This window comes from Nocardioides hankookensis (assembly GCF_042658885.1).
In the GTDB taxonomy this organism is placed as follows: Bacteria; Actinomycetota; Actinomycetes; order Propionibacteriales; family Nocardioidaceae; genus Nocardioides; species Nocardioides hankookensis.
In genome coordinates, this window is record NZ_JBHSRJ010000004.1 from 1 (window position 1) to 57,671 (window position 57,671).

Annotated in this window: 47 protein-coding genes (1 of these 47 running past the window's edge); 15 read left to right on the plus strand and 32 right to left on the minus strand. The window is 69.4% G+C overall.

Going from position 1 to position 57,671, the window contains the following annotated elements; all coding sequences use genetic code 11:
- The 3 genes from ACFPYL_RS06460 to ACFPYL_RS06470 form a co-directional block, all read left to right on the plus strand.
- Positions 1–956: hypothetical protein (locus tag ACFPYL_RS06460; RefSeq protein ID WP_379151912.1), on the plus strand; the 956-nt coding region annotated here is incomplete at its 5' end.
- Between the two features lie 71 nt (positions 957–1,027).
- Positions 1,028–1,369: a hypothetical protein gene (locus ACFPYL_RS06465; RefSeq protein WP_379151915.1), complete on the plus strand. Its 342-nt coding sequence runs from the start codon at positions 1,028–1,030 to the stop codon at positions 1,367–1,369.
- Between the two features lie 197 nt (positions 1,370–1,566).
- Complete coding sequence (locus tag ACFPYL_RS06470; protein ID WP_379151918.1) at positions 1,567–1,992, plus strand: hypothetical protein; 426 nt, start codon at positions 1,567–1,569, stop codon at positions 1,990–1,992.
- Between the two features lie 558 nt (positions 1,993–2,550).
- Here the strand turns inward: ACFPYL_RS06470 and ACFPYL_RS06475 are convergent.
- The 3 genes from ACFPYL_RS06475 to ACFPYL_RS06485 all read right to left on the minus strand — a co-directional run bounded on the left by ACFPYL_RS06475 (position 2,551) and on the right by ACFPYL_RS06485 (position 6,025).
- Positions 2,551–3,720, minus strand: coding sequence for a toprim domain-containing protein (locus ACFPYL_RS06475; RefSeq protein ID WP_379151920.1), 1,170 nt, complete (start codon positions 3,718–3,720; stop codon positions 2,551–2,553).
- Positions 3,721–3,989: 269 nt separating this feature from the next.
- Positions 3,990–4,580, minus strand: a complete 591-nt coding sequence (locus ACFPYL_RS06480) for a hypothetical protein (protein WP_379151923.1) — start codon at positions 4,578–4,580, stop codon at positions 3,990–3,992.
- 194 nt (positions 4,581–4,774) lie between these two features.
- Entirely contained in the window at positions 4,775–6,025 is a 1,251-nt protein-coding gene (locus ACFPYL_RS06485) for a hypothetical protein (RefSeq protein ID WP_379151926.1), read from the minus strand.
- 199 nt (positions 6,026–6,224) lie between these two features.
- Here ACFPYL_RS06485 and ACFPYL_RS06490 point away from each other — a divergent pair, with 199 nt between their 5' ends.
- The 3 genes from ACFPYL_RS06490 (at position 6,225) to ACFPYL_RS06500 (ending at position 9,566) form a co-directional block, all read left to right on the plus strand.
- Positions 6,225–6,731, plus strand: a complete 507-nt coding sequence (locus ACFPYL_RS06490) for a hypothetical protein (RefSeq protein WP_379151929.1) — start codon at positions 6,225–6,227, stop codon at positions 6,729–6,731.
- Between the two features lie 137 nt (positions 6,732–6,868).
- A complete protein-coding gene (locus ACFPYL_RS06495; protein ID WP_379151931.1) occupies positions 6,869–7,573 on the plus strand; it encodes a hypothetical protein in 705 nt (234 codons plus the stop codon).
- Positions 7,574–7,748: 175 nt separating this feature from the next.
- The gene (locus tag ACFPYL_RS06500) at positions 7,749–9,566 is read left to right on the plus strand and encodes a hypothetical protein (RefSeq protein ID WP_379151934.1); all 1,818 of its coding nucleotides are present in this window, start codon (positions 7,749–7,751) and stop codon (positions 9,564–9,566) included.
- A 321-nt stretch (positions 9,567–9,887) separates the two neighbouring features.
- Here ACFPYL_RS06500 and ACFPYL_RS06505 read toward each other — a convergent pair whose 3' ends face one another.
- On the minus strand, positions 9,888–12,404 hold the full coding sequence (locus ACFPYL_RS06505; RefSeq protein ID WP_379151937.1) for a BTAD domain-containing putative transcriptional regulator: 2,517 nt from the start codon (positions 12,402–12,404) through the stop codon (positions 9,888–9,890).
- A 275-nt stretch (positions 12,405–12,679) separates the two neighbouring features.
- Here ACFPYL_RS06505 and ACFPYL_RS06510 point away from each other — a divergent pair, with 275 nt between their 5' ends.
- A complete protein-coding gene (locus tag ACFPYL_RS06510; protein WP_379151940.1) occupies positions 12,680–13,402 on the plus strand; it encodes an SDR family NAD(P)-dependent oxidoreductase in 723 nt (240 codons plus the stop codon).
- A 24-nt stretch (positions 13,403–13,426) separates the two neighbouring features.
- On the opposite strand, the gene ACFPYL_RS06515 is transcribed toward ACFPYL_RS06510, so the two are convergent.
- The 5 genes from ACFPYL_RS06515 to ACFPYL_RS06535 form a co-directional block, all read right to left on the minus strand.
- Positions 13,427–14,182 (minus strand): CapA family protein, encoded by a 756-nt coding sequence (locus tag ACFPYL_RS06515; protein ID WP_379151941.1) that lies wholly within the window; start codon positions 14,180–14,182, stop codon positions 13,427–13,429.
- On the minus strand, positions 14,064–14,672 hold the full coding sequence (locus ACFPYL_RS06520; RefSeq protein ID WP_379151944.1) for a CapA family protein: 609 nt from the start codon (positions 14,670–14,672) through the stop codon (positions 14,064–14,066). Before ACFPYL_RS06520 ends, ACFPYL_RS06515 begins: the two co-directional genes overlap by 119 nt.
- A gap of 27 nt (positions 14,673–14,699) precedes the next feature.
- Complete coding sequence (locus tag ACFPYL_RS06525; protein ID WP_379151947.1) at positions 14,700–15,254, minus strand: hypothetical protein; 555 nt, start codon at positions 15,252–15,254, stop codon at positions 14,700–14,702.
- Positions 15,241–15,750: a SigE family RNA polymerase sigma factor gene (locus tag ACFPYL_RS06530; RefSeq protein WP_379151950.1), complete on the minus strand. Its 510-nt coding sequence runs from the start codon at positions 15,748–15,750 to the stop codon at positions 15,241–15,243. The genes ACFPYL_RS06525 and ACFPYL_RS06530 overlap by 14 nt, the downstream gene beginning before the upstream one ends.
- Before the next feature lie 197 nt (positions 15,751–15,947).
- Complete coding sequence (locus ACFPYL_RS06535; RefSeq protein ID WP_379151953.1) at positions 15,948–17,645, minus strand: ABC transporter substrate-binding protein; 1,698 nt, start codon at positions 17,643–17,645, stop codon at positions 15,948–15,950.
- A 423-nt stretch (positions 17,646–18,068) separates the two neighbouring features.
- Here ACFPYL_RS06535 and ACFPYL_RS06540 point away from each other — a divergent pair, with 423 nt between their 5' ends.
- A complete protein-coding gene (locus ACFPYL_RS06540; protein ID WP_379151956.1) occupies positions 18,069–19,043 on the plus strand; it encodes a CARDB domain-containing protein in 975 nt (324 codons plus the stop codon).
- 870 nt (positions 19,044–19,913) lie between these two features.
- On the opposite strand, the gene ACFPYL_RS06545 is transcribed toward ACFPYL_RS06540, so the two are convergent.
- Positions 19,914–21,830 carry a sensor histidine kinase gene (locus tag ACFPYL_RS06545; protein WP_379151959.1) on the minus strand — a complete coding sequence of 639 codons (1,917 nt, stop codon included), beginning with the start codon at positions 21,828–21,830 and terminating at the stop codon, positions 19,914–19,916.
- A 478-nt stretch (positions 21,831–22,308) separates the two neighbouring features.
- Here ACFPYL_RS06545 and ACFPYL_RS06550 point away from each other — a divergent pair, with 478 nt between their 5' ends.
- Positions 22,309–22,965, plus strand: a complete 657-nt coding sequence (locus tag ACFPYL_RS06550; RefSeq protein ID WP_379151961.1) for a hypothetical protein — start codon at positions 22,309–22,311, stop codon at positions 22,963–22,965.
- Positions 22,966–24,195: 1,230 nt separating this feature from the next.
- Here the strand turns inward: ACFPYL_RS06550 and ACFPYL_RS06555 are convergent.
- From ACFPYL_RS06555 to ACFPYL_RS06570, 4 genes are all read right to left on the minus strand, one after another.
- Complete coding sequence (locus ACFPYL_RS06555) at positions 24,196–25,023, minus strand: hypothetical protein (protein ID WP_379151964.1); 828 nt, start codon at positions 25,021–25,023, stop codon at positions 24,196–24,198.
- Positions 25,020–25,625: an RNA polymerase sigma factor gene (locus ACFPYL_RS06560; protein ID WP_379151966.1), complete on the minus strand. Its 606-nt coding sequence runs from the start codon at positions 25,623–25,625 to the stop codon at positions 25,020–25,022. The genes ACFPYL_RS06555 and ACFPYL_RS06560 overlap by 4 nt, the downstream gene beginning before the upstream one ends.
- A gap of 426 nt (positions 25,626–26,051) precedes the next feature.
- A complete protein-coding gene (locus ACFPYL_RS06565) occupies positions 26,052–26,870 on the minus strand; it encodes a hypothetical protein (protein WP_379151969.1) in 819 nt (272 codons plus the stop codon).
- Positions 26,858–27,376: a SigE family RNA polymerase sigma factor gene (locus tag ACFPYL_RS06570; RefSeq protein WP_379151972.1), complete on the minus strand. Its 519-nt coding sequence runs from the start codon at positions 27,374–27,376 to the stop codon at positions 26,858–26,860. Before ACFPYL_RS06570 ends, ACFPYL_RS06565 begins: the two co-directional genes overlap by 13 nt.
- 451 nt (positions 27,377–27,827) lie before the next feature.
- Between ACFPYL_RS06570 and ACFPYL_RS06575 the strand changes: the two genes are divergently transcribed.
- The 3 genes from ACFPYL_RS06575 to ACFPYL_RS06585 all read left to right on the plus strand — a co-directional run bounded on the left by ACFPYL_RS06575 (position 27,828) and on the right by ACFPYL_RS06585 (position 31,028).
- Positions 27,828–28,325, plus strand: a complete 498-nt coding sequence (locus ACFPYL_RS06575; RefSeq protein WP_379151975.1) for a SigE family RNA polymerase sigma factor — start codon at positions 27,828–27,830, stop codon at positions 28,323–28,325.
- Between the two features lie 49 nt (positions 28,326–28,374).
- A complete protein-coding gene (locus ACFPYL_RS06580; RefSeq protein ID WP_379151977.1) occupies positions 28,375–29,277 on the plus strand; it encodes a hypothetical protein in 903 nt (300 codons plus the stop codon).
- Positions 29,278–30,269: 992 nt separating this feature from the next.
- Positions 30,270–31,028, plus strand: a complete 759-nt coding sequence (locus ACFPYL_RS06585) for a hypothetical protein (RefSeq protein WP_379151980.1) — start codon at positions 30,270–30,272, stop codon at positions 31,026–31,028.
- Positions 31,029–32,892: 1,864 nt separating this feature from the next.
- Here ACFPYL_RS06585 and ACFPYL_RS06590 read toward each other — a convergent pair.
- The gene (locus ACFPYL_RS06590; RefSeq protein ID WP_379151983.1) at positions 32,893–34,299 is read right to left on the minus strand and encodes a hypothetical protein; all 1,407 of its coding nucleotides are present in this window, start codon (positions 34,297–34,299) and stop codon (positions 32,893–32,895) included.
- A 125-nt stretch (positions 34,300–34,424) separates the two neighbouring features.
- Between ACFPYL_RS06590 and ACFPYL_RS06595 the strand changes: the two genes are divergently transcribed.
- The gene (locus tag ACFPYL_RS06595; protein ID WP_379151986.1) at positions 34,425–36,410 is read left to right on the plus strand and encodes a thioredoxin domain-containing protein; all 1,986 of its coding nucleotides are present in this window, start codon (positions 34,425–34,427) and stop codon (positions 36,408–36,410) included.
- Between the two features lie 25 nt (positions 36,411–36,435).
- Positions 36,436–37,926, plus strand: a complete 1,491-nt coding sequence (locus ACFPYL_RS06600; protein ID WP_379151989.1) for an aldehyde dehydrogenase family protein — start codon at positions 36,436–36,438, stop codon at positions 37,924–37,926.
- 13 nt (positions 37,927–37,939) lie between these two features.
- Here ACFPYL_RS06600 and ACFPYL_RS06605 read toward each other — a convergent pair whose 3' ends face one another.
- A complete protein-coding gene (locus ACFPYL_RS06605) occupies positions 37,940–38,905 on the minus strand; it encodes an ArsR/SmtB family transcription factor (RefSeq protein WP_379151991.1) in 966 nt (321 codons plus the stop codon).
- Here ACFPYL_RS06605 and ACFPYL_RS06610 point away from each other — a divergent pair.
- A complete protein-coding gene (locus tag ACFPYL_RS06610) occupies positions 38,904–40,226 on the plus strand; it encodes an MFS transporter (RefSeq protein WP_379151994.1) in 1,323 nt (440 codons plus the stop codon). The genes ACFPYL_RS06605 and ACFPYL_RS06610 overlap by 2 nt on opposite strands.
- 3 nt (positions 40,227–40,229) lie before the next feature.
- Here ACFPYL_RS06610 and ACFPYL_RS06615 read toward each other — a convergent pair whose 3' ends face one another.
- The 16 genes from ACFPYL_RS06615 to ACFPYL_RS06690 all read right to left on the minus strand — a co-directional run.
- The gene (locus tag ACFPYL_RS06615; protein ID WP_379151997.1) at positions 40,230–41,798 is read right to left on the minus strand and encodes a methyl-accepting chemotaxis protein; all 1,569 of its coding nucleotides are present in this window, start codon (positions 41,796–41,798) and stop codon (positions 40,230–40,232) included.
- Between the two features lie 114 nt (positions 41,799–41,912).
- Entirely contained in the window at positions 41,913–43,772 is a 1,860-nt protein-coding gene (locus ACFPYL_RS06620; protein ID WP_379152000.1) for a glycoside hydrolase domain-containing protein, read from the minus strand.
- The gene (locus ACFPYL_RS06625) at positions 43,769–45,100 is read right to left on the minus strand and encodes a flavin-containing monooxygenase (RefSeq protein WP_379152003.1); all 1,332 of its coding nucleotides are present in this window, start codon (positions 45,098–45,100) and stop codon (positions 43,769–43,771) included. The genes ACFPYL_RS06620 and ACFPYL_RS06625 overlap by 4 nt, the downstream gene beginning before the upstream one ends.
- Positions 45,097–46,233 carry a serine hydrolase domain-containing protein gene (locus ACFPYL_RS06630; protein WP_379152006.1) on the minus strand — a complete coding sequence of 379 codons (1,137 nt, stop codon included), beginning with the start codon at positions 46,231–46,233 and terminating at the stop codon, positions 45,097–45,099. Before ACFPYL_RS06630 ends, ACFPYL_RS06625 begins: the two co-directional genes overlap by 4 nt.
- A 218-nt stretch (positions 46,234–46,451) precedes the next feature.
- The gene (locus ACFPYL_RS06635) at positions 46,452–47,045 is read right to left on the minus strand and encodes a hypothetical protein (protein ID WP_379152009.1); all 594 of its coding nucleotides are present in this window, start codon (positions 47,043–47,045) and stop codon (positions 46,452–46,454) included.
- On the minus strand, positions 47,042–47,629 hold the full coding sequence (locus ACFPYL_RS06640; protein ID WP_379152011.1) for a phage tail protein: 588 nt from the start codon (positions 47,627–47,629) through the stop codon (positions 47,042–47,044). The genes ACFPYL_RS06635 and ACFPYL_RS06640 overlap by 4 nt, the downstream gene beginning before the upstream one ends.
- A complete protein-coding gene (locus tag ACFPYL_RS06645; RefSeq protein ID WP_379152014.1) occupies positions 47,626–49,575 on the minus strand; it encodes a putative baseplate assembly protein in 1,950 nt (649 codons plus the stop codon). The genes ACFPYL_RS06640 and ACFPYL_RS06645 overlap by 4 nt, the downstream gene beginning before the upstream one ends.
- Positions 49,576–49,583: 8 nt before the next feature.
- Positions 49,584–50,027, minus strand: coding sequence for a GPW/gp25 family protein (locus tag ACFPYL_RS06650; RefSeq protein WP_056157433.1), 444 nt, complete (start codon positions 50,025–50,027; stop codon positions 49,584–49,586).
- A complete protein-coding gene (locus ACFPYL_RS06655) occupies positions 50,027–51,808 on the minus strand; it encodes a phage baseplate assembly protein V (protein ID WP_379152017.1) in 1,782 nt (593 codons plus the stop codon). Before ACFPYL_RS06655 ends, ACFPYL_RS06650 begins: the two co-directional genes overlap by 1 nt.
- 1 nt (position 51,809) lies before the next feature.
- Positions 51,810–52,472 carry a CIS tube protein gene (locus ACFPYL_RS06660; protein ID WP_379152020.1) on the minus strand — a complete coding sequence of 221 codons (663 nt, stop codon included), beginning with the start codon at positions 52,470–52,472 and terminating at the stop codon, positions 51,810–51,812.
- On the minus strand, positions 52,472–55,927 hold the full coding sequence (locus ACFPYL_RS06665; RefSeq protein WP_379152023.1) for a hypothetical protein: 3,456 nt from the start codon (positions 55,925–55,927) through the stop codon (positions 52,472–52,474). The genes ACFPYL_RS06660 and ACFPYL_RS06665 overlap by 1 nt, the downstream gene beginning before the upstream one ends.
- Positions 55,924–56,406 carry a phage tail protein gene (locus ACFPYL_RS06670; RefSeq protein ID WP_379152026.1) on the minus strand — a complete coding sequence of 161 codons (483 nt, stop codon included), beginning with the start codon at positions 56,404–56,406 and terminating at the stop codon, positions 55,924–55,926. The genes ACFPYL_RS06665 and ACFPYL_RS06670 overlap by 4 nt, the downstream gene beginning before the upstream one ends.
- Positions 56,393–56,572, minus strand: coding sequence for a DUF6760 family protein (locus ACFPYL_RS06675; protein WP_028644986.1), 180 nt, complete (start codon positions 56,570–56,572; stop codon positions 56,393–56,395). The genes ACFPYL_RS06670 and ACFPYL_RS06675 overlap by 14 nt, the downstream gene beginning before the upstream one ends.
- A gap of 17 nt (positions 56,573–56,589) precedes the next feature.
- Entirely contained in the window at positions 56,590–57,093 is a 504-nt protein-coding gene (locus ACFPYL_RS06680) for a hypothetical protein (protein WP_379152029.1), read from the minus strand.
- A gap of 14 nt (positions 57,094–57,107) precedes the next feature.
- Complete coding sequence (locus ACFPYL_RS06685; RefSeq protein ID WP_345522549.1) at positions 57,108–57,581, minus strand: phage tail protein; 474 nt, start codon at positions 57,579–57,581, stop codon at positions 57,108–57,110.
- Positions 57,582–57,634: 53 nt separating this feature from the next.
- Positions 57,635–57,671 carry the 3' end of a phage tail sheath family protein gene (locus ACFPYL_RS06690; protein WP_379152032.1) on the minus strand. The gene runs 1,538 nt beyond the window's last position, so 37 of the gene's 1,575 nt are visible here — the last part of the coding sequence; the start codon falls outside the window, past its right edge; the stop codon is at positions 57,635–57,637.

The window sequence follows — 57,671 nt, forward strand, 5'->3', positions numbered from 1 at the left end:
TCCAGGCGGTCTACCTGGGTAGCGGCACCCTGAACTCGTCGAGCAGCGCGCAGCTGTCCTACGCGGTGGTCAAGGCCGACACTGCGATCACAGCCACGCTCCCGAACGGCGAGGTTGACAACAGCGTCAGCGTCCCGGTCGCAGTGTCCACGGTGGGCTCCACGGTGGTCGCCAGCGGAGAAGTCACGGTCAGTGAGGCGGGCAAGGTGTTGACGACCCTCGGGTTGGTCCAGGGCAAGGCGACGTTCCCGCTCGCGGCGCTGGCGCCGGGGACGCACACGCTGGACTTCGGATACGTCGGCGACGTCAACACGGTTGCGTCGACGCTGCAGGTCAAGGTCGTGGTCAAGAAGTTCGTCACGACGACGAAGCTGGAGCTGGACCGGGTCAAGACCACGGCCGGCGGGCTCGCAGTGACGGCCACGGCCACGGTTGCGGTTACTGGCGGCTCTGCGGCAGACGGCGAAGTCTCGGTGGTCGTCGATGGCACGGTCTTCGTGACGAGGCCCGTCGGCACTGCACCGATCAAGGTCGCACTTCCGATCACGAAGGTCGGTACGCACAGCGTCGTGCTGCGGTACGCAGGAAGTGCGACAACTCTGCCATCGCAGAGCGAGTCCGTGACCTACGCCGTCGCGAAGGCAAGTTCCGCGGTGAAGGCCAAGTTCAAGAAGGCCAAGCGTCACCGGCTCAAGGTGACCGCCACCGTGACCTCGACGGCTGTTGTCGCGGGCAAGATCCAGGTCCTGCAGACCGTGAAGGTGAAGAAGGGCAAGAAGACGAAGACCAAGATCAAGGTCGTCGGCACCGCCACCGTCAAGAAGGTCGGCAAGACCGTCACGGTCACGATCAAGACCAAGAAGCTCAAGAAGGGGCGGCAGAAGTTCACCGTGCGCTATCTCGGGTCTGCGAGCGTCCTGGCCTCGACCAAGGCGTACAAGGTCAAGGTCAAGTAGCACTCATCCCAGAAGGCGAGGCGGCCTCTCACTCGGAGGCAGCCTCGCCTTCTGCGCCGTGGAGGACAATAGTGGAGATCGTCGAAGTGGACGCGTCCGTCGTCGTCCGGGGCATGGCCAAGCTGACCGTGCACCACCATGAGACCGGTTTGAACCGTGGTCTCGAACATCGCGAGCCTGTGGTCCTCCGAACGGCAACGGGTGAGATGTACGCCGCGCAGGTCTGGGCCATCGACTTCGAGGTCGAAGACACCCTGTACACGCTCGCGATAGGTGCGAGGCTGCCAGGTGACCTTGCACTGGAGCGCGTTGAGGGACTTGACTGGGCACGCCACGACCTGGCGATGCATGAGCTGGTCGACCTGCTCGGACGGCTGAGAAGCGAACGCGCGCGAGGCCCTCGTCGGCTGTAGTGTCTCTCGCTGGGGTGTGATGGGGGTCTGCGAAGACTGGTCCGTCGTTCTGCCGCAGCAATTCGCCGGCACCCCGAATCTGCGCGTGCCGCTCGCCAACAAGCGAGACGGAACCCGATCTCTGCTGACGACGTCCAACCTGCGTCAGGCCGATCGTGCCGACGACACTCTCCGGCGTAACCAGGTTAGGAGAAGCGATGGGCTCGGAACGATGCGCCGTCGGTACACTGCCTCTCACGGTATTCGCAAGTTGCGAATCAGAGGACTCCGATTCAGGCAAGCCATCAAATGACGCCGGTCCGGTCATCACCGCGGCTGGCGATTGGGAGTCGACACCGGCAGCGGACATGCGTGGACGTCTCGTCCTCAAAGATGGCTGTCTACAGATCGGAGACGACGCAATCTTCTGGCTCCACGGAACACGATGGGACCAGGACGCCCAGGGCGTCGTGCTCACAGATGGAAGCAAGGCAATCGCCGGACGACAGTTTCATGGCGGAGGCGGCGTCTACGACACCGGTACAGACTTCGCTGATCTTCTGGATTCCAACGACGCAGCCAACAAGCTCACCGAGTGCGTGGATCGCACGGGCGGGACCGGCGTGCGCCTGCTGACACCCTGAGTGGCGCGCCGAGCATGGTTCGGGGAGAGACCTGCCGATCGGTTGCGGCGCAGGAGCCGGGTCGACGGGGTGCCTGAGACTCGCCAGGCGGGCCAATCCTGTGCCGCGACCTCGCCGCGTTCCGCGACCGCACAAAGATGGGACGGAGGTTCGCAAGCGCCTCTCGAGACGCCCGCTCACCAAGTATCTCCCGACTGGCGACCTCGACGCAACCGCGGTCACGTCCGACATCGCCAAGATGGTCGACACGCCTCGGACCTCATCGAAGCCTTCAGCGCATTTGGTGACTGCGCCTGTGATGACGCAATACGCGACAGGGCGCCCCGCAACTTCATCGCCGAAGTGCGCGCGGACTTGGCACGCCGCAAAGAGGAGGTCCGCGCCGAGCCCAGCAACACCCGCGAGAACTCCGCGCGTCGGCGGAGCTGCAGAAGGCTGTCGCCAGCACGCGACTGCAGCAGACGGTCATCGTCCTGATAGTTTTCGCGATCGTCATCGCCATGCTCAGTCTCGTGTGTGGGGGCTCAGCAGGTCAGTACCTCACGGGTCAGCAGTCAGTCAGGCAAAAGGACAGGACCTGCCTAGTCGCTGCGGGACGACTCCGGCCTCGCCAGATGGCCTGATGCCTGAGATGCCCATAGAGGATGTGGTCGACGAGCCTGCGATCTGGTCGACGTACCATCCCAGCGGTCGGCCGGCGACGCGCTCGGCGAGGACGGCGGCGGCCGCATGAGCGAACCGACGTTGCGCCGCTTCCCCCGACACGTGCGCGGTGAGCTGTCTCAGACGTCCGACGACGGCGCAGGCGGCCTCATGCTCCACCGCACACCTGGTGGCTGGCTGAGCTGCGTCCAGGGCAGCGTCGAGCTCGCGTGTCGCTACCAGAGCGCCGGCAGAGCGCGGCCGCGGCGGGGCGGTGCGGCCGTCGTCGATTAGGCCGTAGCTGGAGAACGCCAACAGGCCGACAGGCCCCTCGCGGCGCAGCCAGTCCAAGGGGTCCATCCCGGCCGGGAGCGTGACGGCCAGGACCTCACGGTGCAGCCCGGTCATCGTCGAGGTCGCCCACCGGGCCGTAGCCGCCTGTCCGGAAGGGTCCGGGTCACCGCACACGATCGGTGGGCGCGCTGAGATCGCGGCCACCCGTTGCGCAACTGCCCGCGTGAGATTGAGCCCGGACTGGCTCACTGGCGCGAAGTGCTCGGACATTCCGGCGGCCGCCGCGGCGGCCGCGATCGCCAACGCATCCAGAGTTCCCTCGACCACGACAGCGGAGCCTCGTCGGTCCACTTGGTGCTCGGTCGGCCGATACAGGACCTCGGACCTGTCGAAGACGACCGTGCGGGGGTGGTTGAGGTACTTCGGGCGACGATCACCCTCCGCCCACGACACCGCACGGGCGGCCACACCGACGACCTCACCGGTCCCGGTCCGGAAGGGCACCATGACCCGGGCGCGGAAGCGATCGATGATCACGCCGGCGGCCGGGACGTCCCCGGTGCGGCGTGCCGCCCAGCCGGCGTCGACCATCTCGTCCTCGGTGAACCCGGCCCGGCGCAGCTGGTCGACCAGGCCCGTCGGAGACTTCGGAGTGTGCCCGACCAGCGGCCCGCCGACAGTGTCCTCCAGGATCTCCAGCCCCGAGACGTCGACACCGCGGTAGACCACGTACGCGCGCGCTCGCTCGGCGAGCTTCGAGAGCGTGAGGTAGCGCCAGGCCTCGGCGTTCACGGCCAGCACTCGCTCCGCCGAGGTTCGCTCAAGGTCAGGAGCCTCGTAAGAGCCACCCGGGGTCGCCCCCCGATCATCCGGCCCCACGTCAACGCTCGCGGCAGGGTTCACTGTGATAGGTCCGCTCTGCTCGGGAATCGTTGCGGCCTCGCGCGGGCGGTCCCGGTCGCCGCCCGGACCAGCTCCACGACGTCACCCACTCACGGCGCTCGGCCGGGCGAGCGCCACGGATCATCGGCAGCCGGGTGCTCCAGCTAACGTGCCAACCCTCAGTCCGCAGCACACACGACGGCGATGCTGGCTGTAACGGTCGTCCCTGCTGCATAGTTCGCCAGCGTCGTCCGCCAGCCGCTCCCCGCCGGAATCGGACCTGTCGAGGCTGTCGCGGCTTCGCCGTCTGGACGGATCGGGTAGCTGCTCGTGATCACTGGCTTCGCGCCATTGGTCGTAAGTGTCTGATGGGCAGAACTGACGGCGCGCTCGTCGGGTGCGCAATAGACGTCGACCGTCTGCTCGCCAGTCGTCAAGGTGATGTTCTGGGACCGCATCGTCACGTCTGTCATGCCGTTGGCTCCGACGGGGCCGCGCGCTCCGACCGGTCCGGTTTCGCCGGCCGGGCCCTGGGCGCCGGCAGCGCCGGGCTTCCCTGCGAGCGCCGTGATCGTCGCCGAGGCAAGATCCGTCGTTGTGATCGTCTTGTTCTTGATGTCGGCGGAGGCGACTGTGTTGTCCTTGATCTGCTTGCCGGTGATGAGTCGGCCAGCCGTGGCACCCCCAGCGCCGCCAAGAACCAGGGCGATGGTGACGACGGCGACACCGGTCAGGATGCGGACGGGAGACTTGGTGGCGGCGATCTTCATGGTGACACGATGCCGAGCGTTGATGGGAGCGCGACGGGAGTGACGTTGTAGATCATTCAGAGCATTTGGATGTTTCCGCCAGACACGAAGACCTCCGGTTGCGAGATGTGGGGCCGTGTAGCAACACATCTCGGCCGGAGGCCTTCGCGATCACGCAGCGAGTACGCCGCAGCTATGGCTGCCTCGACATCAAGCTAGCGGATCCGGATCGCCTTGCTGATCGCCGTCGACCGGGCGAAACCGGACCTGCTGACGGTGACCCGCACGCTGACATGGCGCCCACGGTCGGTCCGAACGGGCCGGTACGACGACTTGGTCGCCCGCTTGATCGCCTTTCCGTTGCGCAGCCACTGGTAGGCGACCTTGCCGGGTGCGGGACTCCATCGGCCGGAGGAAGCGTTCAGGCGCTTTCCGACCCGCGCCGTGCCCTTGATCGCTGGCTTCTGCTTCAGGTCGAGAGCAATCGGCTTCGGCTCGGGTGGCCGGGTGCGCTGCAGCGCCGCGGCGGTCCAGGCGGGCTGGGAAGCGCCGGGGATGACCAGCTCAGGCTGCACAGAGCAGTCCAGAGGCGCCTGCTTCGTCCAGACGCCGTCCGGCTCCTGCCAGGCGAGCGCGGCGCCGTCGGGTGCGAACGTCGGACCAGAGATGTCACCAGGCGAGCTGATGCCGCAACGAGGCGACGGAGAGTCAGGCAACGTCCCGCTTCGCACATCGCCGGACATGGCATAGGTGACGATCGCGCTCTTGTAGACCGCCGCGAACGACTCGCCGGTCCGTGCCAGCGCCGGTTCCGTGACCGGGCCCGTGTAGTAGCCGGTGCCATCACCGTCGTTGAACCACGAGCTGGTCCGGACTCCGAGGTCGAATGCCTGGATGCCGTCGGCATCTCGACCGTTGACCAGTAGTCGGGATCCCGAGACCCAGGTCGGATTGTCGAAGGGCGTAGGTCCGAACTCGCCTGGGTTCGTCAGGTGATCGGCAGCGCTGACCGCCGTGATCCACCGGGTCTTGCAAGACAGAAGTGGTGGGCAGGTGTAGTGCTGGTAGGTGTAGGCGACCCTGCGACCATCAGCGCTGATCGCGACGTGCGTAATGGCGCCGCCAATTGGGTCTCCGGCGGTGTCCGCCGAGTCGGGTGGGTCGAAGGAGTTGAGCACCTGGCCCCATTGGTTCATGCGGTAGACGACGGTGCCGCGGGCCGCAACAACGATGCCGTTGTCGTCGCCGTCCGGCGACACCCACGGCGCCGCAGCGCTGCCGTTCGTAGTCAGCCGTCGTTCTCCGGTTCCATCGGGGAGCGCGACATACACGTCGTGTCCCTTGACGTAGACGATCGTGCCCGGGCCCGAGGCAGCGGCAGTCGAAGGAGAGACGCCGCCGACAACGGTCAGCGACGCGATGATCAGGGAGGCAACGGGGAGCGCACGGCCCAAGAGACGCAACATGGACACACGATCGTCGAGTCGGCGTCCTGACGCCCAGGGTCGGCAGTCCTTGATGTCCAGGGCAGACCCGGGCCGTCGCACCCAGCCATGCATCGACCCGACCGGTCCAGGTCATCGGTCCCTCGTGGCCGGGCCGTCCGAACCGAAAACCTTGCGCCGACCACACATCGCTACACCTGTTCCTCGGAAGGACCCTGTCATGCGCAACTCCCGACCGCCACTTGCCCGCCGCGCTGCCCGTCTGGCAGCGGGCGGCCTACTTCTGGTCACGCTCGCCGCTTGCGGTGGCGGCAGCGACGACGAACCGAAGGCGGACACGACCAAGGCCGCTGACGGTGGCTCTGTGGATCTCTCGGACGATCTCGCCGAGATCCCGAAGGAGTGCAAGAAGGCATTTCCGATGGCGCTCGACACGCCGCACCTGGACGAAGTCGAGCTCATGCCTGCTGACTGGCCCGAGCCTCCACTCGACGCCACATTGTGCGTGACGGAGGGCAACGAGGACGGCAGCCAGCAGTGGGCTGAGTACGCCACCGACGCCACGCCTGAAGAGGTGATCGCGGCCTACCAGCCGGCTCTGGAGTCGTACGGCGCCCAGCGAGCGGACAACGACACCACGCTCGCACTCGGTGGCACGGTTGGCGAGACGGCGTTCGTCGTGTCCGCCTCCGAGGGCTTCTACCGGCTGATCTTCATGACGGAGTAGGTCGCACCAGCGACGCTCAGCGGCTCGGCCGGCAGCGTCGCCGAGAGATGAACCATCCGTCCCGATCAGATCACTCGCCCGCGCGGCAAGGTGCCGCGGTCGGAGCCCTCGCGGCCCGACGATCCAGAAAGCAGTCCATGACCACGACCAACAACGACAGCCTGCGGACTTCGCCGTCGACCCGCACCCGTGCCCTCTGGCCGTTGTGGGGCCTTCCCGCCGGCCTCCTCGGCTTCATCGCGACGGTGTTCCTGAACGCCCGGCCGCCAGCCGAGTCGAAGACCGACGGCTACACGGTCACTCCCGACGACATGCCGACGCTCGACGTGGGGTCCTATCACCTGGCTGTCGTCCTCGGCTACATCTCGGTGATGTGTCTGCTGGTCTTCGCCGCCGAGTGGCGACGTCGGGTGGAGCGGCGCTTCGAGCATTCCACCGGGGCCGCGGTCGTCACGCTCGGGCTCGTGGCCTCGGCCGGCGGGCTGACTCTCGCCTACGGGTGGATGGGTGCGCTGTCGCGGTATCTCCCTTCCGCACCGGAGGGCAGCACGTACGACAACCAGGGCACCTTCGTCTACTTCATGCTCACCGACTTCAGCCCGTACATCGCCTGGCTCGGGGTGCTGCTTGCCGGCGGCGCTCTCGCATGGATGGCGTTCCGGGAGCGACTGGTCTCGCGAGCGCTGGGCGCGTTCACCGGCGCAGTGTTCGTCGCGATCCTGGCCTTCGTCTTCATCACCGGCGTCCCTGGTGCGCCGGGGATTGCTGGCCTGGTATGGGCGATTGCTTCCGTCTGGCTCGCCCTCGGGCGCAGCGCCGTCACCCGGACCTCGGATGCGTAGAGCGCTCCTCGCCGTCACGGTCCTGGCGCTGTGCGCTACCGGTGCGCCCGCGTTCGCCGCGGGGGGCGACGACCTACCCGACGTGACACCGCCCGTGATCACGATGACTGTGTCTCCGGCGATCTGGACCGATGGTACGGGCGTGGGGTGGCGTGACGCTCCTGCGTCGGTGACCGTGTCTGCCACCGACAACTCAGGGTTCACCCCTGTGCTGAGCTGGTCAGTCACCGGAGCGCAGACCAGCTCGGGCAGTCGAGCCGGATCCTTCCAGGTCAGCTCCGAGGGTGTTTCGACCGTCCAAGTCAGTGCCGTCGACGTGGAGGGCAACACCGCCGAGCGAAGCGTCCGCGTGGGCATCGACCTCACCGCGCCGACCATCACGGTCGACAACCAGGAAGGTGCCACCGTTCCGCTCGGGTCCGCTGTGCCTTTCACCTACTCGTGCGCCGACGGTGGCAGCGGCATCAACTTCTGCGACGGGTTCGTGTCCGGTCAACCCCTCCCGGCCTCCGAACCCGGTGACCACTGGATCAACCTCTCGGCGGTCGACCGGGTCGGCCGTGAGCGCATTCGGAAGTACTTCTACGAGGTGACGGACGGGCCGCTCGACGTCACCACACCTCCATTGATCAGCGGTCGGACGAGAGTGGGGGAGAGGCTGCATGTCGATGTGGCATTCGCCCCCACGCCCGAGCACATCCGCTACGTGTGGCTCTACGGCGAGCACCAGAGCAGCCAGGTCTCCGACGGCCCCGACTGGACTGTCCCCGCCGAGGCCGCGGGATATCCAGTGCGGGTGTCGGTCGAGGCCTACCTGCGAAGTCGCGAGCTGACGACCGTCGATTCGCCGTCCGTGGGACCGGTCACGACGTTCACGTTCCCGGACTTCGACACGCCGCTGGTGCAGGGGACGCCCCAGGTTGGCCGGCGGCTGACTGCAGTCCCTGACACCACCGATCTCCCTGGCGGGACGCTGGTGCAGACTCTCTGGTACGACGACCAGGGCCGGTCGCTGAGCGATCAGTCCGAATTCTCCGTCGATGGTCAAACGGCCGGGCATCGAGTCCGGCTGCTGGTGCGCTACGTCAAGCCCAACTACGACGACGTCGAACTCTGGTCAGGGTGGACCGCTCCAGTTGCGATGGGTGTCGTAGACCCGAAGCCTGCGGTCAGGAACACTCCGCACTGGGACGAGTCCCAACGCTGGACCCTCTTCGCGGACCGCGGTGCCAATGCCTTGCAGGTTCCCGTGACGATCGAGTGGAGCTGGGCGGACCAGCCAGATGTCATTATTTCGACTAACCTGGAGTTCGAGCTGCGCCCCGAAGACGTGGGGCATGTGATCCGGACGCGCTTCAGTTATCGAGCCCCCGGCTACGTGGATGCAGTGGTCGTGATCGACTCGGGACCGGTGACTGGCCTTGACTTCGAGGCCAGGGGAACACCAGCAATCACCGGAATTGCCCGGGCCGGCGAAACCCTCCGTGCGACGCCCGGCAGCTTCACCCCTGCAGCTACGAGCACCGACTACCAGTGGCTGCGCGATGGAGCGACCATTGCCAGTGCGACGGGATCGTCGTACCGACTCGTCGGAGTGGACGCCGGCCACCGGATCTCGGTGCGCGTCACGAGCCGCCGCCTTGGCTTCAACACGGTTCAGATGGTCAGTGCCCAAACCGCGCCTGTGGCGCCGGCACCGGTCGCCGGGTCTGTCAAGCCTGCGCTGTCGACCAGGGCCAAAGTGCTCGGCAAGGGCAAGGTCCGTCTCACCGTGGCCGTGTCGCGCCAGGGTGCGTCGGGCAAGGTCGCGGTCGCGGGCAAGATCGTCGTGAAGGCAGGACGCAAGGTCGTCGGTCGCGGCGTGCTGAAGCGAGGCAAGGTGGTCGTGCAGCTGCGCAAGCAGAAGCGCGGCAAGCACGTGTACGTCGTCACATACTCCGGCGCCTCCGGAGTCAAGTCGACCTCCAAGAAGGTGAAGGTGCGCGTTCGCTGAGCGACGCGTCTGGCGGGTCACCGCTCCGCGCGTCGGCGTGAGCGGCCCAGCTCGTCCTTGTGCGTCAGGTTGATTCGGTCCCGGACGCACGAGGACGAGTTCAGCGGACTCGGCATGATCAATCGACCTCAGGCGAGACCGCGGGGGTGGTCCATGCCAGAGCAGCGCCAGGAGGAGGCGGTGCGCCTCGGCCCGCGCCGCTGTGGCAGTCGTTCTCTGACGGATCGCGTTCGCCCTGGTCACCGCTTCGCTTCCCATCCATGAGGCGACCGACCGATGGTCGGCAGCACTGCCAGCTGCTGTCTGTCCGAGACGAGGTCGCTACGTCGCGGTCCGCAGCGGCGGCGCAGTCCGGGTCATCTGCGCCATCGACATCCTCCGATGACCAGGGAGGACGCTGAGCGCCTGCTCCATGAGTTCGTCGATGTCGCCGTCCGAAGCGACCAGGAAGGTCTGGATCGCGGCCAGCAGCAAGAGCCGCCGGGCCGTAGGACCGTGGACCAGTTCGGGAACGTTCGTCGGGGGATGCCCGGCGAGCTGGTCAGCCATGAGCGTGGCCGCCTGCGCCGCAAGGTCGGGTCGTCCCAGGGCCTCTGCGGTCGCGATGGCCTCTTGTGCCATCGCCGACGCGCCATCCGGGTCGAAGGCGAGACGGCAGGCCGAGATGCGACGCAGCAGCATCCAGTACCGTTCGGCTGCGGTCCCGTCCGGATCCAGTCGGTGGAAGTCGAGTGCATCGCCGAGGAGCTCGGCCTCATCGGCATATCGAAGAAGTACCCGTGCCCGTGCTGCGGCTGTCGTCAGCGAACGCCAAGCGCGGCCGGTGTACTGCTCGCCGGCGTTCCGCCAGTGCAGCAGAACGGCCGCTCGGCTCTCCAATCCGACCTGGGTCGCATGCATTGCCTCGGCAACCCGCGCATGCAGGCCGGACAGATCGAACGGCGGGATGGACCCTAGGAGGGCGTCGTGGACGACGTCACTGGAGAACTCCCAGGATCCGTCTGACCGGTGATGGACGACTCCCGCAGCCCGCGCCGACTCGAGGCCCTCCGCGACGTCAGTGCCCTCCGCGCTGCCATAGGCGAGTACGACGTCCGCCGAGAACTGGCGGCCCATCACGGCAGCAACTTGTAGGGCCACAGAAGTGAGGGGAGGCAACACCTCGACGCGTCTGCGGATCATGGCGGCTAGGGATGGTGGCAGGCGGTTGTCTACCGGGCGGCCGTCACGGAGTATCTCGACGACGTACTGCGGGTTGCCGCCGGTGCGCTGGTGCAGCGCGTCGATCTCGGCCTCCGAGAGAATGCAGTCGGAGACGGTGGTCGCAAGCAGCTCCACCTCCGCTCGGAGCAACTCGCGCAGCTGCAGCACGACGCCTCCTGAGCGCATCATGCTCACGGTCAGGGCGTCGCCTGCTGAGCTGCCGCCGCCGAGGCGTCGACTGACGACAAGCATCAAGGGCACGTCGATGAGACGCTCGGCGACGTAGCCGAGGATCTCGAGCGTGGCCGTGTCAGCCCACTGGGCATCCTCGACCACCAGCAGCACGGGAGCGATCGCGCACGCCTTGCGCAAGAAGTCCGAGATGGCCTCGGCTCCGGGGCAGAGGTCTGTGGCTGCGAGCGAAGGACTGAGTAGCGACTGGGGCGGCAGCGGCACGCCGGACCGGTCGGCCAGCGAAGTCAGCGCGCGGACCAGCTCCGCCAGCGGTACGGCCTGACCAGCGGAGGGATTCCGCACCGACGTGACGATCGCGAGATGGTGCTCGCGGACCCATCCGACAACGTCGGCGATGAGGCGGGACTTGCCCATGCCGGCATCTCCGACGACCTCGCAGTGGCCGACGCCGCCGTCCACGGTCGCCCGGACGGCATTCTTGAGCGCCAGCAGCTCGCGCTCGCGGCCGATCAGGGGGAGGCGGTTCGGGGCGAATCGTGTCGCATGCTTCGACACGGGCCCGGGCGCGGCCATGGGTTGGTCGCGGTCCTTCAGTGTGCGACCAACCATCATCGGTTGGGTTCCCAAGATGCTCGGATCCTGGCGCAGGATGTCGAGCTGCAGTCGACGCGCCGCGGGTGATGGATCGATGCCGAGCTCGACTGCCAGCGTCGTACGCAGCCGCGTCAGGACGTCGAGTGCGTGGGCCTGCCGGTCGCAGCGCACCAGTGCGACGGCCCACAGCCGCCACAGCTGTTCGCGCAGCGGACATGCGGCCACGAGCTCCTCGAGAGCCACCGCTGCGCTCCGAGCGCGGCCCATGGTCAGGTCCAGCACAGCAACGGCTGTCTGGGCGTCGAGCCGCGCTTCCTCCAGTCGCCGGCGTTCACCAGCGGCCAGCGGGTGATCGCCGAGATCGTGGAACGGATCACCGCGCCACAGGGTCAGCGCGTCCAGGACCGCTGCTTGGGCACGGTCATGAGACTCCATGTCGGCCGAGAGCGCGGGTCGGGTGAGGTCAGGCAGCGTGGACAACTGTTCCTGGACCACCGTCACAACGTTGTCGAACCGGCTCACGTCGATCTGGTCAGCCGGGAGGGTGAGCTGGTAGCCCGCCGGCCCGAGTTGGAGGTACTTCCAATCGGCGTGCGGTTGACGCTGCGGATCGAGCAGTCGGCGCATCCGGGCGACGTAGCCCTGGAGAGTGTTGCGAGCCGACGGTGAAGGTCGACCGCTCCAGACAGCGTCGATGATGTTCTCGACCGGGATCGGCCTTCCGTGTCCGAGCACGAGCACGGCCAGGAGGCTCCGCATGCGATGAGCGCTGAGCGGCGTGCACCGGTCGCCGACCGTCAGCGTGCTGGTGCCCAACACCCCGATGTCGACCCGCGGGTGAGTCACGGCGGCCACCTCCCTTGCGCGCATCGCGAACGACCCTCCCGGTCACCACATCAGGCTGTTGTGTGAAGTTGCAGGGAGAGGGATCCCTGCGCGCTCCCATCCGAGTGGAAGGGTGTCGTACGTTTCAGGCTTCGTCGGAGGCCCGTCACCCGTCGAATCGCAGCGGCATCCCGTCGCCAGGGGGCAGGCTCCAGCCATGCCGAGGATCTCAACAGTCCGTGCGGGCTGTTCCCGCTCTAGCCTCACCCGCTCTCAAGCTCGCCGCATGTCTCCTCATGGCTGAACGTCACGTCGCGCTGGTCACCGGAAGCACCTCCGGCATCGGCGAAAGCATCGCCCGTCGACTCGCTGCCGACGGCATGCACGTGGTCGTGCACTCGGGGCGCAGTCGATCTGAGGGCGAGAGGATCGCTGCGGAGCTCGGAGGTAGCTACCTACAGGCGGACTTGAGTGATGCCGGCACAGCGGGGGCCGCTGTCGCTGAGCTGCTCCATGGTCTAGGGCGGCTCGACGTGCTGATTAACAACGCAGCCATCGGCTGGCCCATTGCGCACACCGATCTCGACGCCGCCACACCGGAAGTCTGGCGACGCATCTTGGAGGTCAACCTCATCTCACCGTGGTCGGTCGCCGCCGCGTCCGCGCCCTACCTTGCGCGGGCCGGAGGGAGCATTGTCAACATCTCGAGCCATGCCGGCGTACGCCCGAAGGGATCGTCGGTGCCGTACGCCGCCAGCAAGGCGGCCCTCAACCACATCACGAAGCTGCTGGCTGTGGCACTTGGCCCGGACGTCCGGGTGAATGCGGTCGCCCCTGGTCTCGTCGAGACCCCGATGACCGCAGCCTGGACCGACGTCCGCGACCTGTGGCTGGCGCGAGCGCCCATGCGTCGCCCGGCCACCCCTGCGGACGTCGCGGACCTGGTGGCCGCCCTCATCGCGAATCCGTACGTCACGGGCGAGGTCGTCCTGCTCGACGGAGGCCTCAACCTCACCTGATGGCGCAAACGCCCGCAGCACCCTTCATCGCCCCGACCGGTCAGAAGGGCTGAGCCGGTCCTCGACGAGCCCTCGGTTGTCGCCGAACCCGTCAACGGCTCGACGGACCGATTCGAGGTGGGCGCCCGCGGCCCCGACGATGCGGATCGGGTGGCCTGGCGTGTAGTGATTCCACTGGGCCGGAACGTACGCCGCGCGGGAAACGGCCCACCTGCCCTCCGGCTGTTCGGTGAGGTCGACCTTGACCGTGATGCCTTCGTAGGCGGCGGGTCGCTCGACCTCGCTCTGCGCCACCATGTTGCCGAAGCCGAAGACGACCCACTTTCCGTTGATCTTGGTGATCGGCTGGACGACGTGGGCGTGCTCGCCGAGGACCAGGTCGACGTACGGCGAGGCCGTGAGCACGTCAGCCAGAGCGACCTGATCCGCGTCGGGGAGGTGCTCGTACTCGGTGCCCCAGTGCACGTGCGCGATCACGAAGTCCGCCCCGGCGGCTCGGCCGCGGGCGGCTTGGTCGAGCAGGCCGTGCCGGATCTCGGTGGTCTGCGAGACCGCCCACCACTGCTCCTCCGGCACGACGAACCCGTTGAGGCCGTACGTTGCGGCGACGACGCCGATCCGAACGCCTTCGGCTGTCGTCAGAATGACGGGCCGTTCGCGCTCAACGCTGCGGAAGGTCCCGGCGTGGGCGATCCCGCTCGCCTCGAGCAGGTCGTCGGTGGTCGTCACGCCATCGAATCCCTGGTGCCCAGCTGTGGTTGGAGGCGGCGGTACAGGCATCCCAGCCCATGCTCGCGATCCAGGGCGCGATGGACCGTGGTGCCGCGAAGACCGGGTAGCTCTCGTGCTCCTCGCCGGGTGCGGCGAACGGCACCTCGGTGTGACAGATCGCGAGGTCCGCTGACTGCATCGTCGGTCTGAGGGCAGCGAACATCGGGTCCCAGTCGTAGCGCATGCCGTGTCCGGTGCGCACGTGGTCCTCTGCGGCGGACTGCCACACGGTGTTGTGCCACAACAGGTCGCCACCCATGACGATCGACGCTGTGCGCGGCCTTGGGTTCGCATCGATTGTCTGGGTCGGATCTGCACACGTCAGGTTGGTCGTCGTAGGGTCCGCCCGGCCGGTCGTGGAGGAAGGTGTGGTGCACGCGCAGGTGAGCAACGCGATCCCGATCGCTGCCACCCCCGGTGCCCGCCGGTGCCCGACGATCACCGGGCGCACCGCACCATCCGGGGGAAGGGTGCACGACAGATCACTGTGGGCTGCCATCCGCCCTCTGGGTGCGGCGATCCCCGCTCAGCTGACGCCAGTCCGCAGGAACGTGATCATCTGCGCCTCGCTCAGGCCGGGGGAGGAGACCCCGAACAGCTTGCCTCCGAAGCGGCTCGGGGCTTGGAGATAGATCGCGACCTCACCCGAGCGCGGGTTCGTGCCGACCCAGGCCTTCGCAGGCGCCGGTACTTCGACCGGACGGGATCCGTCGGGGACTCCGCTCGGCACGAAGACATGCAGGACGTCGTCAACCGACTCGGCCGCCGGATGGCGGTAGCTGAAGATGAAACCTGCAACCTCGATGGTGTCGGTCGTCAGTTCCGGGCTCGGCGTAGCCGTCCCGGGCGCCATGAACGCGGACCGATCACCGGCCGTACGTGACGCGGTCTCTGCGGCTTCAGGCGCGGACACCCAGACGGCGGCGAGGGCGGCGACGACGGCGGCGGAGAGGGCCAGTGGTATGCCGACGGGGGCGGCTGTCGGACGCGGAGCGGGGATACGTCCGGCGTACTGGTGGTCGCGGGCGCCGTCGCGGAAGGCTCCGCCCAGCTGGCGGGTCAGGTCGTCATCGGTCAACATCGGCGTTCTCCTTCTCGGGGGTGAGCGCGGCCCGGAGGCGTTCCAGGGCGCGCGAGGTCTGTGACTTGACGGTGCCGGTCGAGCACCCGAGCGTCGCGGCGGTCTCCTCGACCGAGAGGTCGTCGAAGTAGCGCAGCACGAGCACGGCCCGTTGGCCCGGCGGGAGCTGGGCGGCGGCGCGCACCAGCTCGTCGCGGTCCAGCAGCCCGTCGACCACGGGGATCGTGGCCTCGACGCCGTCGAGCGGTGCCTCCGCGGGCCGGCGGGCGAGGTCTCGCCACCGGTTCTTGGCGAGGTTGACGACGACCCGGCGCGCGTACGCCTCGGGCTGGCGCCGTGCGCTCCGCCACCGGCGCGCGGTGCGCAGGAGGGCGGTCTGCACGAGGTCCTCGGCGTGGCCGCGGTCGCCGCACAGCAGGTACGCCGTATACGCGAGGCGATCGGCCGAGCCGACGACGAACTCGTCGAACGTGCGTCGGTCCCGGCTCGGGATCATGGGTTCCTCATCGGTGGCTCCGTCTGGTCACACCCGTAGAAACCCCAGCTGGGGGGCCGAGGTTGTCACGGACATCAGGTTCACTGCTGGCGTTGAAGGGTCAGTGCGAGGTCACGTAACGCCGGCGCCACCCAAATGCCGAGTCGGACGGCCGCGAAAGCGGCCGTCCGACCCAGTTCCGTGCAACTAGCAAGGCGTCAGTCGAGGACGCCGATCACGCCGAGGTCCGGGTTCATCGCCGCGGCCGGGGTGTTGGTGTAGCCAGTGACCTTCGATCCGTGGAGGAAGTAGAACTTCTGGATCTCCAGCGGGATGTAGGCGACGTCCTGGCCGAGGACGATGTCCGCCTGCTGCAGGGCAGCGGTCTGGTCCTCCAGCGAGGTGGCGTTGGCCGCCTGGTCGACCAGGGCGTTGAACTCGTCGCTCTCGTAGGCGCCGTAATCCTGGCCGTCCGAGTTCTCGGTCAGGTTCGGGCGGCTGTCGAACAGCGGCGGGGTGACGGTGATGGCCGAGGGCCAGTCGGCGCCCCAACCGCCCCAGATGACGTCGCTGTCCTTCGTCGGCTTCTGGACGACGTCGTAGTACGTGTCACCGAGACCGTCGAGGGTCGTGTCGAAGCCGGCAGCGTCCCACGTCTCCTTCAGCGCGGCGGCCTGCTTGTCAGCGGTCTCCGAGCTCGGGTACGTGAAGGTGATCGGGTACGGCATGGTCACGCCGGCCTCTTCGAGGAGCTCCTTCGCCGCGGCGGGGTCACCCTCCTGCGGGCCGGAGAAGGCCGGGTTGTCCTGGTAGCCGACCACAGCCGGGTTCACGATCGACTCGGCGGGCGCGAAGGCCTTCTCGCCACCACCAGCGTCGATCCAGGCCTGCGCGTTGGTCGCGACCTTGAGCGCCTCCCGCACCTTCGGGTCCGACATCTTGCGGAAGTTCGGAACGACGTAGTCGACGAACGGAGAGTCGACCAGGACGGAGCGGTCGGCGACCGCACCCTCGATCTGGTTGTAGTACGCCGGCGGGATTCGATCCGAGGTGACGGCGGTCTGCGCGTCGGCGGTGTCAGCGATCAGCTGGTCGTAGATCGTCTCGGTGGTCTGACCGATGTTGAACACGATCGAGTCCGGCAGCGCCCGGCGGATGTTCTCCGGGTCGTCCGTCTTCGGGTCGTAGTTCTCGTTGCGGACCAGCGTCGCGCCCGCGTTCTTGTCCCAGGCACCGTCCAGCTTGTAGGGGCCGTTGGAGAAGATCTGGAAGTTGGACTTGTCGCCGCCGTCCTTGTCCTGGCGGTACGGGTCCATCATGTGCAGCCCAGCGATGGCGAGCGGGAAGTCCGGCCACGGCTTGTTGAAGTTATACGTGATGGTGTTGCCGTCGCAGGTGATGGCCTTGTCGAACAGGTCCTGGCCGTCACCCTTGTAGGGACCGTCGTAGGCCGACAGGCCGGTCTTCTCGTCGGTCGGGATGTCCAGGTAGCTCAGCAGGTAGTTCGGGCCGCCGGTGATGACGTCGGTCGCGAACACACGGGAGGCGCCGTACTTGAAGTCCTCACACGTGATGGCCTTGCCGTCCTCCCACTTCACACCGTCCTTGACGGTGAAGGACCAGACCTTGCCGCCCTCGCTGGAGGTGCCGGTGTCGGTCGCCAGGTCAGGGACCGGGGTGTTCGACACCTCGGGGTCGGTCGAGATCGGGAACGTCACCAGCTGGCGGTAGACCGTCCGGCTGAAGTTGCCGATGTCGCGACCTCGGTAAACCCGCTGCGGGTCGACGTGCTCTGGCGGCGCGAAGAAGAGGTAGTTGAGAGTGCCACCGGCGGCACTCTCCTGAGACTCGCCGTCGCTGCTGGAACCGGGGCCGGTGGGGCCATCGCTGCCACCACCGCAGGCGGCCAGGCCCACGCAGAGTGCTACCGCCGTACTTGCCGTCAGCACCCGCTTCTGAAACTTGCGCAATGTTCTCTCCCTGTCGATGGATGACGCCCACTCGCGGCCTTCGGGCGACTCGAGCCCGGGGCGCGAAGTGGGTGCGTCATGCTCGATCAATCGACTGCGGAATCGCTGCAGGCATGCTGCATCGAGCGGCTCAGGACCCGTCGGTCAGTGACCGCGAGAGCGCGCACTCGAAAGTCCGCGCTCGGAAGCTACGTCCCCAACCGATCCATGCTGGCGCCGTCCCGGCGAATTGGGGACGTCACGCCCTGACGACCGGGTCGCGAGGCGGTCGATCCTCATATCTGACACGGCAGTGACTGAGAGGGCGACGACATGCATGCACGACGGACAACGGCTATGGCCGCAACTACTTTGATCGCGGCAGCACTGGTGGCGGTCGCCGAGGCACCGGAGTCTGTCGCCGCTCCCCAGCGCGTCGATCTCGTGGTCGCCAAGGTCGGCAAGCCGCCGGCGGTCGTCAAGCACGGGTCGTCGTTCGGGCTCGGTGCGGTTGTGTCCAATCGCGGGCGCGACGCCGCTCAGCCGAGCGTGCTGCGGCTGTACCTCTCCAAAGACCGGACCAGAGGTGCCGGCGACATCCTCGGCGCGTCCGTGGCTGTCAAGCGCGTGCCTGCGCGCAAGACCAAGACCGTCAGCCAGCGGGTGAAGGTTCCCTGGGGTGCACGCGGGACGTACTGGGTCATCGCTTGTGCCGACGCGACCAAGAAGGTTCGCGAGACGAAGGAGAGCAACAACTGCAAGAGCTCCTCTTCGCAGCTCAAGGTCGACTCCGACCTGCACGCTCAGTTGTCCGGCCGCTTGCAGTTCGTCGACGAGGGTCAGGTCGTGGATGCGGGCAAGACAGAGACATGGCATCGGACAGCGCAGGCTGACGTGACGATCGCTGTCGACGGTGACCCCGAGGGCACGACGACCTTTGCAGGATCAGGCAGCAGCTGGGTACGGGACGGGTCTCGGACGGTGCGTGACGTGTCGGAATCCTGCATCCGGACACGGAACTATCAAGAGAACGGCAGCGGCAAGCTGCGCTACGTCGGCGACGGTGCCGACGATGAGATCTTCGGCAACTTCACCCGCACCGACATGAGCGGAGTGCGGATCGGCCTGATCATGCGCGCCGACTGGAGTGAGACTCGTGACCAGGTCGGCCAGGGTGAGTTCCCCTGTGACCCCTCGACTGCGACGTCTCAGGGAACCACGATCGACGTGAGCTCGATCGAGCTCAAGGAGGTTGGGTTGACGACCAACACGATCACCTACGAAGTCGTTGGCTGGGAAGGCGCGTACGGCACCACGTCGCCGTGGGACAGCGTCGACGGTCAATTGGTGCTGCGGCTTCGTTAGAACGGCATCCGCGGCCAGTGCGCACCATGACGCAGCGTTGCCAGCGCAACGACCACCGCGCGACGAGGGACGCGGTGGTCGTTGGCGCTGGGGAACGGTGCTACTCACCGCCCTCGGCAGGGGAGTGCGCCCGGTCCAACGACACAAGCTGGAGGTTTGGGCCGGGCGCCCAGGAGCGGGCTGTTGAGCAACGGAGTGCCTGCTCCCTGCCACCGTCCGCGATGTCCCCTCGGACGGAGAGTCTGTGCAGCTGGCCACGTGGGCCTAGCCAGTCCCGTCGTCCGTTCTGGGGGGCGACAGTTCGGACAAGGACTGAAGTCAGTTGATGGAGCGTCAGTGGAGTCGATCGGTAACGACTGGGATGGTCCCGACCGGCTGCCCGATCAGGTGCGCCGGCCGGGACCCATGAGAACGGGCGCGCGGCTGCCCGTCTCGGTCGCCGCTACCGATCAGGGCGGCGGTTCCTTCACGATTCCAGGTGTCGATGGAAGCATCCGGGGAGACGAACGGTAGAGGCCCCGGGCGAGGTCGGGCATCCAGCACCCCGATGGAGGAGGTGCCCCCCGATCCATCCCTGGAGACCACCTTCGTGAGCGGCAACTGTTCAGTCGCCGACAGAGGTCTTGGTGTCCTGCTCTGCCGATTCGGGTGGGCCCGCCCCAGCACTCGGGCCCACCCGTCCGCAGCTCGTCGCCTGGGTCATCACCGGGCGTTGGAGCAGGGGACGGCTTCGTGTGGTCGTCATGGCCCGTCTCCTAGGAGGGGCCTGGTCCGCCCAACTGAGCCCATCGCGTTGGGAGCCGCCGGATCAGGCCTCTCCGACTCCCGTCCAGCTGCGATGACGGGTGGTGTCGGCGGTGACCAGGTCGGTCAGCCAAGGTCAACAAGGGGGAGGGTGGCGACGACCTCGGTCCCGCCTCCGATCCGGTCGCGGACCTCGAGCGAGCCGCCTTGCTCGTCCGCGCGCTCGCGCATCGAGTGCGTGCCGACACCAGGAGTGGCTTCTGTACCTTGGCCGGCGCCATCGTCAGCGATCACCAGCAGCAAACTTCCAGCCGGATGGCGACGGGCGACGATCCGGCAATGGTCGGCGCGAGCGTGTCTGGAGACGTTGGTCAACGCCTCACTCGCGATGCCATACGCCGCGGTTGCGACGCGGGGGTCGAGATCGTCGAACCTGTCCGCCTCGAGCGCGACTGAGAGGTTCTCGCCGTGGAACCGGCCAGCGAGCTCTGCGAGCGCCGGCACGAGTCCGAGCTCGTCGAGGACCGGCGGCAGCAGGTGGTGCGACAGGCTGCGCACGCTGAGGGCTGCCGACTCGACCTCGGACTGGAGGCGCTCGAGCAGCTCTACACCGGCGTCAGGGTCAGATCGCAGCAGGTTGCGGGCGCCCTGGAGCCCCAGGCCGATGCCGGCGAGCGCCGGGCCGAGACCATCGTGGATCTCGCGCCGGAGGACCCGACGCTCTTCGAGCCGGGCGGCCGCAAGCCGGCTACGCAGCTCCTCGAGGTCGACCGCCCCTCGGCCGATGACAACGGCCGCGGCGACCACAGTCGCCAGCTCGTGCAGGGTCGCAAGATCGCGCGCCGACAGCAGTTCGCCCGGCAGTGCCGAGACCTGCAGCAGTCCGACAAGCTCGCCGCGGTGTCGCAGGTCCACCTCCGTGCCTGGCCCGCTGGCCTCCCCCCATCGCACCGGCGGCAATGCGTCGGAGACGACTGTCACTGACTCCAGCCGCATCGACTCGCCGATGTCCGAAGTCAGCCCCGCAAGCAGATCGTCGATCGAGGCGCTGCTCACCAACTGGCTACCCAAGCGATGGACGACCCGCCCGGAATCGACCGCGTCGCCGAACACGAGCCGGTGCACGCGTTTTGCCAGCATGATCCGTGCCGGCTGCACGGCAACCGCGACGGCAGCAGCCGCGACGAGCTGAGGAAGCTCGTCACCGGGCAACAACGGACTCAGGAGCGCCGTGACAGCGACGTAGCCCACCAGCAGCAGCGCGGTGAGCAGTCCCGCGAGCACGGCTCGGCTGACCGTCAGGCGCAGGCCCCACATCCGGTTGCGCAACACCACGACCAGGACCGCGGCTGGGAAGACAGTCTGGGCGACGAGATGAATGACCGGCGTCAGCCAGTAGGGCAGGTAGGTCCCGGGAGACAGGACCGGCACGAAGGCGATTGCGGTCAGCGCGGTGCCGACCGCGAGCCAGCCGAGGCCGCTGCGCTCCTCTTGGGGGCCGTGCCGGTGCCGGAACTCGACCACGAGAGCGGCGGCCAGTCCGACGGCGATCGCGGCCCAGTACGGTGACTCGCTGGTCATTCCGCCGGCGGTAACCTCCTCGAGGCTGACGGAGAGGGTCAGGGCGGTACCGATGGCGAGCCCGACCCACTCCCAGCCGAGCGGATGGTCGCGGACCAGCCACGGTACGACGAGGAACAGGGCCAGCGTGCCGGGAACCCAAGCGATGCCCTGGAGCTGCGCGATCTGCTCGTGCGGCGGCAAACCGCCCGGAAGGTCGGACCACTCGGCGTATCCGTGGCCGAACGCTGCCAGGCCGCCACCGACTGCGGCCAGTCCGAGTAGCCACGGCACGGGGTGGGCGCGCCGGCTGAGGATGACTGCGGCGACTGTCCCGTACACACACGCAACCGACACGTCCACCGCGAAGAACCAGAGATCCTGGTCGACGGTCGGCCGCCCCATCAGAAGCATGCAGATGGCGACCACCGCCAGCGCCCAGGTGATCGTTGCGAGGACGACGGCGAACCGAGCGTGACGCACAGTCGGGCTCAGTGTTGTGTGCAGGGTCGTGCCTCATCCTGGGGAACGCCGAGACCGGGAGCACCGAAGCGCGTAGAGCCGGCAAAGCCGACCACGTGCTGCTGCCGGGCCGGGATGCGGGCAGCGTCGGCAACCTCGGGCTGGACGTCGTTGTCGAGGAGAGGAGTCTGTGGAAGATCCGCGAGACTGATCACTTCGCGACGGTAGATCTCCCGACGAGAGCCTCGGCGGGAGATCGCTGGGAGTCGCGCCGGGTGGATCCACGCAGCGAAGCCTCTACGCGCTCGGCCGCGGCACGGTCGGCACGAGGTCGACCGGCGGGCGGCCCCCTTCCCATCCTGCTCCCACCGGCTCGGACGACTCTCCGTCAATGAACACACCGAGTGATACTCACGGACAGTGCTGCCACCTGCAGCAGACCTCCAGCATCCGACGCCAGATGCCTCGATCAACCGCTGCATTGGTGGTGGGTACTGCCTTGGTGCTCGCACTCGGCGGTACTGGAGGGGCGGTCGCCGGATCTCTGATCACCAGCAAGCAGATCAAGAACAACACGATCACGTCCGCGGACATCAAGAACAAGACGATCTCGAAGGACGATCTGGCGGCTTCGGCGCTACCGCGCGCTGGAGCCAAGGGGCCGGCGGGCCCTGCAGGTCCGGCCGGTGCGGCAGGCCCCGCCGGTCCAGCCGGTGCCGCAGGGGTACAGGGACCCGCAGGACCCATCACCGGCACCCTGCCCTCGGGCGTCACGCTGCGCGGCGCGTTCTATTTCACCGAGTCGACGGGAAGCCCTGCCGGCATCTCTTCTACTACGGACATCTCGCTCGGCCTACGAATCCCGGACATGCTTCCGGTGACCGTCGTCTATGCAGGAGCGACCAAGCCCGAGGAGTGCACCGGCACGGTCTGGGTCCCGACCGCCACACCTGGGCACATGTGCGTCTACGTCGCGAACTCGTACGGCTACGTCGAAGACTCCTTGCAGGTTCTGGCGCAGGGGCTACCCGACTCCCCCGACAGCAGTGGCGCACTCGAGCAATGGATCAGTCCCGCAGGCGGGCTCATCGAGGCGACCACGGACGGTGCTGACGTGCATCGCCTCCGCGGTGTGTGGGCAGTCACGGCACCGTAAGAGCGGTCCCAACGTCCGTCTCACCGACACCTGCGTCTATCAACCAGCCAGTCAACGCAAGGTAGTCCGAGCGAGCTGAAGGTCGAGAAGGCCTGGTCCGACGGCTCCCGACGCGATGGATGCGTCGGTCGGACCAGGCCTTCTCTCTTCGGAGACGGGTCGAGCACCACACGGTCGTCTCCGGCTACACCACCCGGCTCTCCATGAGCCCGGCGATGAAGTCGAGGTGGGTGGGCCCACCGGGGGGTTGAGGCCCACCCGACCGCCAGAGCGGGGAACATCAAACCCTGGCGGCCTCCCTAGCATCACCGGCGCCAACGGTGAACCGCTGGGACGACGCGGGGAATGCCCGCCACCGAAGTCGTCACCACGCAATGCTCGGCTCGGTCAATGGGCATCGCCCTGGAGCCGTTGGCGCCCGGGCCGCATGCTCCAGGAAATCATGCGGACCGGGCGCCCCCGAGGCGACGGGCCACCAAGGGTCCGGAGTGGCCTGTCGCCAGTCACCGCCGATGAACTCCAGGCTCGGCGATGAGACCAAGTGGGTGAGCCGCGATCTCGGGTCGCAGCCCACCCGTGCCTGGGATGAGAGGGGGACAGCCGCATCTCACCCCGGCACTCACATCGTGGAATACGTCGCCGGGAGAACCCTGGGAGCCCGCGGGGACTGGGGCATGGCTCCTTGTCCGGAAGTGTCTGCTACGCGGGCGCTTCGCATCCGACCTGGCGGCTGTTGTCGGCGCCTCGACGGGCCTCCGGCCCGACTCCGCACATCCGCCTTGCCAGATCGGCGCGAAGCCCCGCTCGCGACGGCGCCGGACAACGAGCCACACCCTAGACCGCTGATACATGTCGCACGGTGACTCGTCGGCCAGGTGTGAGGAGACCCGACCCGAGAGCTTCCAACGTGGTGGGGTTCGTTGGGCGGACCGGGCCTCCCCAGGAGACGGCGTGAACACACCATCAACACGGCGCCGTCTCCAGCTCCGCCGCCTAGCCAGACCCGGGCGGCGAAGTCTTAGGACGGGTGAGCCCACATGGGTTGGGCCCACCCGACCGGCAGGGCGAGGGAGCCAGGCCGGCGCGACGATCATCATCCACACCGATGGTCAATCGGCGGGTCTTGACCGGGAGCCGATGGGAAGCCCGCGGGACCTACCGGCATGAAGGTCGCCGTGTTGGTTCACCGTGGCTTGCGCGTGAACGTTCGTGTCCGGTCCCGTCGGCTGGTTACTGGGCCTCGAGGAGCTCGGCGCTGAGGGCGATATCAGCCATCGCTTCGCGGTCGAGGCTCGGGCTGCTGCCCTGGGGATCGAGCTCCTGGACGGAGATCAGGAAGTCACCACCAGGATGGCTTTCGAGACCATGGGTACTGACAGGCGTCGAGGAGGGGGCGGCCGTACCGTCGGGCGCGACGAGAGTGCCAGGGCCGTAGAGCGTGCCGTCGCCAGCCAGCTCCGCGAAACCTTCACGCCAGATCACGGCAACATTCTCACCCTGACGGCTGACCGAGCCCGCGTCGCAGACGCTGTAGACGCCGGCGGCAACGTCGGTGGCGCAGGTTGCGGCGGCATCGCCTTCAGTTTCTCCTTCGGCATGACCCAGGAAGACCTGAACCTCGGCGCCGGTATCGAGGGTGAGCTTGGCAAGCCAAGCATCCGCCTCGCTCCACTGGCTGCGCGGGAGCGGGAGACCGCCCGGCTCCGGTGAGCCCTGGCCGGGAGCAGGATCGGCGTACGCCTTGAGGTCGACATCGTTGACGCTGATGCCGGCGGGAAGACGGGCCTCGACGATCTCGACGATCCGCTGATTGACTTGCTCGGGTGCTGGCGCAAGCTGCCACGAGTCCGCGGCGGCAGGAACGGAGGCCAGTGCGAATCCGCCGCCAGTGACGACCAGCGCGGCGAGTGCGCAGGCGGTTCGGCGTACGGCAGTGGCGCGCTGACGCCGACGACCGCCAGCGATGACATTGCTCAGCTGGACATTGCTGCCATCGCCGTGCCGGGCGAGTTCGCTCCTGAGAGTGTCGCGGAGCTGCTGCTCGGTGATCATGGTCATGGGTTCCTTTCGGTTGACACTGTGTTGGAGCTGTCGGAGTCGGGCGTGATTGGTCGCGCCGGAACAAGCGCGGGCTGGCGCCTCGCGCTGGACTCGACCTGCTGACGCATGAGCGCCAGCGCCCGAGCGGATTGGCTCTTGACCGTGCCTGCGGTGATGTCGAGAACGGAGGCGACCTCGGCGACCGAGAGGTCCTCTAGGTATCGCAGTGCGATGACAGCCCGATAGCCGGGAGGAAGGTTCCGTAGCAGCGCCACCAGATCGATGCGCAGGTCGTGGACCAGCGCTGGGTCGGCCATGGTGGGACTGCTCGCGGGCGACCCCATCAGCTCGGGTTCGTCCGTGAGGTGTTCGCGCTTCTGCTTGCGGACGGCGCTCAGTGCTGTGTTGACGAGGACGGTGCGACAGTAGGCCTCGACCTTGGTCGCCTGGATTCGGTCCCAGCGAGCGTAGATGGCGCTGAACGCCTCCTGGGTCACGTCATCCGCAGTTGCCGAGCTGCCTCCGATGGCGAACGCAATTCGCCAGTACAACTGACGGTGGGTGGCGAAGAACGTCTCGAACTCGCTGTCAGAACCGACAGCACTTGGTGCACTCGCCATCTCACTCTCCTTTCATCCGCGGCACTCGTTACACGGACTACAAGTCGGGAGGGGACTGGCGGGTTGCACGAAGCTTCACAATGCCGGTCAGTAAGAATCCGTAGACGGCAGATGGAGCGCCCCGCGCAGCTGGACAGGATGCATTCATCCGGCGGCCGTACGTGGGTGACAGGAAGACCACTCGGGCGCTCATGGCATCGCTGTTGTCGCGAGGAGCACTGCGGACATCGTCTGGGATCCACCCAGGCGGGGAGGGGCCTGATCTCGCCGCCTGGATCAGGCTCGGACGGCGAGTGTTGACGCCCGTCGTGGTCACCGTGCACACCTGTCCCGATCCAGCGAAGCTGCCTCTGCGCGTGTCGGCCGGCGTCTGCGTCGGCGCTGTGGCGGCCCCATCTTGAAGACGGGGCCGCCACGGTCAATGTCCTACGAGCAGGGTTCGGCGGCGAAGGCGCACATGTCGTCGACCACCTGTGTCGCCCTGTGCTCAAGCTGGTTCGCGGTGTGCTGACCGGCTTCAGGCGATCCGGCACTGCCGAAGTAGGTCTTGTCGAGCAGGAGGGCGTTGCCGACGCGCGTGATGACGTAGGCATTGCCTTCTCCGGACGGTCCGTCGGCGTCGCCGTACTGGTCCATGTACGCCACCGCATCGTCACCAGCCGATGCTTGCAGCACGATCGGGTGGACGTAGGCGTGGCCTGCTGCAGGCTCAGGGCAGGCCGCGACCGTGGACCGCATCTCATCCAGGACGTCTTGCGCCGCTGCGTCGCTCTGATAAAGGGCGAGAGTGCGCTGTTCACCCCCCTCGACTCCGTCCGACCACACCGCACCGAGCACATCGACGACGCCGCGGCCAGCTGGAGACCACACAGGCACGTTGCAGATGTCGATCTCGGGCAGGACTACCTCTCCCGGCTCCGTGCCGACGTACGCGGGGTCCGACTTGGTGTCCATCCCGTTGCCGAGCCCGAAGGCCGCGGGGATCGTCTGGGACCAGCGGACGTCCTGGGGCGCGGGAGCGGACGCGAAGTCCGGCTCGTGGCTGCCTGAGTGGCGGTCTCCGCTGGCAGCCAGGGCCAACGGCATTGCGATGACACCGACAGCCACCATGCCACCGACCGTCGCGAGGGCGATGTTGCGCCGGCGAATGCGTGCACCCCGGCGACGCACCTCTGATGCAGGCGGGGGGTTCGTCATCGGTCCGCGGGAGACGAAGTTCTCGAGCTCATCGATCAGATCACGCACGGGTCACTCGTTTCCTTGGGCTGGGCGCTGTCTTCCGCGCCGAGTAGTGCGGCCAATGCCGCGCGGCCCCGGCTCAGCCGGGCTTTGATGGTTCCTTCTGGGACGCCGGCCTCGCGGGCAACGTCGAGGACGGACAGGTCAGCGATGTGATGGAGCACCACCGCCTGCCGCTGGGGCTCAGGTAGCTCTCTGAGTGCGGAGACGAGTGCCACATGGGTCTCGCTGGGCGCCGCGCTCTCGCGAGCTGGGCCGAGGGCCCGATCGGATGGTCGGTGCGCCACCTTCATGCGTCGCCACCGACTGATGGCCAGTCGATATGCGGTGGTGCGTACCCACGCTTCCGCCTGGTCTGTTCTCTCCAACTTGCCGCGGTGTGCCCAGGCGCGCGCGAATGCCTCCTGCACGCACTCCTGTGCTTCATCGTGGTTGCCGAGCATGGCGTAGATCTGACCAATGACTCGGTGGTACGACGCGGCGTAGAAGATGTCGAACTCGCGTTCGTCCATATGACTCTTTCCCGTCCATTGACGTCAGCAACGGTTGCCGATCAGGGGTAGAACGCGTGACCTCGAACCCCGGTTGCATCAGGGCCTGAGCGACCCGTCGCGCGTTGCCGCTCCAAGAGGACGTGGACGCATCCGAATGATTGGTGGCCGCTCGGGGAGAACCCCGGGAGAGAACGGACGAGCATCTCACTTGACGCCGAGAGCTGGACGCCGCAAGAGAAGGCGGGCAACGGGACGTCCGCTGCCTTCCGGCTCACCTCCGAGCTCGGGGACACTCTGGCCCGTCGTCCGGGGAGATGGGAGGCGGCGTCGACGGTGTTCGCCGCCCTCGCGATCACCAGCGCAGCCCCGGCCGTCAGGTCAGATCCAGTCGCAAGATGCTCAACCCGGGCGGGCAACCTTTCGAGTCGTTGCTACGTCTGGACGGGTGATTCGACGAGAAGGGATGGATATGCGACGGGTCTCCGGGCGCGATGAGGCGTTCACCAGCTATGTCTCGCAGAGGCATAGGCACTTGCTGCGAACGGCGTATCTCTTGTGCGGCGACCTGCATCTAGCTGAGGACCTGGTCCAGAACACGCTGGTCAAGCTCTACATGGCCTGGCCGAGGGCCGCACGGGCCGACAACGTCGATGCTTACGTGCGACGAGTACTGGTCAATGCTCATCTCGACGAGACCCGCAGGCCTTGGCGGCGCGAACGTGTCGTCTCTGACTCGACGCTCGGCGCGAGTGCTCCCGCCCATGATCTCGCTGGCAGGGACGAGTTGACCAGGGCACTGCGCGAGCTGCCTGAGCGACAGCGCGCCGTCGTCGTGTTGCGTCATTACTGGGGGCTGTCCATCCGGGAGACAGCCGAGGACCTCAAGATCTCGACCGGCACGGTCAAGAGCCAGACCGCCAAGGCCCTCACGTCGCTCGCCCACTCGCTACAGGCCTGCGAGCAATGAGAGCTGCGCGCCACGGGACCACCTCGCACACGAAGGAGACCGATCATCGATGAACCCGACGACCACGCCTCACGAGCCTGACCGTCACGGCCGCCAGGACGACCTCCTCGCGGAACGCCTACACGCTCTCGTCGAGTCCATCGACGTCGTGGACCCCGCCCAGGAAGTCCTTCGACGAGGCCGGAACGAGGTGCGACGTCGTCGCGCGATCGGTACGGCCGCAGCTGGCTCCGTACTCGCGATCGGTGCGGTCGCCGCGGCCACGGCGTTGATCGGCCCCAGTCACAGCGCTGAGTCGCCCACAGCAACCGCGGCGCCCAGCCGCTCGGTGGCCGCCTCCAAGCCCTCTCCTCCGGCGGCCACCAAGGCCGTCGTGCCGGAGCGTTGGATGACGGGATGCCCGACGAATAAGGAAAGGGCGAACCTCAAGAGCGACTACTACAAGCAGCGGGACCGTGTGTTGCGCGCCTTCGTCGTGCACTCTCGAGCCCTCCTCGCCGAACACCTCGACCCTCAGGGCGAGCATCTCCAGAAGGAGTCCGCTCTCGAGCAGACCGGGGGACAGACCAGCGAAGGACCTAACTGCGTCTTGACCGGCCTCGGCCACAAGTTCGGTTGGAAGGCGGGTAGCCAAGGACTGGGGATGATCCAGCTCGAGGTCACCACCGACTGGGCGAATGCGAACGTTCGTCTGCACCACGAGATGGGCGAGGACGGCGGCGTCCTCTGGCAGCCGGCTCCGTCGGTTCCGCAGGGAGCGGTGCGTGCCTTCGTCGCCGAGTACCCCGGAGGCACGGCCGTGGCAGTGACCCGACCCGACGGCATCACGGTCGCCGTCGACGCCGCCAATCTGTTCGGCAACAACTCCGTCACCCCCGTAGCCGGGACAGGTCTGACCACCGCTCAGTTGCTCTCCGCAGCGGCCGACCCCGAATTTGCGTTGCCGAACTAGGACGAGACCGTCAGAGGTCCGGCCGGAACGGTCCGTGCGACTGCTGTGCGGCCGAGACAGGTAGTGCAACCCGCAGGGGCCCCCACGCGTCATTGACATTGAGCCGCCTCGCCCTCGATCTCCACAGCAGGTGTAGACGACCCCCTCGGGACGGTGACGTATCCCGCACTTTCGAACTGGAAGGAATCTCGGATGCCCGAATGGGTGACGTGGATCCTGACCTGGCTGCTATGGGTTGTCTCCCTGTACGCCGCTCTAGCCGCGGCGGCGCTCGGAGCGGACCGGTGGCGTGACCGCAGCGCCACGCGCTGTAGCGGTGCTGCTGCAACACCGAGATCTTCCTCATTGCGAGCTCCCGTTGCGATGAGCCCAGCGGCGGACTCGGTCCCACCGCGCCCGTCCTCCGTCGACTCGAGGTGACACAGGAGCCGAGCGACTGTCGCGTTGCGATGCTCGACGAGTTCACTGCGCCGGGTGGAAACACGCGCACATCGTCACAGGCCTCGAGTGCGACGTAGCCAGTGAATCCGGCGTGCATGGAGTGGGGCCTCGCCGTGTTCGGTACGTCCGGCCACCTTCGGCGTGTGCGAGACGAACGATCACCACGACGGACTGGCGACGTCGACCGTTGACACGAAGCCTGCGTGTCTCCAACATCGCTGCACTCGTCGAGCAGAACCGCCGCGCGCACGACCGCGCCGATGCGGCAACTTCGTCGACAACATCGACTGGCCCTGCACCCCAATCGACAGGATCCGTCGCAAGCGCCCTCGCCTTGGTCAGTTGCCGCTTCGAGGGCTGCGCTGTCGGCCGTCTCGACTGGCGTTGACTCGTCCGAGCGCCGACCTCACGGCTTGGAGGGCGACGAGGATTTCGGCTGCGCCCGCCGTTGTGCGTTGGCTCACGTCGGGACTCTGGCAATGGCCCGCAGGAGCACTTCAGCGACCACGGACTCCCGTCGTACTCCCATCGGCGCGGGCGAATGTCAGTGGGTGACCACGTCGACTCATGGCAATGAACGGGCCGGTGGCCCGGACAGCGGCTCGGAAAGCGGCACGATCAGGCGACGCCGGCTCCCACGATCCACTGCGGCGCTGGTCGCCGGCACCGTCGTGGTGCTCGCGCTCGGCAGCACCGGGGGAGCGGTCGCCGGATCCCTGATCACCAGCAAGCAGATCAAGAACAACACCATCACGACGGCCGACATCAAGAACAAGACGATCACCAACAAGGACCTCGCCAGGTCGGCTCTCCCGCGCACCGGGCCGAAGGGCGCTACCGGAGCTACCGGCGCGCGGGGTCCGGCCGGCCAGGCCGGGGCGCAGGGACCAGCCGGTCCCATCACCGGCGACCTGCCCTCAGGAGTCACCCAACGCGGCACTTTCTACCTCTATGCGCCCTCAGGACCCACGGGCGGCGTCTACAGTCAAACTGGGATCTCGTTCGGTCTTCGCATCCCAGGCGAGCTCCCGGTAACGGTCGTCAAACGGGGTGAGACCAAGCCCCCCGAGTGCACCGGCACCATCTACGACCCAACTGCCGCCCCCGGACACATGTGTGTCTACGTCGGGCTCTTCGTGGGTTACGACCGAGACCTCGTGCAGGTCTTCTCACAATCCTCTCCCGAAGACCCCGACGGCGACTCGGGACGGGTTGATGTGATCGGTCCTGCTGGTGGCATGATCAACGCACCCACCACCGGCAGTAGCGGACACAATATGCAGGGCGTCTGGGCAGTCACCGCGCCCTGAGACTTCCTCGACTCCGGGTGGTTTGGCCGTGTCGTGGGGTTCACGTCGCGGCCGAACCGCTCCCGGACCGGATCTGGTGTGCGCCGAGATGGCGTTCGAGGAACGCGAGCATGCCGGCCTCGTCGTCGGCCCAGCGGCTCCCGCCGGCGGCGACAGAGATCAGGAGGCCTCGCTCGGGCAAAACCGGGTGAGGGCGGATTCTCGTTGTAGTGGAGGGACGGGCGTGGCTCTGATGGCGTCCGCAAAGGCCGGGGGCTAGCAGGCCGTGCGCGACGAGCCAGAGCCACCACTCGCGGCGTTCGGCGCAGTATTGGTCGTCTGCGCGCGCGGATCGCGTCCGCGATGACCCACGCGCCGGCCAGCTGGGTCAGGGACGCAGGTCCGAGAACTCAGCCGCCCGGCCGTTCTTGCCGTTCGCCACGCTCTCGACCAGGCATGTGTTGCGGGGGCATCGTAGGTGGCGGTGACACCGAAATAGAGTTTCCGCGGCGAGCTCGCTGTCCCCGACTGGTACCTTCACGACCGAGCTCAGGCCATGAGCGTCCTCCGGATGACGCAATAACCCAGATGCGACGCGCCCTGGGTAGGTCGATCTCGGCCGGCGCGGGCGGCGACGTCTCGGCGCGAATCCAATCGGCCGCATTGACACAGTCCGCGTCCGTTGCAGAGGGACCTCCCTTACCGAGCAATCCACAGGTCCGCGTCCGGCCAAGGCCACGTCAGCGATCTCCGCGTAGAGAGGAGATACGAGAATTCAGGCGGCGAACGGCGACGTCAAGCAACAACACGTCATCGCTCAGATCGATCGGGTGGATCGCGCAGATCCCGTGCTGATCAAGCCTGGCAATTGAACCGGCCCCGACGGATGTTGGAGCACCCGCCGAGGCCTAGGACCTACGTGCAACGGAGGCACGAAGACCCATGGACCGATCATCCAACACATCCCCGCCATCGGCACCCGAGCACGCGGCGAGCAGCGGCGAGACCTCTAACATCGATGAACGTTCGGCTGTCTGCGTCTTAGACGCCCACCCGCTAGTGGCCGCACGGTGGCCATTTCGGCGTGACCGAATCGCTGCTTGTGCCGACAGCGCGCGGGCACAGATCGGACAGGGAGGGTTATCTGAGCCATCGTCCGCCGCGGATCTTGACTTCGTGCGAGAGCACACGGCCAATGTCGACGCCGACCGCCTGATCTGCCGGTATCTCTCGTTGGCACGAGAGATGGACGTAACCACGATCAGTGTGCCGTGGCCTGATGCCTGCCTTCGGGGCATGTACTTAGATGACTTGGACTTTATCGCGCTGAACACATGTCTGAGAGCGTTCCGGGTGGTGGAGACGTTGGCCCATGAGCTCGTCCACGCGGCCTACCGCGATCGCGTGTCGACCGTCTGGACCGAAAGTCGGGCTGAGGCCGCAAGCGCGATGCTCTGCCTCGATCTTGTTGCGATTCGACGGCGCCGAACTGACACGTCGAGCACAGGGATGCCATGGACCACCGCACGAGTGCTGGACCGTCAGAGGACGGCGATCAGCGAACTCGTATGTCAGAAAGTAGACGGGTGGTGACGCCGCCGGCTTTGCTCCACAGGGCCGGCTCGAGGCGCGGGGATTCACATAGAATTCTCATAGACGGGCGCAACGAACGCTGTCAACGAACGATTTACATGGATCCCTTCGGCCCAGCCCGATACACCCCGACACAGGTCAGCAGGGGGTAGGAGATGACAAACGCGCAAGTCAGGAACCTGTTCGGTCTCCCGACCTGCGCCTTCGCGGTGGTGCCCCAGGTAGGAGTCGAACCTACGACCTTTCGCTTAGGAGGCGGCTGCTCCTTCGGCCTCGGGCCGACCAGCTGGATCTAGTGCTCTGCAAGCTTGCCCACTGAGTCGCGCAATGCGTCCTCGCCGGCGCGGACGTAGTGGTTGAGGACGGTCGTGAGCTTGTCGCCGAGGTACTGTGCGACGACTTCCCACGACTCGCCGAGCTCCTCGTGGAACCACTTGGTCGCAGCGTGGTGCCGGAGGTTTCGGTAGACGATCGTCTGGGGCCATGCGTTGTCGGGATCGTTCTGCTCGACCCACGCACGGACCCGGTGCCAACGTTCGTTGTGCATCTCCGGCTTCACAGGCAGGCCCGTCGTGGTGTCGACGAAGAGCCACAGTTCGTCCTCGGGCGGGATTGGGTAGTTCCACCAGGCCATGCTCCGATCCCTATCGCGTGCAGCCAGCGATGCCCGGCGTTGGCGCTGGGACTCAAGGGCGTTCGTGACCTGCTGGATCGTTGCCTTCTCAGGCAGGTTGAGCAGCTCCTTGACGCGGGGGAGCAGTTCGTCTTGCATCAGTGACTTCGGGAGCGGGACTTCGTGCAGGGTGTGATTCTTGACGGGGCCGCGGAAACCAGATTGCCCTCGCGGCGTGGTCCACGAGCCGTTGACATGGACGTATCCACGCTCGAAGAAGACGTCGATGGCGCGCAGCGCGTTCTGTTCGCCGAGCCGTAGCCCCCCGAACCCAGCAACTCTGATCTTGGTGCCCAGCAGCGGCAGCCGGGTCATGAGCGGATCGGTGCCATCGGTGCCGCAGAGCCTGTCGGCGGCATCCGCCATCGCTCGCACTTGTCGTGTCTCCGGGCGCAACCGAGGATCGACGTAGTGGGCAGTCGCTCCGTGGAGGACGGCGGAGCGTCCGATCTCCAGACCGTCGAGCGGGTCGATGCTTCGATCGAGCCACCCGAGGCGCCAGGCGAGCTTGCGCATGGCTGCGAGCTGACCACGCAGGTCCTCGCGCCCGCGGCTGGAGAAGATCGTCTTCGAACCTTTGTCCATGACTTGGCGACTGTGCTCGACACGCCACCTCGCAACCGGCACCTCGCCGATGGTGGGCAGGATGTGCGCGTTTAGTCGCGACTCGCGCTGCTCCATGGTGCGTGGCTGCTTCCCGCGTTCGACGCTGTCCTTGAGGTACTCCTCGCCAAGCATGCGGATGGTGCGGGCGGCGCGGACATCGGCGCGAGCTGGTGTCTCCCTCTCGGTATCCAGCGCTGCCTCTGCCTGTTGGAAGATCCTGCGCGCCTCGCTCTCAGAGTTCGCTCGGCGCAGCACCCGCCTCCAGGGCTCGCCGTCGCCGGCGGGTGCGCGGAACATCACCTGATACTTCGTGCCGCCTGCTTCTGGGGCGTAGAGCCTCACCCGCCATGGCCGCGCACTGCCACCGAGGGTGCGCGGCTTGCCCTGCGCGAGCAGCGTTGGCTTCTTGCGGGTCGGCACCCGCGTCCCTCCTAGGCTGGACGGTGGAGCCGGCGTCAGGCTCCCGAGAAGATCATTCGTGTATCACTTTCGTGTATCACAAGGTCAGAAATGATACACGTGCCACTTGTTAGGAGTCATGGTAGATGGCCAACCGCCTTGCCACTGCGACCAGCCCGTACTTGCTCCAGCACGCGGAGAATCCGGTGGATTGGTGGGAGTGGGGGCCGGAAGCCTTCGCCGAGGCGAAGCGTCGTGATACACCAGTATTGCTCTCGGTGGGCTACTCGGCCTGTCACTGGTGCCACGTGATGGCGCACGAGTCCTTCGAGGACGAGGCGACCGCGGCGTACCTCAACGAGCACTTCGTCAGCATCAAGGTCGACCGCGAGGAGCGGCCGGACGTCGACGCCGTCTACATGCAGGCCACGACGTCGATGACCGGGCGCGGCGGGTGGCCGATGACGTGCGTGCTCGACCATGACGGCAACCCGTTCTTCGCGGGCACCTACTTCCCCGACCGGCCGCGCGGCGGGCAACCGTCGTTCCGCCAGGTGCTCGAGGCGCTCAGCGGCGCGTGGGCCAACAGGTCCGACGAGGTCGCGCGGGTGGCCGAGACGCTCCGCGAGCACCTGTCCGCGCAGGGCGGGCTGCGCGGCGAGACGAGCGCGGCCTGGCCGGAGCTGCTCGAGGGCGCCGTCGTCGGGCTCGCCCGGGAGTTCGACCAGCAGTCAGCCGGCTTCGGCGGGGCACCGAAGTTCCCGCCGTCGATGGTGCTCGAGCTGCTCTCGCGGATCGCCGGCGGCCGCGAGGCGCCGACCGAGGCGCGCCGCATGCTCGACGCGACGCTCGAGGCGATGGCCCGCGGGGGCATCCACGACCAGCTCGCCGGCGGGTTCGCGCGCTACAGCGTCGACCGCGACTGGGTGGTCCCGCACTTCGAGAAGATGCTCTACGACAACGCCCTCCTGCTGCGTGTGTACGCCGGGTGGGGGACCGCCCTGGGCGACGAGGTCGCCGAGGGCATCGTGGACTTCCTGCTCGGTGAGCTGCGTACGCCGGAGGGCGGGTTCGCCTCCGCCCTGGACGCCGACTCCGAGGGGGCCGAGGGCACCTACTACGTCTGGACGCCGCAGCAGCTCGTCGACGTGCTCGGCCCGGAGGACGGCGCGTGGGCGGCCGAGCTGCTGTCGGTGACCGAGGCCGGCACGTTCGAGCACGGCGCCTCGACCCTCCAGCTGCTGGCGGACCCGGACGACCTCACGCGCTGGTACCGCGTCCAGCGGCTGCTCCGCTCCGCCCGCGACCGCCGGGAGCGGCCGGCCCGCGACGACAAGGTCGTGGCTGCGTGGAACGGGCTCGCGATCAGCGGCCTGTGCCGCGCCGGCCGGCTGCTCGGACGGCGTACCTACGTCAAGGACGCCGCGGTCGTCGGCTCGCTGCTGTGGCGGGTGCACGTGGTCGAGGGCCGGCTGCGGCGGGTCTCGCGGGACGGTGTCGTGGGTGCACCGGCCGGGGTGCTCGAGGACCACGGCTGCGTCGCCGCCGGCTTCCTCGACCTGCTGCAGGCGACCGGCGACCCAGTGTGGCTGGAGCGCGCGGGCGTGCTGCTCGACGCCGCCCTCGCCCACTTCGCGGCGCCCGACGGGGGCTTCTACGACACCGCCGACGACGCCGAGGCGCTGGTCGCGCGGCCGCGCGACCCGTCGGACAACGCCTCGCCCTCGGGACTGTCGTCGCTGCTGCACGCGCTGACGACGTACGCCGCGCTGACCGGGTCGGGCCGGCACCGCGACGCCGCCGAGGCGGCCCTGGACACGGTCGCGGTGCTCGCCGAGCAGGCGCCCCGGTTCGCCGGCTGGTCGCTGGCGGCTGCCCAGGCGATCCTCGACGGCCCGGTCGAGGTGGCGATCGTGGGCGAGCCGACCGCCGAGCGGGACGAGCTGGAGCGTCGGGCCCGTCGGCACCCCGGTGCGGTGGTGGTCGTCGTGGACGAGCGGACGGACTCGATCCCGCTGCTCGTCGGCCGGACCGCGGTCGACGGGCGCCCGGCGGCGTACGTGTGCCGGGGGTTCGTCTGCGAGCGCCCGGTCACCTCGGTGGCGGACCTCGAGGTAGCCCTGTCGCGATGACCGTGACAGCACTACTGTGACCGTCATGACCCAGGCACCAGCACGCCCGCAGTCCGGCTCCACCTTCGAGTCGCTCAACCCCGCCACCGGCGAGGTCGTCGGCACCCATCCGGTGCAGACCGAGGAGGAGGTGCGCGCAGCGGTCGCCCGCGCGCGGCAGGAGGCCACCTGGTGGGCCGGCCTGAGCTTCGGCGAGCGCAAGGCGCACCTGAACGCGTGGAAGACGCTGATGACCCAGCGGCTGCCCGAGCTCGCCGACCTGGTGAGCCGCGAGATGGGCAAGCCGGCGTCCGACGCGATGCTCGAGGCCGGGCTCGCCGTCGACCACATCGCCTGGGCCGCCGGCAACGCGAAGAAGGTCCTCGGTCGCCACAAGGTCTCGTCGGGCCTGCTGATGGTCAACCAGTCCGCGACGGTGGCGTTCAAGCCGCTCGGCGTGGTCGGCGTGATCGGCCCGTGGAACTACCCGGTCTTCACGCCGATGGGCTCGATCGCCTACGCGCTCGCGGCCGGCAACGCGGTCGTCTTCAAGCCGAGCGAGTACACGCCCGGCGTCGGCGGCTGGCTCGTGCAGACCTTCCAGGAGGCCGTCGGTCGCCCGGTGCTCCAGCTGATCACCGGCCTGGGTGAGACCGGGTCGTTCCTGTGCCGGGCGGGCGTCGACAAGCTCGCCTTCACCGGCTCCACCGCGACCGGCAAGAAGGTGATGGCCGCCTGCGCCGAGACCCTGACACCGGTCGTGATCGAGGCCGGGGGCAAGGACTCCGTGATCGTCGACGCCGACGCCGACATCGACGCCGCCGCGGACGCCGCCCTCTGGGGTGCCTGCGCCAACGCCGGCCAGACCTGCATCGGCGTCGAGCGGGTCTACGTGCACGAGAAGGTGTACGACGAGTTCGTCTCGTCCATCACCGCCAAGGCGGCCGGTCTCGAGGCGGTCGAGGGCGGCAAGATCGGCCCCATCACGATGCCCAGCCAGGTCGGCGTGATCCGCAGCCACGTCCAGGACGCGATCGACCGCGGTGGCCGGGCGGTGCTCGGTGGCCCCGAGGCCGTGGGGGACCGGTTCGTGCAGCCGACCATCCTGGTCGACGTGCCGGAGGACTCGCTCGCGGTGCAGGAGGAGACCTTCGGGCCGACCCTCACCATCGCCAAGGTCGCGTCGATGGACGAGGCCGTCGAGAAGACGAACGCGACCCGCTACGGGCTCGGCAACACGGTCTTCAGCAAGGCCAACGGCATGGCGATCGCCGAGCGCGTCCGGTCGGGGATGTCCGCCGTCAACGGCGTGATCACCTTCGCCGGCATCCCGAGCCTGCCCTTCGGCGGCGTCGGAGACTCGGGCTTCGGCCGGATCCACGGCCCGGAGGGGCTCAAGGAGTTCACCTACGCCAAGGCGATCGCGCGCCAGAAGTTCAAGCCGATGATCAACCTGACCAGCTTCGAGCGCACCGAGAAGGCCGACAAGCAGCTCGCCCAGGTGCTCGGTCTGCTGCACGGCCGCGGCAAGAAGTAGCGCTTCGCAGGGACTACCCCGCCACGAGACGGTCACCCAGGCCGGAGCGCAGGTAGAGGACCGAGCGGCCGTGCCGGGCGGAGGTGAGCAGCCCGCCCGCGTGCAGCGCACGGAGGTGCTGGTTGACGGCGGTCGTCGTCACGCCGAGCCGTACGGCGAGCTCGGTCGACGACGCGGGTGACTCGAGCAGCACGAGCAGCCGCGACCGGGCCGCGCCGATCAGGCCGACCAGCGCGTCGGGGGTCTCCGGCCGCTCGGCCTCCCAGAGCGTGCCGACGCCGCGGGCGCCGTACATCACGACCGGCGGCTCGTCGGGTGAGATCGGCGCGGAGGCGTTGCGCGTGAAGAGGGTCGGCACGAGGGTAAGCCCCTCGCCGGCGGTGGAGCGGCGGAAGTGCGCGTCGCTGCTCATGTGCACCTGGAGCACGTTGCCGACCAGCTTGATCCGGGTCGGCGACAGGTCGGCGAACATCGCGGTGATCCCGGATCGGGCGATCGTCCGGCCGCGGTGCACGACGTCGGCCTCGAGGATCGTCTGCATCCGTGGCCACCAGGGCTCGAAGCACGTGGCCCAGTAGTCGGCGAGCGCCCGCTGGATCCGGCCCAGCACCCGCGCCGGACGCCCGGTCAGCACGTCGGGCCGGGTGGCGGGGTCGGGATGGACCTCGGCGACGTCCTCGCGGAGCACGCTCGCGGGTACGTCGCCGAGCGCGTCCAGCTGGTCGGTGAAGCTCGTGAGCGGGGAGAACGGCCGCGGCGTCAGGAAGTCCGGCGTCCACAGGTCCCGGTTGGTCAGCGCCAGGATCATCTCGGTGTCGAGGTCGCGACGGGCGTCCTCGGTGAGCTGCAGCCAGCGCAGGTGCAGCGGGTAGCGACCGGGGTCGCGCCAGGTGCGCAGCGACAGGGCGAGCTCGTTGATCGGGGAGATCGCGAAGCGCACCTCGCCGAGATCGGCGCCCGCGAGCTCGTACTCGATCATGAAGCACAACGCTACATCGTTCGCGCGCGCCCGCGAGGCGTGGGAGAACTGGGTCGTGTTCAACAGCTCCGTGCTCGATCGCCTCCACCGCCTGCTGCTCCCGCCCGACCCGGTCCAGCGGGCGCTGACCCTGGCGACGATCACGGCCTCGCTCTCGACCGGCCTCTTCTACTCGATCAGCGCGCTCTACTTCACCCGGGTCATCGGCCTGGCTGCGACCACGGTCGGCATCGGCCTGACCATCGCCGGCGCGGTCGGGGTGCTCACGTCGTTCCTCGGTGGGTACGCCGCGGACCGGGTCGGTGCGGACCGGCTGCAGCTCGGGGCCAACGCGGTCCAGGGTGCGGCGCTCTTCGCGTACGTCTTCGCCACCGACGCCGTCGCCTTCACCCTCATCGCCTGCGTCGCGGTCGGCAGCCGGAGCCTCCAGGGCTCGGCGAAGGCGACGCTCCAGGCGCGCTGGTTCCTCGGCGCCGACCGGGTCGGGATCCGGGCCCGGCTGCGGGTGATCACCAACGTGTTCATCGGCCTCGGCACGGTGCTGGCCGGCGCGGCCCTGCTCGTCGACACCGGCACGGCGTACCGCACGACGATGGTGGCGGTCGGCCTCTTCACCGCGGCTGCGACGGTGCCGCTCGCGGGCCTGCGCCGGGTGCCCGGCTTCGCCGCGGTCATGGACGTCCACCTCGACCCGGACCACGTCCAGGGGCCGTCGCCGCTGCGCGACCGGACCTACCTGGCCAGCGCCGCGCTCAACTCGGTGATCGCCATGCAGTTCAGCATGACCAGCGTCGGGGTGCCGCTGTGGATCGTCACGCGCACCGAGGCCCCGGCCGTCGTGATCTCCGTGCTGCTGGTGCTCAACACCGTGCTGGTCGCGCTCTTCCAGGTCCGCGCGGCCCGCGGGACCCACGACGTGCTGATCGCCGGCCGCACCGTACGCCGCGGCAGCCTGCTGCTCGCCACCGCCTGCCTGCTGTACGCCGCGGCCGGCAGCGTCGGCATGGTGGTCGCCGTCGTGCTGCTCGTCGGCGGTGAGCTGCTCAGCACCTGGGCGGAGATCTGGTGCGAGGCGGGCGGCTGGGGGCTGGCCTTCGAGCTCGCCGACCCGCGCAGCGCCGGCGCCTACCAGGGCCTGACCCAGACCGGCTACTCGCTCGCCTCGATGGTCGCCCCGGCCCTGGTCACCGCGACCGCGGTCGACCACGGCTGGCCGGGCTGGGCGTTCCTGGCCGTGCTCTTCGCCGCGTCCGGCACGGCGGTCGGCGTCGTCGCGGGACGCGCCGCCCGCCGTGCCGTCACGGTCGAGCTGGTGGCCTGAGGGTCAGGCGATGGTGAACCGGCCGACCTCGGTGCGCAGCTCCTGGGCCATCCGGGCCAGCTCCGCGATCGCGGAGAGGGTCTGACCGACCGCGTTGGTGGTGCTGTCCGCGGCGCCCGCGACCGTCGAGATGTTCGTCGCGATCTCGCCGGAGCCGGTGGAGGCCTCCGCGACGTTGCGGGACATCTCGTTGGTGGTCGCGGTCTGCTCCTCCACCGCCGAGGCGATGGTCAGCTGGTAGTCGTTGATCGACCCGATGATCGTGGCGATCTGGGTCATCGCGTCGACGGCACCGCCGGTGTCGCCCTGGATGGCCTCGACCCGTCGTGCGATGTCCTCGGTGGCCCGGGCAGTCTCCTGCGCGAGCTCCTTGACCTCGGTGGCGACGACCGCGAAGCCCTTGCCGGCCTCGCCGGCGCGGGCGGCCTCGATGGTCGCGTTGAGGGCCAGCAGGTTGGTCTGCTCCGCGATCGAGGTGATCACCTTGACGACGTCGCCGATCTCCTGGCTCGAGGTGCCGAGGCGACCGACCGAGTCGCCCGCCTGCTCCACGATGCCGACGGCCTCGGTCGCGACTCGGGCGGCCTCGTTGGCCGACCCGGCGATCTCGCGGATGGACGCACCCATCTCCTCGGCGCCGGCGGCGACGGTCTGGACGTTGCGCGACACCTCGTCGGCGGCACTGGAGACGATGCCTGCCTGGGCGGAGGTCTCCTCGGCACCCGCGGCGATCTGCTGCGAGGACGCCGACAGCTGCTCGGACGCCGCCGCGACGGCCTCGGCCGAGCCGGTGACCGTGGTGACGATGGCGCTGACGGACTCGATGGTCTGGTTGAAGGCGACCTCGAGGTCGCCGGCCTCACCGGACGACTTCTCCTCGAGACGGTAGGTGAGGTCACCGGCGGCGAAGCGCTGGAGCGCGTCGACCGAGCCCTTGAGCGGGCGGACCAGGCTGCGGGTGATCGCCCACGCCAGGCTGCCCGCGACCGCGAGGCCGAGGAGGGCGAAGAGCAGCACCTGGCCGCGCATGCCGTGGGCGGTGTCGAGCAGCTCGTCCGAGGCCTGGGTGGCATCGCCGGAGAGCGCCTCGCCGAGGCCGCCGAGGGTGGCGTCCATCTTCTCGTTCTCGACCTGGATCTGCTCGGCCTGGGCGCGCTGGGCGTCCTGGTCGGCGATCGCGGCGTCGACGAACTTCGCGATCGCCGTGGTGTAGCCCCCGAACGCGGCCTCGAGGTCGTCGACGGCGGCCAGGTCGTCGGGGTCGAGCGGCAGCTTGCGCAGCGCCGCGATCATGTCGGCGACCTGCTGGGTGTCGTCGGCGACATCGGCCTTGGCCGTCGTCGGGTCGTCGAGGGTGACGGCCTTGAAGCCGTCGACCTTGAGCTCGCTCGAGCGGGTGTCGAGCTGCTGCACGAGCGACCGCGCGTCGTCGTGGGTGCGGGTGCGCTCGGCGTCGTGCGACACCGTGCCGGCACCGACCCACGCGACGAGCGCGACCAGCACGGCGGACGCGAGCCCGATGCAGGTGATGACGGCGACCCGGCGACCGACCGTCCAGCGGATGTTCTTCATGGCGGGTTTCTCCTTCGTGCGGTGACACCCGCCCGAGAGGTGCTGTGCCTGAGAGATCGGACACACCGGCACCCGCCTGAGAGATCCGGCCCCGTGGTCTAGCCGGGTGTCCGGTCAGCCGGACGCGACGGCGAGCACGCCGTCGATCCTGATCGCGCCCGTCCTGGCCGTCGTCAGCACGAGCGTCCCGGCGCGGGCCGCGCGCGTGGGCAGCCACAGCACGTGCCGTCCGGTTCCCCGGGTCGCCGGGGTGGTGCCGAGCAGACGGCCGCCCAGGGCGACGCGCAGCCGGTTGCGGGTCGCGCCGCGCACGACGACCGCGACGCGCCCGCTACGCACCCCCGTCAGCCGGAGCGCGACGCCGCGCCGCCCGGTCGAGGTCAGGGTGTGACCGTCTGCGCCCGCTGACTTCTGCCGCAGCCAGCCGCGAGCGGTCAGGGCCCGGTCGTCCACCGGGCGCGTGCTGCAGACGGGTGCCGACCATGCCGACACGCGGCCGACGCTGTCGTGGGCGCGTACGCCGAGGCACCACGTGCGGCCGGGCGCGACCCGCGCGGCCAGGGATCGCGTCGTCGACGGCAGCGTGGACCGCACCCGCCAGGCACCCAGCCGGGTCCGGGTCGTGCCGACGCGGGTGCGGACGTCGTACGACGTGAGGGTCGCGCCGGGCGGCGCGGTGCCGGTCCAGCGTGCCGTGACCTGGCCGGTCACCGTGACGGCGGCGAGTGCCCGGGTGGCGGCCGTGGGCATCGGCGTCGGCGGCGTGCCGGTGAGGACCCCGGTGTTGATGACCGACTCGTCGATGTTGATCGACACGCCGCCGTACCTGCGGGTGACGCCGAGGCGGAACTGGTTGGCGCGCTCGCCCACGAAGCTCCCGTCGGGCGGTGCGCTGAAGCCGGTGGTCGTCGTCGTGCGGCTGTCGGTGGCGACCCACACCGCGTCCGGCTCGTGGAAGGTCGGGTCGTCCAGGCGCGCCGCGAGGTCCTTCATCACGGTGATCTGGGTGCCGTAGGCGCCGGCGCGCAGGCCGGCTCCGTGCAGGCCGGTCGTCCAGCCGTCGAAGAACGCCTGCAGCGGTGCGGAGCAGCCGGACCCGTAGGGCTCCATGTCGTAGAACACCGGGATGCTCGTGGCGATCCCGAGCGCGGCGACCGAGCGGGCGGCGTACGCCGCGGCCCGCGCGCCCTGCGTGCGCGCCGTCGCCGGGGTGCCGGACAGGTGCCAGAAGTCGTGACCCTGGCAGGCCTCCGGTGCCTGGACCCCGAGGTAGATCGGCAGCACGTGCCACCCCAGCGCCGTCACGTCGGCGACCCACGAGGCGGTCAGGTTGGACTGCACCTTGTCGTGGCGGTCGTCCGTGCCGGGCTCGACCGGCACGTAGACGCCGACGGTGCGGTACGGCGAGGCCAGCCATGCCGTCATCGTCGCGAGGCTCGGCGCCGAGGCCGCGTCGAACATCAGCTGGCTGCCGGCCGGCGCGGGCGGCGGTCCGGTGCCGGACGCGATCGTGAACGTCGTGTGCACGACCGTCCCCGACACGTCGGTCGCGGTGTAGGTGTAGGTGCCGAGCGGGTCGCCGGAGCCCCAGATCCACGACCAGGTGAAGGACCCGTCGCCGGCCGCGGTCTTCGTGTGCGGGTAGCTGCCGGCGTACGCCGCGCCGTCGGGGCGGGTCACGGTGATCCGGACCGACGAGCCGGGCGTGAACCCGGTGCCCGTGCCGAGGAAGCGGGTCTCCTGGTTGCCGCTGGAGGGGGAGACGCCGACCGCGGTCGCGGCGCGCGCCCGCGCACCGGCCGGCAGGGTGGCGTGCACCGGGGCGTCGGCGTACAGCCGCAGCGGCAGGTGCCACGGCTGCGGCGGGTCGACGGGCGGCTCGGCCCCGGCCGGGGCGGCCGCTCCCCACGTCATCGTCGTGGCGGTCAGGATCGCCAGCGCCACCGAGGCGATCAGGCGGCGCGGAGAGGTCACCGGTCGAGGGTATGTCCTGCGCGCTCCTCGCCCGCCGCGATCTCCGCGTGCAGGTCCACGCAGTAGCGTCCGAAGTCGATCTGGATGGTGTGCCGCGGCACGTCGTAGTACTGCTCGAGGTGGGCGGCCTCGTCGGCCCGCATGATCCGCTCCTGCTCCTCGACCGACGGCAGTGCGTACGAGCCGTCGAGCAGCTTGGCGAGCAGCTTGGACTGCTGCTCCGCCAGGTTGACGATCGTCGGCGACGACTGGGCGAGACCCAGGTAGAAGAGGTGGTCGACGCCGGGCTTGATCATCCGCTTGAAGAGCGGGTAGCGGTGCTCGTCGTCCGGGTGCAGGTCGGTCTCGGTGTCGTCGAAGAAGGGGAAGCTCATCTCGTAGCCGGTCGCGCAGATGATCACGTCGGCCTCCACCGACGACCCGTCGGCGAGGTGCACCGTCGACCCGTCCAGCCGCTCGATGGCCGGCAGCATGTGGATGTCGCCCGATCCCGCCTTGGTCAGGAAGTCGGCGCTCACCGAGGGGTGGGCGGCGAGGGGCTCGTGGTCCGGCTCGGGCAGGCCGTAGCTGCTCATCGACCCGACGAGCTCGCGGATCAGCGCCCGCGAGGCGACCAGCGCCTGCTCCTTGGGGATGTCCGGCGGCGCCATCACCTTGTCGGCCGGCTGCCCGTTGCGGTACTTCGGCAGCACCCACACGCCGCGGCGCGCGGAGACGTACAGCTTCGAGGCCATCCACGGCGAGGACAGCTCGCTCGCGATGTCCATCGCGGAGTTGCCCATGCCGACCACGACCACCCGCTTGCCGCGCAGCTCCACCGGCTCGAACGGCGACACGTAGGCGTGGCTGTGCATGAGCACGCCGTCGAACGTCCCGGGATAGTCGGGGAGCCGCGGCTTCCAGTGGTGGCCGTTGGCGACCACCAGGTCGGTGTACGAACGGGTCTCGCCGGTGCTCAACGTGACCTCCCAGCCGCCGTCGCGGCGTACGGCGCGCTCGACCCCGGTCCCGAACTCGATGTCGTCGCGCAGGCCGAACTCCTCGACGTACGCGCGGAAGTAGTCGTGCATCAGCCGGTGGCTCGGGAAGTCCGGCCACTCCTCGGGGGCCGGGAAGTCCTCGAACTCCAGGCGGGTCTTCGAGGTGTCGATGTGCAGCGACTCGTAGACCGCGGAGCGGCCGTTGGGGTTGCGGAAGTACCAGTTGCCCCCGACGTCGTCGGAGAGCTCGAACTGGTCGTAGTCGATGCCGTGGTCCTTGAGGCGCTTGGCGGTCGTGATGCCCGAGCACCCCGCGCCGATGATGCAGACCTTGGTCGCGTCAGTCATGCCGTCGCTCCTTCCACGCAGGCGAACGCCGTCCGCACGTAGCCGTCGGTCCGGTCGGAGGAGGTGAAGTGGTTCTCCATCCGGTTCATCGCGTAGGCGACCGTCGTCCGCCGGTCCAGGTCGTTGACGACGATCGCGCCGCCGTACCCGGTCCACCAGCAGACCCGGCCCTCCGGCACTGCCGGGGCAGCGGACGGCTGGGGGAGTCCGTAGCCGATGCCCCACCGCAGCGGGACCATCAGCACCAGGTCGGGGCCGTCCGCCTGGACCTCGAAGACCCGGTCGATGGTCTCCTGCGCGAGCACGCGCACGCCGTCCACCTCACCGCCGTGGGACACCACGGACTGGGCGCGCGCGATCGAGCGGGCGTTGCCGTGGCCGTTGGCGCCGGCGACCGACACACGGCGCCAGGGCGCGGTGTTGCAGAAGCCGCCCACGTCGAGGACGGGGTTGACGATCGTCGGCACCAGGAGGTTGCCCTCCGGCAGCACCGACAGGTCGAGCCCGCCCGGTGGGGGCGGCACCAGGTCGGCGCACCGGTCCAGGGCGGCCTCGGGCACGCCCAGGTGGAAGTCGGCTCCGAGCGGCTCGGCGACGAGCGTCCGGAACTGGTCGGCCAGCGGCGTGCCGGTGGCGCCGCGGACGAGCCCGTCGAGCAGGTGGCCGTAGCTGACCATGTGGTAGCCGGACGCCGTCCCCGGTGGCCACCACGGGTCCTGCTCGGCGAGCAGCCGCTCGGCGTGCTCGAGGTCGAGGAGCCCGTCGACGGAGAGCGGCTCGGTCCACCCGGCCTGCCCCGACGTGTGGGCGAGCAGGTGCCGGACCAGCACGTCGCCGTTGCGGAACTCCGGCCAGTACGACGCGACCGGCGCGTCCAGGTCGATCTCGCCCCGGTCGGCCAGCACCAGCACGGTGAGCGCGGCCATCGTCTTGGTGACCGACCAGACCTGGACGATCGTGTCCTCGCGCCACGGCTCTCCCGGCCGCGCCTCGCCGCCCCACAGGTCGGCGACCAGCTCGCCGTCGTGGACGACGGCGACCGAGGCCCCCGCCTCCGTGCCGGCGGCCAGGTTGGCCGCGAGCAGGTCGCGGAGCGGTTCGAACGACGGGTGGCAGGTGCCCTCGACAGTCACCCGCACACCATAGGAACAGGTTCTAGTTCTTGGGAAGCCGCCGCGGCCCGAGCTTGCGAGGGCAGCGATCAGCGGCGCAGGTTGAGGAGCGTCGGTTCGCACCGGAGCGGAGCGACGGGTCGAGCGACGCGTCTCGAAACCCGGTGACTCGAGAGTCGGGCTGGTGCGCGCGTCAGAACGCAGACGGTGCGTGTCGTAGCTCGGCCCGTACCGGGGGGTCAGCGCACGAAGTAGACGACCAGCGCGATGAGCAGCAGCAGCGTGCTGCCGCCGAGGATCCACACCCAGAGTGGGATCGGCTTCTTGGGCTCGGGCGCCGGCGGGGGCGGCGGGGGCGGAGCCGCGACGACGGGCGCCGGTGCGGGCGGGTTCATCAGCCCGCCGCAGCGCGCGCACACCTCGGCGGTCAGCAGGTTGCCCTCCGCGCAGTGCGGGCAGGGGACCGAGCCGACCAGCGCCCGGCCGGCGGTGCCCGGCAGCCGCCGCAGCGACTCCTGCGAGGTCGAGCCGCTGTCGAGGACGATCTTCGACGGCGTCCAGAAGAGCGGGTAGTCGCACTGCTTGCAGAAGTCGTCGGCCTCGCGACGGGTCAGCGCGACCATCGCGACCGTGCCGCACTCGGGGCAGGTGACCTGCTCCTCCGGCGCCGCCGTCGCGGTGGGTACGGCGAGGGGCGGCGCCAGCGACCCCTGAGCGGTCGTCGGCTGGTCCTCGATGGGAACCGGTGTGGGCGCGGTCGCGTCCTGGTCCGGTCCCGCCTTCGGGGGTCGCTCGTCGGAGGACACGTGCTTCCCGGTCAGCGTCTCGCTCACCCCGGCCACTCCTCCTCTGAAGTCCAGACCCGGTCGGGCCCGACGTACAGCTCGGCGCGGACGTGCGCCGGGACCTCGTCCCGGACCACGTCGATGAAGTCGGTGAGCTCCAGGAGTCCCGTCGACCGTACCCGCATCACCACCCACGCGGTGTCCTCGGGTGCGTCGCCGGCACGCCAGATGCCGCCGCCCTCGTCGACGTCTGCCGGGCCCTCGCTGATCAGCTCCAGGTAGGACCTGAGTCCGCGAGCGGTGCCCCGCCACGTCAACGTCTTCGCTGCACCCGCAACGATACGGCGTTGGAGGCTCTCCGGTTGGGAATCGTCGATCGTCTCGACGCCGATCCAGGAAGCCAGGTAGGGCAGCAGCGGGCTGGGCGCGACGGTCGTCGACGCGACGTGCTCGATGTTGTCGGCGTCCTCGAGGAGCGTGGTGCCGAGGTGCTGGAAGATCGAGACGAAGCGCACGAAGAAGTCGTGGTCCAGCATCGAGACGGGCAGCTGGTCGAGCATCCACCTCGGGGACCGCTGGGGCCGGGTCTGACCACCCGGCACCACCGTGGCGCTGACCCGCTCGATCGTCACCGCACCACGACCTGGTGGCCGGCGGAGAGGAAGAGCGACTGCTTGTCGAGGCGGATCACGTCCTTGCCGCCGCCGAGCCGTCGGCCGGTGCGCAGGTCGTACTCGAACAGCAGCACCTCCTCGACGCGCTCGACGCCGTCGATGCTCTCCAGGAGCTGGGTGATCACGGCCAGGTTGACGTCGGCGTCGAACGGCCAGCCGGTGCCGTCGCCGCCGCCCACGAGCGGGTTGAGGAAGCGCGAGAGGCCGTCCATGGCGCGTTGCCGCACCAGGGCGGCGGGCCGGCCGGGGGCGCCGTGCACCAGGGCGACGACCGAGACACCCTGGAAGTACGGCGTGCTCACCTCCACCGACGTCCCGACCAGGCGGTGCTCGTCGAGGGCCTCGGTGATCGTCGACATCAGCGGCGCCGAGATCGCGAAGTCGTCGAGCTTGTGACCGGTCGGCTCGCTGCGGACGTGCGGCACGACGAGCAGCTGCACGGCACCGTTGCCGCGACCGGCCGGGCGGCAGCGGGCCCGGGCGACCTCGATCGACGACTCGATGGTGAGCCGCTCGAAGTCGCGGGCCGTCACGGCCCGGTTACCGGTGCGCAGGGTGAGCGGACCGCGGACCTTCGCCTCGGCGACCGACTCCGCGTCGACGCCGCCGGAGGCGGGGCCGAGGTTGATGGTGCCGTTGACGAACGGCACCGCCGTCCGCATCACGGTCAGGGTGCGGGCGCCGACGTTGCCGCGCGAGCCGCCGCCGTGCCGGTAGCCGGAGACCTCGATGAACGCGCCGTCGCGGGGGATCGCGCCGTGCTGGCGGATCGAGCCGTCGGGGTAGCGGATCCGCGGGCCGAAGTGCACCACGCCGGTGCCGCTGTCCCAAACGAAGTGCTGGTCGGTCGGGCCGGACGCCGAGAAGTCCTCGACCTCCTCCCACGCGTCGACCCGGTCGCCGTCGAGGATCCGCAGCGTCTCGCTGTCGCGTCGCGGCAGCACCGGGAAGCGGTCCACCTGGAAGGTCTGCCCCGGCGCGCCGTTGCTGCGCCCGAGGACCTCGGCGGCCATGTTCTCGGCGTGCTCGGCCCCGACGGTGCCGCCGAGCGCGGACACCTCGATGCCCCGCACGCGCGGGGAGTTGCGGTAGATCGGCTGACCGGTGCGCGGCGCCAGGAGCCGGGCCCGCAGCCAGTACGCCGACTCGTTCGCGACGGTCAGCGGCTGGTGCTCGACCGGCACCATGAGCACGACCTCGCCGGGCCGGTTGAGCCCGCCGGTGGTGTCCTCGTAGATCCGGGTGGGCAGCCAGCCCTCGCCGTTCCAGACCTCCCAGACCAGCGGGGGGTTGCGCGGGTCGACGCCGATGCCCTCGGCACGGGCCTCGACCTCGAGGCGCAGCACCATGCCGGCGAGGCTCTCGCGGAAGCCGAGGTAGAAGGCGTCGCCGGGCGTGATCGTGTCGGCCGGGAAGCAGCTGGCGCCGTCCGTGCCGAACCGGAGGTCCTCCCAGACGTCGAGGACCTGCTCGTTGTCGGCAGCGGCCGACTTGGCGGCCATCAGCTCGGGCGGCGCGATGACCAGGTCGTCGACGGTGCTGAAGACGACGCCCTCGCCCTCGGCGGCGCTGAGCTGCGTCATCACCTGGGTGTTCGACGGCACGATGACCGGCTGCTCCAGGACGGCCGAGAGCCAGAACGTGAGGTCCGTGCGGGCGACCGACGGCGGGAACGGCTCGATGCCGACCATGTTGAGGAAGTGGACGTAGAGCCGGTCCGGCACCTGGTTGACGCGGTAGAGGACCATCTCGCTCATCCAGGCGAACAGCTCGATGAGCGCGACGCCCGGGTCGGAGACGTTGTGGTTGGTCCACTCCGGGCAGTAGCGCGGGATCAGGCGCTTCGCCTCGTCGACGATGTCCTGGAAGGTCCGGTCGTCGAGGGCGGGCGTGGGCAGCGGCATCAGGCGTCCTACTCGGCGTCGTGAGGAATGACGTAGAAGGGGTAAACGAGGTTACGACGGTCGTTGCTGGCGCGCACCCGATACGTGATCTGGATGCGGACCAGGGCGTGGTTGTCGGGGTCCGGCTCGGGCTTCACGTCCTCGACCACGATCCGCGGCTCCCACTGCGCGAGCGCGTCGCGGACCGCCTCGGCGATCAGGCCGAGCAGGTTGCCGGTCACCGGCTCGAACAGCAGGTCCCAGATCCGGCAGCCGAACTGCGGGCGCATCAGGCGCTCGCCCGGAGCCGTCATCAGCACGATCTCGATGGACCGGTCCAGGTCGGGCACGCCGGCGGACAGACCGATCGCCCCGGTGTGGTCGACGGCCAGCGGCCAGGTGAACCCGCGCCCGATGAAGGACGAGTCCGGCTGCCCGGGCTCGTCGTACCTGCTCACCGACTTCTCGGTCATCAGTTGATCGCCACCGTCGCGCCCTTGACGGTCAGCGGGCCGGTGGCCTCGACCGACCCGAGCCCGCCGGCCTTGATGTTCAGGTTGGCGGTCGACTCGGCCTTGACGTTCATGCCCTTGATCGCGACGTCGCCGGACGCGGACTCGATCTTCACCGCCCCCTGGGTGGCCTTGATGGACACGTTCTTCCCCTCGATGGTGACGTCGCCGCTGTCGGTCAGGGTGATCGTCGCGTCGCCGTTGGTGATCTTGATCGGTTTGCTCGCGGTCTTCACCTCGATGGTGTCCTCGCCGACCCGGACCAGGTGGCCGTTCGAGGTCTTGAGCAGGATGTGCTTCTTGTCGTCCGAGGTGCCGTCGGCCAGCTCGATGAGGTGACCCACCCGGGAGTTGATCCGGCGGTAGTTCACGGCGCCGGACTCGACGTTGTCGGTGGTCGGCAGCCCGTTCTTGTCGCTGAAGAGGCCGCCGAGGACGACCGGGCGGCGGGTGTCGCCCTGCTCGAAGCCGACCAGCACCTCGTCCTTCACCTCGGGCTGGAAGACGACGCCGCGCTTGGGGCCGCCGCCGAGCGTGACCACGCGGGCCCACTCCGACTCGATCTCGCCGCTGATGGTCGGGAACTTCACCTTCACCCGGCCCAGCTTGCCCTCGCTGTCGTCGATGTTGGTGACGACTCCGACCAGCAGGCCGTCGATCGTCGACCCCGCAGTGGTGGCCGGGCCACCGAGCAGGTCGACCAGGCCCTCGGGGCGCAGCGGCCCGGCGGTGAAGTGGGTCCAGAACCCGTCCGGGCGGAAGACGTGCTGGACCCGGGTGACGAGGTAGGTGCCCGAGCTGGGACCGGCGTCGGCCACCTCGACCTTCGTGAACGGCCGGATGGTGCCGTTGATGAGGCACGTGCCCCGCGTCGTGACCGCCGCGGAGGTCGACTCGGCCAGCAGCGACTCGCTCACCAGCTTGGCCTCGTCGGCGGTCAGCGGGGACGCCCCGGAGACCTTCACGCCCGCGCCGGACGCCGCCTTGCGGCCGGGGTACGTCGCGACCAGGTCGGCCTCGGAGGTGGTCGTCGCGCTGGCGACGTTCGCGACCGCTGCCTGCTGCGCCTCGTCCCACCCGGTGACGGTCACCTTGCCGGCGTGCCGTCCGGAGGCCCGGGTCGACAGGTGGCTCAGGTGCTCGCCGAGCTTGAGCGTCGCGACCGAGGAGCTTGGAGCGGCGCTGATCTTCTTGACCATCAGCTTGCCGTAGTCGACCCACCAGACCATCGCGCACCGGGTGACGATCCAGTCCAGGTAGGCGAGGTTCGTGCCGGTCTGGAGCAGGTACGGGTGGGTGGGCGTCGTGCTGTCGACGGACGACTGGAGGCCGGTGCCCGCCACCATCTTGCCGATGACGTCGGAGTAGGACGAGTTGAGGAAGGCCGTGTTCTGGGTGGCCTGGCCGAGCTTGTAGGCGCCGTCGTCGATGGTCACCGTCAGCACGGTCGCGCCCATCTCGGCGTCGTGCTCGAGGCCGATGCCGGTCACCTCCCCCTTGAAGAGGTCGTTCACGGTGTTGCCCGAGAGGGTGGCCAGGGTGACCTCGGTGCCGAGCGCGAACTTGGGTGCGACCTTCACGTCGAACGACGTCTCGATGAAGCGCAGCGTCGCCCGGCCGACCAGGTTCAGCCCGAGGTCGATCTCCATGAAGGTCATCGCCGCGTCCTCGGCCGCGGTCAGCGCCGTCCCGCCGACCTTGACGACCGGGCTGGTGAGGGTGATCTGGGGGGAGACCGTCACGTCAGGACCCCTCCAGCCGCGGGACGCTCAGCATCGTGCCGGGGCGCACCGCGAGCGGGTCCTCGAGGCCGTTCGCCGCGGCGAGCAGGCGCCAGCGGGTCGAGTCGCCGTAGTAGCGCGCGCTGATCCGGTCGAGGGTCTCGCCCGGCTGCACCCGGTGGACCCGGTGCGGCTTCGGGGTGCCCGAGGTGGGGTTCTGGGCGCCGAAGGCCTGCGAGCGCTCGTACTGGCGCAGCTCGAGCTCCATGTTGGCGCGCAGCGGGACGCCGGCGGAGGAGAAGTAGGTGAAGCTCAGGCGCAGACCCTCGATCACGGCCTTGAAGGAGTGCAGGTCGCCCCAGTGGAACGTGACGGTCGGCGGGCGCAGGTTGCTGGTCGCCTCGTCGGCGCCGGGCAGCGACGGGTCGACGTCCATGAGGTCGACGATCTTGCCGGTGTGCGCGGTGACCGCGGTGCCGTCGTTCGTGGTGTCGAAGACCAGGTCGACCTTGAGCCAGCCGGAGTTGGCGCCGGCGTAGCGGAGGGTCGGGACGCCCTGGCCGGGCATCGGCTTCGCCACCCAGTTGTTGCGGCGACCGACCGTGACCGTCTCGGGGTTGTAGAGGCACGGGACCTTGTCGCCGGAGCCCTCGATCTCCAGGAACGCCTTCTCGAGCTCGGCCATCAGAAGGTCCCCTGTCCGTGTCGACGTCCGCGCCGCTCGAGCTCCTCGACGACGCGGCGCTCGATGCGCTCGACCACCCGGTCGACCAGGCCGTCGGAGAGCGCGTTGATCTGGTTGGTGGTGAGGTCGTTGAGATCGTTCAGGTCGTTCGACGTGGTCTCCATCGCCGTGACCGTGCGGCGGATCTGCAGGTGCCCCGATGCCGGGGGCTGGGCGGACGCAGACATGGAGGAACCTCCTGGAGGCGAGTAGCGGCGGACGATCGGAGCGTCCGGGGAGGCGAACAGGTGGGCCGTCGAGTCGACCAGCGAGCCGCCGGTGCTGCGTCGTACGGGCGCCTGGGCGGGGTCGGCGGGGACCGGCAGGTTGCCGGTGCGGGCGACCTCGGGGACCGGGGGCGGTGCGGGCTGGGTGGGCGCCAGGCTGATCCGCGGCGGGGCGACCGTCATCCGACGTACGTCGGCGGCGGGACGGCGACCCGTGGGGGCCGAGGCGGCGCCGGGACCGGCCGGGAACGCGGCGGGCTGCCCCGCCCGACCGGGCTGGCCGGGCTGGCCGGGGGCGGGCGCGGCCGGTGCGTCCGACCAGGGCTGCCAGGTGCGGCGGACCGGAGCGCCGGGTGCGCCGGGTGCGGTGGAAGCCGCGGCGGCGGAGGCCGACGCGAGACCGCCCGCGAAGGCGGCGGCGAACCGGCCGCCGGGCGCACCGGCTCGCGTGGACGTCGCCGGGCCGGCGACGGAGGCGGGGGCAGCAGACGCGGAGGCACCGACGGGCACGGGAGCGCCCGCGGACCGTGCGACGGGCGCTCCGGCCGGGGTGACGGCCCGCCGCCAGAGGCGGGACTCGCCCTCGACGGCGGCGGCCGGTGCGGCGACCGGGCTGCCGGCCGGCCGGATCGTCTGGGGGCTGCCGAACCCGGTGGCCAGGGTGCGGGTGGCGTCGGTGCCGTGGGCCGTCGCGCGCCGGATCGTCATCAGCTCCGGCATCCCGAGCCGGGCGCCGGCGATGCCGGGGGTGGCGACGTGGGAGCCGATCCGGCTGACCGGGAAGGTCGAGCGGTGCACCTCCGCCGCGGCGGCAGGTGCCGACGCCGCGGCAGCCGACCCGGCCGTCGGTGTGGACGTCGGGCTCGTGGAACGACGGGCGGGGGTGCTGGCCTCGGCGGCAGGCGAGCCGGCGGGGCTGGCAGCGGGGGTGGCAGCGGGGGTGGCAGCGGGGGTGGCAGCGGGGGTGGCAGCGGGGGGCGTGCCGGCCACGGGCGCGTCCCCGGCGGGTCCGGGGCTCGCCGGGAGGCGGCGGACCGTGGGGCCGGCCGCTGGTGCTGCGGCGGTGGCCGCGGGAGCTGCCGGTGCGGCCCCCGACGCGGCGGGCGTCGAAGGACCGGCGGTCGGGTTCGGCGTCGCCTCGGTCGCCAGGCGGACGACCGGGGCCGGCACCGAGGTGCGGACGTCGGTCGCGGGTCGGACCTCGGTCGCGCGGCGCCACAGCCGCGGCAGCCGGCGCACGGTGGGGGCGGCCGCCGCCTCGGCCGCGGCCTCCGCCGGGCTGGCGCCGGGCAGCGGTGCGTGGGCAACCGAACCACCCCCCGGGCTCCCCGGGATGGCTGCCGGCGCAGCGCCGGCGGGGCTGGCCGGGCCCGCGTCGGGCGTGGTGACCGGAGTGGTGACCGGGGTGGTGCCGACGCCGGAGGGCAGCCGGCGCACGACCGGCTCCGCGCCGCGGGCTGCCGGAGCGGTCGGTGCCGACGCAGTGGGGGACGCGGCCGAGGGCGCAGCTGCGGGCGTGCTCGTCGGAGTGTTCGAGCCGCCGGTGGCGGTGGCGGTGTTGCCACCTGTCGTGGTGGCAGGGGAGGAGCCGGCGCGCCGGGTGGCCGACGGGGCCGCTGCTGCGGTGGCCGGTGCTGCGGCGGTGGCCGGTGCCGTCGCGGTGGGTGCAGTGGCGACCGAGGCGGCGGCTGCGCGCGCGGCCCCGAGCGAGCCGGCCTGCCCGCGGGCGTCCGCTGCCTGGCGCATCACCAGGCTGCCGGCGGACCAGGCGTGCCTGCGGACCGTGGGGGGTGCGTCGACGCCGCCGGCGATCAGGCCGGGGCCGGCGGCCGCGACGGTCTCCGAGCCACGCACGCCCGACTCGAGGGCGGCGGCCGACCCGGTCGGCCGGGAACGCTCGGGAGCCGCCAGGCGCGAGACGACGCTCGCCAGCCCGACGGGCGCCGACGTGGCGGCGGGGGCAGGTGCGCTGGCGGGCGCGGATGCCGCGGCCGACGAAGCGGTGGCCGACGACGCCGTGGCGACCGGCGCTGCCGGGGCGTGCCCGATCGGGGTGCGCCGGACCAGGCCGTCGAAGCGCGACTGCTGCGAGCGCAGCTGCCAGGACGGTCGCGCCACCCGTCGCAGGGTCGGCGCGGCCGGCGGTGCGCCGGCAACCGGATCGGCCGCCGATCCGGGAGAAACGGTTGCTGTGCCACCGCTGCTCGGGGTGGACGCCGGAGCCGACCCGGACGGCGGTGGGTTGTGCACCGGGTCCGCCGGGGGAGCGGTGCCGGGGGCACCGCTGGTGGGCGCAGCCGCGCGACCGGACCCGGACGGCGGTGGGTTGGGCACCGGTTCCGCCGCGGCAACGGTGCCGGAGGCACCGCTGACGGGCGCGGGCGCGGGCGTGCTCGGGTCGGGGCCGGAGGGCGCTGTCGGGGGCTCCGATGCGGAGGGAGTGCTCGGTGCGCTCGGGGTCGACTGGCGTGGCGAGCGCGTCGTGGCCCGCCGGACTGTCGGCTGGGCCGGCGCCGCGGCGGTCGAGGCGGGTGCGGTGGCCGGCGCAGCCGCCTGCTGCGCACTGCGGGCGGCGAGACCGGCGTTGAGCTTGGTCCGGTCGTTCTGCGTGAGCATCGGTCCGACGGCGGTGACCTCGTCGAGACGACGGATCCGGGCGACCTCGCCGCGCAGGCCGCCGACGATGCCGCCCGGGGTCCAGGTGGACTCGTTGGGCACCTCGCGCGCCGCGCGGGGCAGGCCGCGCTCGGGCAGGCGGCGGATAGCGACCGGTCGGGCCGGGGCCAGCCACGCGGGCGTCGCCGCGGCCGGTGCCGACTCCGCCGGCGATCCGGCGGAGGCCTCCGTCGCGGCAGACGATGACGCCGCCGCCGTCGTACGGCGCCGCCGGGGTGCCTCGGCGGTCGGGGCGGGGGCGTCCGGGACCGGCTCGGAGTGCACGGGGGTCCACCAGCGCGGCGGAGCCGAGCTGCCGGCGAGGCCCCCCGGGCCGGGGCCGATCAGCGCGCGGCGTACGTCGATGGGCCGCGAGGTGGCCGCCGCGAAGCGGGACACCGACGACGCGAGGCTGCCGATCCGGCTCGGCAACGGCTGGCCGAGGGGAGGCCCCGGCAACCGCATCCGGCGTACGACGTCACGCCCCAGCCGGAGGTCGGCCGGGGCGGAGGTCTCAGCGGACGTGGTGGTCATGACGCTTGCGTGACCGCCCGGAAGCCGTGGTGCGCGACCTCGAGCTCCTCCTCGAGCGGGTCGCGGCTCTCGACGGAGAAGTCGGGCCCCTTCCACCGCACCGGGAAGACGTCGATGAACTCCCAGGAGCGGAGCCGTTCGCCGACCGGGTCGATGACGGTGACGGCTCCGGTCGACTTGGTGAGCTTGTTCTCGCTGCTCGCGAAGCCCTCGCCGGAGGTCTTGTTGAACCAGTCGAAGAGCGCGTTGCCGTTGGTGACGCCGCGCCGGAAGACCAGGTTGGGCCAGGTCATCCGGCCGGGCAGCTGGTGGACGAAGCCGTTCTGGCCGCCCTCGCGGATCTCGTCGACCTGCACCGAGACGTTGAGCCCGGTGACCTCCTTGAAGACCCCGAGCTCGACGCCGTCCAGCTCGAAGAGGAACCGGTTGGCGATGGGCAGGTCGCCCCCGAGAGGGGTAGTGATGTCACTGCTGCCCATACTCACGCACCGCCTGCCAGGCTCGATCGTTCAACGAGACCACCGCCCGCACCATGCGGACCCGGTCCATGTGCTCGAGGTCGAGCAGCTCGTCGAGGCGCCAGTGCAGGTGGTACGCCAGAAACGCTATCTCCTGCCACAGGGCTTCCGTGGGGTAACGCATCATTGCGTCGTCACCTCAGCTCACTGGGCCTTGCGCGGGATCTCCTCGACCGCTCGACGCAGGTTCGGTCGCGGACCCGGATCCGGCGAAGCAGCGGGCTCGGCCGGCTCGGCCGCCGCCCCCGCCGGGTCCGCCTGGTCGGCGGTCGGAGCGGGTGCGGCGGCAGAGCCGACGCCGAGGAGGGAGGACGACGCCTGGGCGTTGACCAGAGCGTCGTACTCCTCCTGGCTGCCGAAGTTGATCACCCCGTAGAAGTCCTGGAGGAACGCCAGGTCCACCGCGAACAGGCCCTCGATGTCGAACGAGGTGACCAGCTCGAGGCTGCCGAGCTCCTCCACGACCCGCGTCAGCACCAGGATGGTGAGACGCGGGTCGTCGGGGCCTTGAACCGTCGGGTCGCGCAGCGGTTCGAGCTCGTCGCGGGCTGTCGCCAGCCGCATCTTGCCCGTCTTGTGCAGACGACCCTGCCCGTCCACGTAGCCACGCGGAAGGGTGAATTCGTACGACGTACGCAAAGAGCTCACGCGCCTACTTTGCCCTACTTGACGCGGTCGAGGCGCTCGATCACCAGAGTGATGGTCTCCTTGACCGCCTCGGACGACTCCGTGCTCACGGCGTCGGTCGCGATCTTGCTCGGCCAGCCCTTGATGAAGTTGAAGCGGCCGATCTCCACGAACGAGGTGTCGTAGAGGACGATCGAGCCGTTCTTGCGGGCGCTGGCCCGGTCCATCGTGAGGCCCTTGTCGCGGATCGCGATGAACCACTTCCAGATCGGGTCGGCCATGGCGTCCGAGGGCGCCATCCGGGTGATGGTCAGGTCCGGTGCCTTCTGCGTGTTGCCGCGGGTCTTGACCACCTGCATGCGACCCGTGGGGCCGTTCTGCTGGATGGTGACGACGTCGTGCTCGACGTCGAGGCCCGAGACGCCGGACAGGATGATGTTCTCGCCGTCGATCTCCAGGTAGAAGTTCTGGGCGACGATCGGGTCGGTTGAGATGAGGTCGTTGGGCATGACTGGGGACTCCGGTCTCTAGTGAGTGCTAGTGGGTTGACGGGGTCCCGGCGTCAGCCGGCGACCTGCTTCTTCTGGCTGATGCGGAAC

Excerpts from the sequence above, each read along its gene's own strand:
- ACFPYL_RS06470 (WP_379151918.1), top strand. The coding sequence starts at position 1,567 with ATGGGCTCGGAACGATGCGCCGTCGGTACACTGCCTCTCACGGTATTC.
- ACFPYL_RS06480 (WP_379151923.1), bottom strand. The coding sequence starts at position 4,580 with ATGAAGATCGCCGCCACCAAGTCTCCCGTCCGCATCCTGACCGGTGTC.
- ACFPYL_RS06485 (WP_379151926.1), bottom strand. The coding sequence starts at position 6,025 with ATGTTGCGTCTCTTGGGCCGTGCGCTCCCCGTTGCCTCCCTGATCATC.
- ACFPYL_RS06490 (WP_379151929.1), top strand. The coding sequence starts at position 6,225 with ATGCGCAACTCCCGACCGCCACTTGCCCGCCGCGCTGCCCGTCTGGCA.
- ACFPYL_RS06495 (WP_379151931.1), top strand. The coding sequence starts at position 6,869 with ATGACCACGACCAACAACGACAGCCTGCGGACTTCGCCGTCGACCCGC.
- ACFPYL_RS06510 (WP_379151940.1), top strand. The coding sequence starts at position 12,680 with ATGGCTGAACGTCACGTCGCGCTGGTCACCGGAAGCACCTCCGGCATC.
- ACFPYL_RS06515 (WP_379151941.1), bottom strand. The coding sequence starts at position 14,182 with ATGCCTGTACCGCCGCCTCCAACCACAGCTGGGCACCAGGGATTCGAT.
- ACFPYL_RS06520 (WP_379151944.1), bottom strand. The coding sequence starts at position 14,672 with ATGGCAGCCCACAGTGATCTGTCGTGCACCCTTCCCCCGGATGGTGCG.
- ACFPYL_RS06525 (WP_379151947.1), bottom strand. The coding sequence starts at position 15,254 with ATGTTGACCGATGACGACCTGACCCGCCAGCTGGGCGGAGCCTTCCGC.
- ACFPYL_RS06530 (WP_379151950.1), bottom strand. The coding sequence starts at position 15,750 with ATGATCCCGAGCCGGGACCGACGCACGTTCGACGAGTTCGTCGTCGGC.
- ACFPYL_RS06555 (WP_379151964.1), bottom strand. The coding sequence starts at position 25,023 with ATGACCATGATCACCGAGCAGCAGCTCCGCGACACTCTCAGGAGCGAA.
- ACFPYL_RS06560 (WP_379151966.1), bottom strand. The coding sequence starts at position 25,625 with ATGGCGAGTGCACCAAGTGCTGTCGGTTCTGACAGCGAGTTCGAGACG.
- ACFPYL_RS06570 (WP_379151972.1), bottom strand. The coding sequence starts at position 27,376 with ATGGACGAACGCGAGTTCGACATCTTCTACGCCGCGTCGTACCACCGA.
- ACFPYL_RS06575 (WP_379151975.1), top strand. The coding sequence starts at position 27,828 with ATGCGACGGGTCTCCGGGCGCGATGAGGCGTTCACCAGCTATGTCTCG.
- ACFPYL_RS06580 (WP_379151977.1), top strand. The coding sequence starts at position 28,375 with ATGAACCCGACGACCACGCCTCACGAGCCTGACCGTCACGGCCGCCAG.
- ACFPYL_RS06595 (WP_379151986.1), top strand. The coding sequence starts at position 34,425 with ATGGCCAACCGCCTTGCCACTGCGACCAGCCCGTACTTGCTCCAGCAC.
- ACFPYL_RS06600 (WP_379151989.1), top strand. The coding sequence starts at position 36,436 with ATGACCCAGGCACCAGCACGCCCGCAGTCCGGCTCCACCTTCGAGTCG.
- ACFPYL_RS06610 (WP_379151994.1), top strand. The coding sequence starts at position 38,904 with ATGAAGCACAACGCTACATCGTTCGCGCGCGCCCGCGAGGCGTGGGAG.
- ACFPYL_RS06605 (WP_379151991.1), bottom strand. The coding sequence starts at position 38,905 with ATGATCGAGTACGAGCTCGCGGGCGCCGATCTCGGCGAGGTGCGCTTC.
- ACFPYL_RS06615 (WP_379151997.1), bottom strand. The coding sequence starts at position 41,798 with ATGAAGAACATCCGCTGGACGGTCGGTCGCCGGGTCGCCGTCATCACC.
- ACFPYL_RS06625 (WP_379152003.1), bottom strand. The coding sequence starts at position 45,100 with ATGACTGACGCGACCAAGGTCTGCATCATCGGCGCGGGGTGCTCGGGC.
- ACFPYL_RS06645 (WP_379152014.1), bottom strand. The coding sequence starts at position 49,575 with ATGCCGCTGCCCACGCCCGCCCTCGACGACCGGACCTTCCAGGACATC.
- ACFPYL_RS06650 (WP_056157433.1), bottom strand. The coding sequence starts at position 50,027 with ATGACCGAGAAGTCGGTGAGCAGGTACGACGAGCCCGGGCAGCCGGAC.
- ACFPYL_RS06660 (WP_379152020.1), bottom strand. The coding sequence starts at position 52,472 with ATGGCCGAGCTCGAGAAGGCGTTCCTGGAGATCGAGGGCTCCGGCGAC.
- ACFPYL_RS06665 (WP_379152023.1), bottom strand. The coding sequence starts at position 55,927 with ATGACCACCACGTCCGCTGAGACCTCCGCCCCGGCCGACCTCCGGCTG.
- ACFPYL_RS06670 (WP_379152026.1), bottom strand. The coding sequence starts at position 56,406 with ATGGGCAGCAGTGACATCACTACCCCTCTCGGGGGCGACCTGCCCATC.
- ACFPYL_RS06675 (WP_028644986.1), bottom strand. The coding sequence starts at position 56,572 with ATGATGCGTTACCCCACGGAAGCCCTGTGGCAGGAGATAGCGTTTCTG.
- ACFPYL_RS06685 (WP_345522549.1), bottom strand. The coding sequence starts at position 57,581 with ATGCCCAACGACCTCATCTCAACCGACCCGATCGTCGCCCAGAACTTC.